The 46,617-nt window shown below is 57.8% G+C and carries 41 protein-coding genes, 1 tRNA gene and 5 pseudogenes (1 of these 47 only partly in view); 25 read left to right on the top strand and 22 right to left on the bottom strand.

All coding sequences use genetic code 11. The features are described from left to right. On the top strand, nucleotides 1-824 hold the 3' portion of the coding sequence (locus AC3WK5_RS25195) for an MFS transporter (RefSeq protein ID WP_103317961.1). It extends 418 nt beyond the left edge of the window; the window shows 824 of its 1,242 coding nt (coding positions 419-1,242); its start codon lies off the left edge, out of view; it ends in the stop codon at nucleotides 822-824. 29 nt (nucleotides 825-853) lie between these two features. On the opposite strand, the gene AC3WK5_RS25200 is transcribed toward AC3WK5_RS25195, so the two are convergent. From AC3WK5_RS25200 to rtcR, 5 genes are all read right to left on the bottom strand, one after another. Further along, nucleotides 854-1,198: a hypothetical protein gene (locus AC3WK5_RS25200; protein WP_256585255.1), complete on the bottom strand. Its 345-nt coding sequence runs from the start codon at nucleotides 1,196-1,198 to the stop codon at nucleotides 854-856. A 216-nt stretch (nucleotides 1,199-1,414) separates the two neighbouring features. Then, nucleotides 1,415-2,092 carry an SOS response-associated peptidase family protein gene (locus AC3WK5_RS25205; RefSeq protein ID WP_103317959.1) on the bottom strand — a complete coding sequence of 226 codons (678 nt, stop codon included), beginning with the start codon at nucleotides 2,090-2,092 and terminating at the stop codon, nucleotides 1,415-1,417. 354 nt (nucleotides 2,093-2,446) lie between these two features. Continuing rightward, on the bottom strand, nucleotides 2,447-2,857 hold the full coding sequence (locus AC3WK5_RS25210; RefSeq protein ID WP_103317956.1) for a hypothetical protein: 411 nt from the start codon (nucleotides 2,855-2,857) through the stop codon (nucleotides 2,447-2,449). Further along, nucleotides 2,854-3,027, bottom strand: coding sequence for a hypothetical protein (locus AC3WK5_RS25215; protein WP_492574156.1), 174 nt, complete (start codon nucleotides 3,025-3,027; stop codon nucleotides 2,854-2,856). The genes AC3WK5_RS25210 and AC3WK5_RS25215 overlap by 4 nt, the downstream gene beginning before the upstream one ends. A gap of 66 nt (nucleotides 3,028-3,093) precedes the next feature. Beyond that, nucleotides 3,094-4,692, bottom strand: a complete 1,599-nt coding sequence (rtcR, locus tag AC3WK5_RS25220) for an RNA repair transcriptional activator RtcR (RefSeq protein WP_103317954.1) — start codon at nucleotides 4,690-4,692, stop codon at nucleotides 3,094-3,096. Between the two features lie 203 nt (nucleotides 4,693-4,895). Here rtcR and AC3WK5_RS25225 point away from each other — a divergent pair, with 203 nt between their 5' ends. The 5 genes from AC3WK5_RS25225 (at nucleotide 4,896) to rtcA (ending at nucleotide 11,233) form a co-directional block, all read left to right on the top strand. After that, nucleotides 4,896-6,446: a TROVE domain-containing protein gene (locus AC3WK5_RS25225; RefSeq protein ID WP_103317951.1), complete on the top strand. Its 1,551-nt coding sequence runs from the start codon at nucleotides 4,896-4,898 to the stop codon at nucleotides 6,444-6,446. A 366-nt stretch (nucleotides 6,447-6,812) separates the two neighbouring features. Further along, nucleotides 6,813-8,039: an RtcB family protein gene (locus AC3WK5_RS25230; RefSeq protein WP_103317949.1), complete on the top strand. Its 1,227-nt coding sequence runs from the start codon at nucleotides 6,813-6,815 to the stop codon at nucleotides 8,037-8,039. Between the two features lie 5 nt (nucleotides 8,040-8,044). Further along, nucleotides 8,045-9,385, top strand: coding sequence for a HEAT repeat domain-containing protein (locus AC3WK5_RS25235; protein WP_256585254.1), 1,341 nt, complete (start codon nucleotides 8,045-8,047; stop codon nucleotides 9,383-9,385). Nucleotides 9,386-9,404: 19 nt separating this feature from the next. Continuing rightward, nucleotides 9,405-10,193: a nucleotidyltransferase domain-containing protein gene (locus AC3WK5_RS25240; protein ID WP_103318059.1), complete on the top strand. Its 789-nt coding sequence runs from the start codon at nucleotides 9,405-9,407 to the stop codon at nucleotides 10,191-10,193. An 8-nt stretch (nucleotides 10,194-10,201) separates the two neighbouring features. Then, a complete protein-coding gene (gene rtcA / locus AC3WK5_RS25245; RefSeq protein ID WP_103318056.1) occupies nucleotides 10,202-11,233 on the top strand; it encodes an RNA 3'-terminal phosphate cyclase in 1,032 nt (343 codons plus the stop codon). A 246-nt stretch (nucleotides 11,234-11,479) separates the two neighbouring features. Here rtcA and AC3WK5_RS25250 read toward each other — a convergent pair whose 3' ends face one another. After that, a complete protein-coding gene (locus AC3WK5_RS25250; RefSeq protein WP_103317947.1) occupies nucleotides 11,480-11,839 on the bottom strand; it encodes a DUF3630 family protein in 360 nt (119 codons plus the stop codon). 538 nt (nucleotides 11,840-12,377) lie between these two features. On the opposite strand from AC3WK5_RS25250, the gene AC3WK5_RS25255 reads away from it, so the two are divergent. Beyond that, nucleotides 12,378-12,839, top strand: coding sequence for a hypothetical protein (locus tag AC3WK5_RS25255; RefSeq protein ID WP_103317945.1), 462 nt, complete (start codon nucleotides 12,378-12,380; stop codon nucleotides 12,837-12,839). 311 nt (nucleotides 12,840-13,150) lie between these two features. Further along, nucleotides 13,151-13,783, top strand: a complete 633-nt coding sequence (locus tag AC3WK5_RS25260; RefSeq protein WP_103317943.1) for a LysE family translocator — start codon at nucleotides 13,151-13,153, stop codon at nucleotides 13,781-13,783. Between the two features lie 84 nt (nucleotides 13,784-13,867). Here the strand turns inward: AC3WK5_RS25260 and AC3WK5_RS25265 are convergent, their stop codons facing one another. The 4 genes from AC3WK5_RS25265 to AC3WK5_RS25280 form a co-directional block, all read right to left on the bottom strand. Next, nucleotides 13,868-15,124, bottom strand: a complete 1,257-nt coding sequence (locus AC3WK5_RS25265; protein WP_103317941.1) for an aminotransferase-like domain-containing protein — start codon at nucleotides 15,122-15,124, stop codon at nucleotides 13,868-13,870. Between the two features lie 62 nt (nucleotides 15,125-15,186). Further along, on the bottom strand, nucleotides 15,187-16,332 hold the full coding sequence (locus AC3WK5_RS25270) for a trans-sulfuration enzyme family protein (protein WP_103317939.1): 1,146 nt from the start codon (nucleotides 16,330-16,332) through the stop codon (nucleotides 15,187-15,189). Further along, nucleotides 16,329-17,813 (bottom strand): AmmeMemoRadiSam system radical SAM enzyme, encoded by a 1,485-nt coding sequence (amrS, locus tag AC3WK5_RS25275; RefSeq protein WP_103317937.1) that lies wholly within the window; start codon nucleotides 17,811-17,813, stop codon nucleotides 16,329-16,331. Before amrS ends, AC3WK5_RS25270 begins: the two co-directional genes overlap by 4 nt. 100 nt (nucleotides 17,814-17,913) lie before the next feature. Beyond that, the gene (locus tag AC3WK5_RS25280) at nucleotides 17,914-18,633 is read right to left on the bottom strand and encodes a YczE/YyaS/YitT family protein (RefSeq protein ID WP_103317935.1); all 720 of its coding nucleotides are present in this window, start codon (nucleotides 18,631-18,633) and stop codon (nucleotides 17,914-17,916) included. A 200-nt stretch (nucleotides 18,634-18,833) separates the two neighbouring features. On the opposite strand from AC3WK5_RS25280, the gene AC3WK5_RS25285 reads away from it, so the two are divergent. Beyond that, nucleotides 18,834-19,265 (top strand): Lrp/AsnC family transcriptional regulator, encoded by a 432-nt coding sequence (locus AC3WK5_RS25285; RefSeq protein ID WP_019578517.1) that lies wholly within the window; start codon nucleotides 18,834-18,836, stop codon nucleotides 19,263-19,265. A gap of 17 nt (nucleotides 19,266-19,282) precedes the next feature. On the opposite strand, the pseudogene AC3WK5_RS25290 reads toward AC3WK5_RS25285, so the two are convergent. Both AC3WK5_RS25290 and AC3WK5_RS25295 read right to left on the bottom strand, forming a co-directional pair. Further along, a pseudogene (locus AC3WK5_RS25290) lies at nucleotides 19,283-19,666 on the bottom strand (DeoR/GlpR family DNA-binding transcription regulator); the annotation flags it as partial. Between the two features lie 96 nt (nucleotides 19,667-19,762). Further along, nucleotides 19,763-19,840, bottom strand: a pseudogene (locus AC3WK5_RS25295) (IS3 family transposase); the annotation flags it as partial. A 19-nt stretch (nucleotides 19,841-19,859) separates the two neighbouring features. Here AC3WK5_RS25295 and AC3WK5_RS25300 point away from each other — a divergent pair. Beyond that, nucleotides 19,860-19,934 (top strand): annotated as a pseudogene (locus AC3WK5_RS25300) (hypothetical protein); the annotation flags it as partial. 67 nt (nucleotides 19,935-20,001) lie between these two features. Beyond that, nucleotides 20,002-20,097 (top strand): annotated as a pseudogene (locus AC3WK5_RS25305) (transposase domain-containing protein); the annotation flags it as partial. Between the two features lie 243 nt (nucleotides 20,098-20,340). Here the strand turns inward: AC3WK5_RS25305 and AC3WK5_RS25310 are convergent. Further along, nucleotides 20,341-20,428, bottom strand: a tRNA-Ser gene (locus tag AC3WK5_RS25310). A gap of 124 nt (nucleotides 20,429-20,552) precedes the next feature. On the opposite strand from AC3WK5_RS25310, the gene AC3WK5_RS25315 reads away from it, so the two are divergent. After that, entirely contained in the window at nucleotides 20,553-21,224 is a 672-nt protein-coding gene (locus AC3WK5_RS25315) for a Bax inhibitor-1/YccA family protein (RefSeq protein ID WP_054596977.1), read from the top strand. Between the two features lie 64 nt (nucleotides 21,225-21,288). Here the strand turns inward: AC3WK5_RS25315 and AC3WK5_RS25320 are convergent, their stop codons facing one another. Together AC3WK5_RS25320 and AC3WK5_RS25325 are read right to left on the bottom strand one after the other, a co-directional pair. Beyond that, a complete protein-coding gene (locus tag AC3WK5_RS25320) occupies nucleotides 21,289-21,618 on the bottom strand; it encodes a YceK/YidQ family lipoprotein (RefSeq protein WP_103317930.1) in 330 nt (109 codons plus the stop codon). Nucleotides 21,619-21,675: 57 nt separating this feature from the next. Then, nucleotides 21,676-22,113: an Lrp/AsnC family transcriptional regulator gene (locus AC3WK5_RS25325; protein ID WP_019690796.1), complete on the bottom strand. Its 438-nt coding sequence runs from the start codon at nucleotides 22,111-22,113 to the stop codon at nucleotides 21,676-21,678. Between the two features lie 133 nt (nucleotides 22,114-22,246). Here AC3WK5_RS25325 and AC3WK5_RS25330 point away from each other — a divergent pair, with 133 nt between their 5' ends. Continuing rightward, nucleotides 22,247-23,140: a DMT family transporter gene (locus tag AC3WK5_RS25330; protein ID WP_103317928.1), complete on the top strand. Its 894-nt coding sequence runs from the start codon at nucleotides 22,247-22,249 to the stop codon at nucleotides 23,138-23,140. A gap of 7 nt (nucleotides 23,141-23,147) precedes the next feature. On the opposite strand, the gene AC3WK5_RS25335 is transcribed toward AC3WK5_RS25330, so the two are convergent. Both AC3WK5_RS25335 and AC3WK5_RS25340 read right to left on the bottom strand, forming a co-directional pair. Then, complete coding sequence (locus tag AC3WK5_RS25335; protein WP_177474858.1) at nucleotides 23,148-24,227, bottom strand: FUSC family protein; 1,080 nt, start codon at nucleotides 24,225-24,227, stop codon at nucleotides 23,148-23,150. Between the two features lie 30 nt (nucleotides 24,228-24,257). Next, on the bottom strand, nucleotides 24,258-25,883 hold the full coding sequence (locus AC3WK5_RS25340) for an NADP-dependent glyceraldehyde-3-phosphate dehydrogenase (RefSeq protein WP_103317925.1): 1,626 nt from the start codon (nucleotides 25,881-25,883) through the stop codon (nucleotides 24,258-24,260). 321 nt (nucleotides 25,884-26,204) lie between these two features. Between AC3WK5_RS25340 and AC3WK5_RS25345 the strand changes: the two genes are divergently transcribed. Beyond that, entirely contained in the window at nucleotides 26,205-27,092 is an 888-nt protein-coding gene (locus AC3WK5_RS25345) for a Dyp-type peroxidase (protein ID WP_103317923.1), read from the top strand. Nucleotides 27,093-27,242: 150 nt separating this feature from the next. Here AC3WK5_RS25345 and AC3WK5_RS25350 read toward each other — a convergent pair whose 3' ends face one another. Further along, a complete protein-coding gene (locus tag AC3WK5_RS25350) occupies nucleotides 27,243-28,988 on the bottom strand; it encodes an amidohydrolase (RefSeq protein WP_103317920.1) in 1,746 nt (581 codons plus the stop codon). A 104-nt stretch (nucleotides 28,989-29,092) separates the two neighbouring features. Between AC3WK5_RS25350 and AC3WK5_RS25355 the strand changes: the two genes are divergently transcribed. The 9 genes from AC3WK5_RS25355 to AC3WK5_RS25395 all read left to right on the top strand — a co-directional run bounded on the left by AC3WK5_RS25355 (nucleotide 29,093) and on the right by AC3WK5_RS25395 (nucleotide 38,186). After that, nucleotides 29,093-30,010: a LysR family transcriptional regulator gene (locus AC3WK5_RS25355; protein ID WP_103317917.1), complete on the top strand. Its 918-nt coding sequence runs from the start codon at nucleotides 29,093-29,095 to the stop codon at nucleotides 30,008-30,010. 47 nt (nucleotides 30,011-30,057) lie between these two features. Next, entirely contained in the window at nucleotides 30,058-30,675 is a 618-nt protein-coding gene (lexA, locus tag AC3WK5_RS25360; protein ID WP_054596985.1) for a transcriptional repressor LexA, read from the top strand. Continuing rightward, a complete protein-coding gene (gene imuA / locus AC3WK5_RS25365; protein ID WP_054596986.1) occupies nucleotides 30,675-31,292 on the top strand; it encodes a translesion DNA synthesis-associated protein ImuA in 618 nt (205 codons plus the stop codon). The genes lexA and imuA overlap by 1 nt, the downstream gene beginning before the upstream one ends. Nucleotides 31,293-31,299: 7 nt before the next feature. Next, the gene (locus AC3WK5_RS25370) at nucleotides 31,300-32,715 is read left to right on the top strand and encodes a Y-family DNA polymerase (RefSeq protein ID WP_103317915.1); all 1,416 of its coding nucleotides are present in this window, start codon (nucleotides 31,300-31,302) and stop codon (nucleotides 32,713-32,715) included. Next, nucleotides 32,691-35,789, top strand: coding sequence for an error-prone DNA polymerase (locus AC3WK5_RS25375; RefSeq protein ID WP_218275922.1), 3,099 nt, complete (start codon nucleotides 32,691-32,693; stop codon nucleotides 35,787-35,789). Before AC3WK5_RS25370 ends, AC3WK5_RS25375 begins: the two co-directional genes overlap by 25 nt. 203 nt (nucleotides 35,790-35,992) lie before the next feature. Further along, nucleotides 35,993-36,667, top strand: coding sequence for a CsgG/HfaB family protein (locus tag AC3WK5_RS25380; protein WP_162491272.1), 675 nt, complete (start codon nucleotides 35,993-35,995; stop codon nucleotides 36,665-36,667). Nucleotides 36,668-36,712: 45 nt separating this feature from the next. Next, a complete protein-coding gene (locus AC3WK5_RS25385; protein WP_371917649.1) occupies nucleotides 36,713-37,069 on the top strand; it encodes a DUF4810 domain-containing protein in 357 nt (118 codons plus the stop codon). Beyond that, entirely contained in the window at nucleotides 37,066-37,725 is a 660-nt protein-coding gene (locus AC3WK5_RS25390) for a DUF799 domain-containing protein (RefSeq protein ID WP_054596991.1), read from the top strand. Before AC3WK5_RS25385 ends, AC3WK5_RS25390 begins: the two co-directional genes overlap by 4 nt. Nucleotides 37,726-37,946: 221 nt before the next feature. Further along, nucleotides 37,947-38,186, top strand: a complete 240-nt coding sequence (locus tag AC3WK5_RS25395) for an HP1242/YdcH family protein (protein WP_054596992.1) — start codon at nucleotides 37,947-37,949, stop codon at nucleotides 38,184-38,186. 78 nt (nucleotides 38,187-38,264) lie between these two features. Here the strand turns inward: AC3WK5_RS25395 and AC3WK5_RS25400 are convergent, their stop codons facing one another. Further along, complete coding sequence (locus AC3WK5_RS25400; RefSeq protein ID WP_103318053.1) at nucleotides 38,265-39,419, bottom strand: sterol desaturase/SRPBCC family protein; 1,155 nt, start codon at nucleotides 39,417-39,419, stop codon at nucleotides 38,265-38,267. A 112-nt stretch (nucleotides 39,420-39,531) separates the two neighbouring features. After that, nucleotides 39,532-40,395, bottom strand: a complete 864-nt coding sequence (locus AC3WK5_RS25405; RefSeq protein ID WP_103317910.1) for a LysR family transcriptional regulator — start codon at nucleotides 40,393-40,395, stop codon at nucleotides 39,532-39,534. Nucleotides 40,396-40,536: 141 nt separating this feature from the next. Between AC3WK5_RS25405 and AC3WK5_RS25410 the strand changes: the two genes are divergently transcribed. Beyond that, complete coding sequence (locus AC3WK5_RS25410) at nucleotides 40,537-43,161, top strand: MGH1-like glycoside hydrolase domain-containing protein (protein ID WP_103317908.1); 2,625 nt, start codon at nucleotides 40,537-40,539, stop codon at nucleotides 43,159-43,161. Nucleotides 43,162-43,276: 115 nt separating this feature from the next. Here AC3WK5_RS25410 and AC3WK5_RS25415 read toward each other — a convergent pair whose 3' ends face one another. Both AC3WK5_RS25415 and AC3WK5_RS25420 read right to left on the bottom strand, forming a co-directional pair. After that, entirely contained in the window at nucleotides 43,277-44,995 is a 1,719-nt protein-coding gene (locus tag AC3WK5_RS25415) for a hydrogenase maturation protein (protein WP_103317906.1), read from the bottom strand. Between the two features lie 356 nt (nucleotides 44,996-45,351). After that, a complete protein-coding gene (locus AC3WK5_RS25420; RefSeq protein WP_103317903.1) occupies nucleotides 45,352-45,726 on the bottom strand; it encodes a DUF6124 family protein in 375 nt (124 codons plus the stop codon). Nucleotides 45,727-46,303: 577 nt separating this feature from the next. Here AC3WK5_RS25420 and AC3WK5_RS25425 point away from each other — a divergent pair. Continuing rightward, nucleotides 46,304-46,513, top strand: a pseudogene (locus AC3WK5_RS25425) (addiction module antidote protein); the annotation flags it as partial. Nucleotides 46,514-46,617 lie beyond the last annotated feature (104 nt).

Raw genomic sequence — 46,617 nt, forward strand, 5'->3', positions numbered from 1 at the left:
CTTACGAGGCGGGCGGAGGTGTCAAACAAGCGTTGTCGCAGTACAACTTCTCCGGCGATATCGGCAAAACGTTGATCCCGGGGTTGATCGGTCTGTTGCTGACAGTCATCAGTTGGCGCGCCAGTGTCACGCTACTGGGTCTGCTCGGGTTGGCGACAGCGGGCCTGCTGTGGTGGCTGATCCCGGCTCGTGCCGAACCTTTGTCCACGCACGGCAAAGCGACCAAGGCGATCACGGGTAACGGTTCTGCCATCGGGCTGCGCGCGTTGATCCTGACCGGTACGCTGGACAGCGCGGTGCGTATGGGGTTTCTCACTTTCTTGCCATTTCTGTTGAAAGACAAGGGCGCCGGGACGGCAGGCATCGGCCTGGCGTTGACGATGTTGTTCGTGGGGGGCGCGTTCGGCAAGTTGCTGTGTGGCTATCTGGGGGCACGCATCGGTATGGTGAAGACGGTGTGGCTGACCGAGTTCACCACGGCGGTGTTGATCGTCATGGCGGTGTATCTGCCGTTTTTCGGCCTGATGGTGATGTTGCCGCTGCTGGGGCTGGCGCTGAACGGCACGTCGTCGGTGCTGTATGGCGCCGTGCCGGATCTGGCGGGGCCGGGTAAACGCGAGCAGGCGTTCGCGGTGTTTTACACCGGCACCATTGGGGGTGGTGCGCTGGCGCCGGTGTTGTTTGGCAGCCTCGGTGATGTCACCGGTGTTCCCGTCGCGGTGATTATGTTGGCTGCCACCTTGTTGCTGACACTGCCGTTGTCCTGGTTTGTGCAGAGAGGTCTGGACGCTGATGCACGATCGCGATACCTGTTTCAGGACTAGACAGGGTCAAGAGTGGTTGCGCAACCTCTCTAATACCTCTCGGGGCACTTGAAGCCCCAGCCATCAACTATCAGATCTTTTACTTCTTCGCCAGTGGTGGTGATGCCTAGACATTCCTTGTTTCTCTTGTAGTTGAACTCGCAATATTGCACCCCTTGGGTGCATCTTTCGATTTCACTAATACCCATGTTTTTAAGTATTACTGCAGTGCCAGCCGGCTGCATCTCATTCGGTAAACCTGGTTTCCAGCCATGTTTAATCAATGCTTTTCGTGCATTTAAGAATGACATTCCTTTTTTAATCGGAACATCTGTTGCGTTCGCAAAAAAGCTAACGCAACAAAGCAAAATGCAAGCAACAAGGTGTGGTTTCATTTAAGCGATCCGCCAAAGCTCTTGTGTGTGAAACCAGATAGTCCCATTGCTGTAATGCAATGGTCTCTCCATGAGCTTATCGTAATGTTTAAAAAATCTGTCGGCCGCCATGGTGGAGAAAAACGCTACGGATGACGCCGTTTGCCAATCGTATGGTGCCAAGCCGGGGGAGTGATGCCTACGTGAATTGCAGGGCTCAGCGGGACAAATAGCAATTCAGACCGGTTTGATCAGACTCGCGCCTTGGTTGCGCACATTACCAATGGCTGCGCTGACCTTGAACCATTCGAAGGCCTCGGACGGCTCTCCCTGTTGAATCATCATATGCTCGGCGCGCTCCTTGGATGTGGTCGGGTCGAGCCATTCCCGTGCCACCTCGGGCGCCAGTGTTACCGGGCGTTGATCGTGGATGTCCACCATGCCGCCTGCCGAATCGGCAGTGATGATCACGAAGCCGTCATACTCGCTCGGCGCGTGGTCGCCGATCGGAAACTGGCCGATAGCAGCGCACAGGATCGGTGAGCCGTCCCGATGCCGGATCAAATAGGGTTGCTTCTTTGGCCCGCCCTCATCGACCCACTCAAACCAATTGTTGATGGGAGTGATGGCTCGGTGTGGCCAGATCGCCCGGTAGAATGGGCTATGCGCTACCTTTTCGACTCTGCCGTTCGGTTTCGCTGGCTGATCGGTTGCCCAATGCGGTCGCCAACACCACCTGACCAGGTCGGCGTACAGCGTGTCGCCCTCCTGGTGAAAGAGGGCGACCCTTGTTGTGGGGGCGACGTTGTATTGCTCGAGCGGCTGGTCGCCAACGGTGTTGACCAGAGCATTGGGCATGCTCAGCGCCGCCACGAAGTCGTGGATACCCTTGTATTGCGAAAGTCGTCCGCACATGGCTGAACCCTCAAGTTCAACCCTGAGTTTAGACGATCGTTTTCGGGCGCTCTATGAGGCCGTCCAACATACTGCCGAAGCAGTGCGCGCATTTGGGAGGGTGGGCCAATGTGGGGTTTTGATGGGAGCTTGAGTGGGCTAGAACTCTCCTGAGTTACACGCGCCAGCCTGCACAGACACCCGATTGGCTCATGGAAGAGCGCACGCCCGACTTGCCCCGGCGCATGCTCGACGAATTATCGGCATCACCGACGACGGCGACCGAGGACTGATCGCTCTGGCTGCGTGCCAGGCGTCTGTGAGGGGGGGGCACACTGAAGCGCAATGACCGCAATTTTCGGCAATGGTCGGTCGCTAGCCCGCGCCGCGCTTACTTGGTTTTGGAGGTGCGTCAGGACACTCATCGGCCCATCGCGTAACCGTCATGTCATTGAATTGCTCGCCGATAGTGTCTACGCGCAGGCAAATGCCGTTCTTTGTGTAGAACAAGATGCAACGCGAGCTATCAAAAGAGCAGACATCGACCTCATAGTACTTGTGCGCAGCCAGCTCACGCTCCACGCCACTATATTCATAGCCGTCGGCGGTATGCATCCGTGTCGGCGTCCATCCTTGTTTGATGAGCTTGGCCTTGGCCGCGACCAAGGACTCACCGACGGCGATGCCTGCCGGCCCGCGCCTGTCGTTTGTCGCCTGCGAGCCATCCGCAAACGCTGCACTGGTGCCAATGCAGAGGGCGATGAACGCGAGGATCGAAAGCTTCATTTAACGCTCCCTCCAGCCGATTTGTAGCTCGCCAAAAATTTTGAACATTCGACATACGGTTGCGGCGGGTAATGATTCGCTTTGCCAGGCCCTTCGGGAAGTGCCGCCCACCTCGTTGCCGCCTTCGGCACGGCTTCGGGGATGTCGCCAGCCTTGATTTTGTGGATCACACCAAGGATGCGACAGCACCGCCAGTTAGAGGGGAAATGCGGTGGTGCAGGCAGCTGAGCGCAGCATTAATCTGACAATTGCTTCCAGTCGAGGGCGAAGCGCGCCAGGTATTTGCGCAGACGATCAGCATCGTTCGGCTGTGCTTTTGCCTGGCGGGACACATCAAATAACCGGCGTCCCGCATCGGACAGACTGTCCGCCTGACGGCAAACTTCAAGTACTGCCTTGAGTTGCAGGCGATCGAACAGATCCAGTTCGACGTCTTCACCGAGCAATCGGTCCAGTCCGTCGTGTGGTTGTGTCAGCCCCCAGGCGTAGCGCAGGCGATCAATTTCCTCCTGAACTTGGGCTTCATCGATCCGTCCGCTGTCGGCCAGTGTCGCCATGCGGGTGATGGAGGCCGACAGCTCTCGGAAGTTGCCCAGCCAGGCCGCTTCACTTGAGCTGGCGAAGGTCAGATAACGACGCCGCGCTTCGAGGTTGAAGCGCACCATATGACCTTGTTCACGGGCGTGGCGCTCGAGCTCGAAATCGATGTTCGGCTCGATGTCTTCGCGGCGACCGGCCAGGCCGGGAAGGTCGAATGTCCACAGGTTGATCCGCGCATACAGGTCTTCGCGAAACAATCCTTCTGCCACGCGGTTGCGCAGGTCGCGGTGGGTGCCGGCGATGATCAGGAAGTTGCTTTCCACTTCCTTGTCCGAGCCCAGAGGAAAGAAGCGTTTTTCCTCAATGGCCTTAAGCAGCATGGCTTGTTCATCCGCCCCCAGTTCACCAATTTCATCAAGAAACAGCATGCCTCCATCGGCCGCTCGCAACAGGCCGTCGCGGGCGTTTTGCGCGCCGGTGAAAGCACCTTTGATGTGGCCGAAGAGGGTCGACATGGCACCGTCACCTCGAAGCGTAGCGCAGTTCACTTCGACGAAGTGGCCCTGTATCTGGTGGCGACTGCGCTTCAGCTCATAGATACGGCGTGCCAGAAAGGATTTGCCTGCACCTGTCGGGCCGATTAGCAGCATTGGCGCTCGTGAACGCACCGCCACGCGTTCGATTTGTTCGATGGAGCGGTTAAACGCTGCGTTTCGGGTGGCAATCCCGGACTTGAGAAAAGCCAGGCCTTCCAGGCGTTTATGGGCGAAGCGTGTGGCGATGCGGTCGTAGCGCGACAGGTCGAGGTCAATCAGGGCGTGGGTGCCGATGGCGCGCTCTTCCTCGTTAAGTCGGCGAGCGGGAGAGGTCTGGATCAGTCGCGCCGGTAGGTAGCGGGCTTCGGTGAGCAGGAACCAGCAAATCTGCGCTACGTGGGTCCCGGTGGTGATGTGCACCAAGTAATCCTCGTGCTCGGTATCGAACCTGTAGGCCGTCGTGAAATCGTGCAGCGCCCCGTACACTTCTTCGAAATCCCATGGGTTATGCAATGACATAGGGTGCAGGTGCACTTCGGTTTCCGGCGAGACCTGACGGATGTCTTCGCGAACGCGCTCTGCCAAGCTGACATCTCGGGCGTCGACGCCATGGATCAGCTCCAGCCGATGGATCAACACATCCGGTTGCTGGCACAGGCCAACACTCGGTCGCCAATGACTCCAGCGATTGGCGCCTTTGCCGACACGATCAAGTGTAGAACCGATGAAACCGATGGCGACCGTGCGTTTGCCTTGCATTCTTATACCAAAAGATAAATAGCGATATGTAAGGATAGATAATCGTCTGTCTGTTTGTCTCGGAATGGATGGCTGAAATTAAAAAAATAAAAAATAATCGTTATAAATCAAATAGATGAAAATATTTTTTTCGAAAAAATATACCTGGCACGTCGGCTGCAATATCTCTGGCAACGAACAAGACAACAGAGCGAGACGCCACGATGGCTAACTTCAAGCTGTTCAACACCCAGCAGGCAGCGGTACCGGCATGCGGCACGCTGAATGCGGCTCAGGCGCCGGCTTATGCCTATACAGCCAAGCACAAGCTGGCCCAACTGGCGGTGACCGGTTGCCTGAACCAGACCTTTTACGCATCGGCCGAAAGCCAACTGGAAAACGTGTTGCAGCTGGTGGCCGAGCTGGACAGCCGCTACGTGGCCAAGGCCGCTCTTTACGCTCGTAAAAAAGGCCACATGAAAGATATGCCGGCCTTGATGCTTGCAGCCTTGACTGCACAGCGCTCGGTACTGGTACCGGAGCTGTTCGAGCAGGTGGTGGATAGTGGCAAGATGTTGCGCAATTTCGTCCAGATTCTGCGCAGCGGTGTGACGGGGCGTAAGTCGCTCGGTTCGCAGCCAAAACGGCTGGTGCAAAACTGGTTGAACAACGCCAGTGAACGTCAGCTGCTACAGGCATCAATCGGTAATCAGCCATCTTTGGCGGATGTGGTGAAGATGGTTCACCCTAAACCCCAGGAAGCCTGGCGTGCAGCATTCTTCGCTTGGTTGATCGGTAAGCCGGTGGATGTGCAGGCGCTGCCAGAACTGACGCGCTCGTTGCTGGCGTTTCGAAGCGGGGAGAGGGATGAGGTGCCACAAGTGCCGTTCCAGTTGCTCGGCAACGAAGCGCTGAGCAAAGAACAATGGGCGACTCAGGCACGGAACATGGGTTGGCAGGCGCTGCGTATGAACCTCAACACCCTGGCACGCCATGGCGCGTTCCAGGTGCCAGGATGCACCGAGTATGTAGCGGCCCGCTTGGCGGATGCCGAAGCAGTGACCAAGTCACGGGTTTATCCGTACCAGTTGCTCGCCGCCTATCGCATGAGCGGTGATGACGTACCGCAAATGGTTCGTGAAGCGTTACAGGATGCGCTGGAGATGTCGTTGGCTAACGTGCCTGCGCTGCAAGGTTCGGTGATTGTTTGCCCGGATGTCTCGGGCTCGATGCACAGCCCCGTGACTGGTTATCGTCAGGGAGCGACCACGGCAGTACGCTGCATTGATGTTGCTGCGCTGGTGGCTGCGGCGGTATTGCGCAAGCAGCCGGCCGCTCGGGTGATGCCGTTTGAAATGCAGGTGGTGGATATTCAGCTTAACCCTCGCGACAGTGTAATGAGCAATGCCGGAAAGCTGGCGGCCATTGGTGGTGGCGGGACTAACTGCTCGGCGCCGCTAGTGAAACTGGCAAACGTCAAGGCCAAGGTCGATACGCTGATCCTGGTTTCGGATAACGAATCCTGGATCGATGTGCGGCGCCACGGCGCCACAGAGACGATGCGGCAATGGGAGCGCATCAAGCAGATCAACCCGCAAGCGCGGCTGGTGTGCATCGATATGCAACCCGGCGCCACAACACAGGCGGCAGATCGTGAGGACATCCTGAATGTCGGCGGTTTCAGCGACGCGGTGTTCGATGTAATCGAACAGTTCACCATCGGTAACTATGGTGCGCAACATTGGGTAAAAGCGATCGAGGCAATGGAACCTTGATCGGATACGCAGAAAATTGATTTTGCACAGGCGCTGAATGCCGATGGGACTACATCCAAAGACGTCTCGTCAAACCCTTGTCAGTAAGTGTGAAAGGCACGAATGCCGGTTGGCTGTACATCTAAGACCGGTTAACCCCGGTGCGCGGTAACGCGCAACAGCCACTAATTTCTTGTCGTGCCACCTTTTTAAGATTTGCCCGGCGAATGCCGGTGGAACTACAGGACAACGTGGTCGCGGGTTCGAATCCCGCCAGCCGAAAGGCTGTAGCTCAGCGGTAGAGCACGATGCATGTTTCACCAAACCTTGTCGCCTCAGGTACCAGAACAACGCCGAACAATCGGCCAATAGAAAAGAACTGAAATCATGCAAGAACATACCTACCAGCTGCTGGAAGTCGCCAACGGTAAACCGATCAAGCTCTGGACCCAGGGCGTCCCGGTAGAAAACGAAGCCAAGCAGCAATTGATGAACACCGCAAAGATGCCGTTTATCTTCAAACACCTTGCGGTGATGCCTGACGTACATCTGGGCAAGGGCTCGACCATCGGCAGTGTCATTCCTACCGTTGGGGCGATCATTCCGGCCGCAGTCGGGGTGGATATCGGTTGCGGCATGATCGCCGCGTGCACATCGCTGACGGCCAGTGATTTGCCAGACAACCTGCACGGCTTGCGTTGCGCGATCGAGAAAGCGGTGCCTCACGGGCGTACATCGACGCGTTCTCGCCGAGACAAAGGGGCCTGGGACGATATCCCGCAACAAGCCGATCAGGCTTGGGCGGCACTGGATCCGCGGTTCAAGGCGATCACCGATAAGTACCCGAAACTCGCCAACACCAATAACCGCGGGCACTTGGGCACGCTGGGCAGCGGTAATCATTTCATCGAGGTATGTCTGGATGAAGCCAACCGGGTCTGGTTCATGCTGCACAGTGGTTCTCGTGGTGTTGGTAATGCCATTGGCAACCTGTTCATTCAGTTGGCCCAGGCGGATATGCGTCAGCACATCGCCAATCTGCCGGACCGCGACCTGGCCTACTTCGAGGAAGGCAGCCAGCACTTTGATGATTACGTCGAAGCAGTCGGCTGGGCGCAGGACTTTGCCAGGCAGAACCGTGCATTGATGATGCAAGCGGTGATCCAGGCGACACGGCAAGTGATCAGCAAACCCTTTGAGGTTGCGCTGGAAGCGGTGAACTGCCACCACAACTACGTGCAGAAAGAGCGGCACTTTGGTGAGGACATCCTGGTAACCCGCAAGGGCGCAGTCTCGGCGAAGAAGGGCGAGTTGGGGATTATTCCGGGATCGATGGGCGCAAAAAGCTTCATTGTCCGCGGGCTTGGTAACGAAGAGTCGTTCTGTTCCTGCAGCCATGGCGCTGGCCGCACCATGAGCCGTACCAAAGCGAAAAGCTTGTTCACCGTCGAAGATCAGATCCGTGCCACCGCCCATGTGGAGTGCCGCAAGGATGCTGCCGTCATCGATGAAATTCCGATGGCCTACAAGGACATCGACCTTGTCATGCACGCCCAGCGCGAGCTGGTGGAAGTGCTGCACACCTTGCGTCAGGTGGTGTGCGTAAAAGGATAGAAAAAATGGGATACATGAGGGAGCTGGAGCACCTGCAAAATGGACCCCACCAGCTGACGGACTACGAGTCAGGACGACTGCAACAGGTCCTGGAAACCCACAACGAAGATGATGCGTTGATCGCGTTAAGTCGCTTTGGCAGTGGCTTCGTCCGGGAAATCGCTGTACGTGCGCTCGCAGCGCATGCCTCGGTCGAAGTACTGGCAGCGCTGGTCGAGCGTCTCAATGATTGGGTGCCTCAGGTTAGGCAGCAGGCAATCAGCAGTATCAGGAAATACCTGGTGCTGGAGCACGCAGGCCTGTTGCTACAGGCACTTGTTCCGTTGATGGCGCTGGCTGACAAGGGGCGTGTGGATCATGACGCAACACTGTCCGAGATTCGTGTCGTTCTCAAAGCTGCGCAGGCTCGGATGGATGTTGAGGCGGCTTTCATGGTTTGCCGTGGCAGAGCCGCACGATTTCTTTTCGAGTTAATGCTTGAGGAGGCGACGGATCCTGCTGTGTTGTTGGAATTGGCGCTGACCCACGGCGAATTGACTGTGCGCCAGATCGCGGTCGATGCCTGCGCGGGACTGCCTGCGGCACAGGCGGTGCCGTTGCTTGAGCGCGCTATGGAAACACCGGGTGCCAGTGTGCGAGTAAAGGCTCTGCGGGGGTTGCTAACCTTTTCTGAAGATCCGCGTGCACACTTGCGAGCGGCCATGTTGGACGCTTCCGCAGCCATGCGTTGTCTGGCTCGTTGGGCAGCACCGCGGTGGGAGCTCGATTGCCGCGATGTCTTGCAGGCAAGGTTGGCCGAGGCTGCACCTCGTTCGAAACGCGAGTGGCTAGGGCTTGTCGGGCTCGCCAAGGAACTCAATGAGCCGCAAGCGGAATCGATGTTGGTGCAGGCACTGGCAACGACTTTTCCCTATGTCCGTTTGCAGGCGTTAGAGGCCCTTGGCGAGAGAGGCTTGGCACAACAGATCAACGCCTTGAATGACCCTCGGGACAAGATGTTCAACTGCGCTGCTGCCTTGCTCGAACAGCGCCCTTGGCAAGACTTTGACGGGGCTTTGGAGTTGCACCTGAACACGCGCTGGTATGAGCTGACCGACCATCGTCGTAACACGTTGTTGAGGCTCAAGCCGTGCTGGCGGCAGTTGGAATACTTGCTTCGGCGCCATGAACAGGCCCCTGCCGATTCGGCTTACTGGCTTGAACGGATTGGTCGCTGGTGCGCGGTGCAATACACCTTGGTCGATCCACAGACACCCAGGGTTGTTCGTGAAGCGTTGTTACAACGTTTACAAGCACTGGAAAGCACGGGTGAGTTACCTGCGGGCACAATGAGTCGCCTGCATTAAGGATGAAGGAACGATGGACATGACTTGTGAAGAGCGCCACCCGCTCAGTGGAGTAATGCGCGAGCGGGTACTTGAGGAATTGGCGCGCATAGAGCGCGAACGTAACGTCACTGTGCTTTACGCCTGTGAATCCGGCAGTCGGGCCTGGGGTTTCGCCTCGACTGACAGCGATTACGATGTACGTTTTGTGTATGTGGAGAAAACCGACTGGTTCGTCCAGGTTGATACGCCAAGGGACGTGATCGAGCGCCCGTTGGACGATGAGCTCGACATCAGCGGTTGGGAGTTGCGCAAGACCTTGGGGTTGTTGCGCAAATCCAACCCGACCTTGTTGGAGTGGCTCGATTCGCCGCTGGTGTATCGCAGCGAGTCTGCTGCGACCGGGCGTCTGCGAGAATTGGCGGAAGCGTTCTACAGTCCACCGGCAGCACGTAACCATTACCTGTCGATGGCGAAGAAGAACTTTCGTGGGTACCTGCAAGGCGACAGCGTGCGTTTCAAAAAGTACTTTTACGTACTGAGGCCGTTGCTGGCCGTTCGCTGGATCGATCAAGGGCTGGGCCGCCCGCCAATGACGTTCTCTGATCTGCTGAACACAGTAGATGACCAGCCGTTGCTTGATGAAGTCGCGGAACTGCTGGTCCTCAAACGCAACGCCGATGAAAGCGCATATGGCCCCAGGCGTCCCGCATTGCACGCGTTCATCGCCGCAGAGTTGGAGCGTGCCGTACCCAAACTGCCGCGCACTCAGGAAGACTCGCGATTGCTGGACGACTACTTGAGAGAGACCGTCAAGCACTACGCATAAGGATGAAGATGAAACAGGAAGTGATTGAACTGGACGGCGCCATTGGCGGAGGTCAAGTGTTGCGCAGCGCTTTAAGCCTGTCGATGGTGACTGGTCTCGCGCTGCATATTAAAAACATTAGAGCCAAACGCAGTCGACCCGGATTGTTGCGTCAGCACCTAACCGCAGTACTGGCGGCGGCTCAGGTCTGCGATGCGAAAGTGCAGGGCGCCGAGTTGGGCTCGCAAAGCGTGTCCTTCGAGCCGGGCCCGATTCGCGGCGGGGACTTCAGCTTTGCTATCGGCACCGCTGGAAGCTGCACGCTGGTGCTGCAGACGCTGTTGCCAGCCTTGTTGTTGGCGCCTGAAGCCAGTCGCGTACGTATATCCGGTGGCACTCATAACTCGATGGCTCCACCCTCCGACTTTCTGCAACTGGCCTGGTTGCCGCAAATGCGGCACATGGGCGCGAAGGTTGAGCTGCAACTGTTGCGCCACGGTTTTGTGCCGGCCGGGGGAGGAGAGGTCGAGGCGTTTATTCAGCCGTCGACACTGGTTCCGTTACACCTGCTGGAGCGGGGTGCCTTGCTCACACAACGCGCTTGTGCGCTGGTTGCGGGCATAGCGTCGAATGTTGCCGAGCGTGAACTGGATCGGGTCGCCAAACGGTTGGAAATGGCGCAAGACGAATTGCAATGTGTCGCTCTTGATCAGGAATGTGGGCCGGGTAACGTCCTGCTGCTGGAATACGCTTTTGAGCACGTCACAGAAGTGTTCAGCGCATTTGGCCAAGCGACGCTTCGCGCAGAAAAGGTGGCGGATGGCGCAATCAACCAGGCGGTGGATTGGTTGAGCGGAGGGGCTGCGGTGGCCGAACACCTTGCTGATCAATTGCTCTTGCCCATGGCGCTGGCGGGCGGAGGAAGCTTTACCACGCCGCGGATGACCGAGCATCTGCAAAGCAATATCGCGGTGATTGAACGCTTCCTGCCGATGACAATCGATTGCCAGGAGGATGGACCAAACAGGCTCAAGGTTGAGTGCAAGCGCTCTATCCAGTGATCCGCTTTACTGATACTTGATCACGAAGCCTTTGAGTTTCTGGCCCTGAATGGTTTTTATGTCGCGACCCCATAACGGTCCGCTGATATAGGCTGCCACTGCTTGGATGTGGTTATAGACCACTACATTGAGAAGCCAAAAATGAGCACATACCTTAGCGAGGAGGAAATGCGCTTGGCGCTATTTGGCGCCTCAATCCAAATCGAGCATCAGACGCCGCCGGAACAACCTGAGCCGAAGGTTGAATCAACGCCGCAACCTAGCCTCCAACTCCGTTAACAGATGGCTGGGTTGATGTTGACCCTCAACATGAAATGCCCCCAGTGACTGACGCACCGCAGTTTGCAGCTTATCCGGGTTCATCAGGTCGTGATCTGGAGGCGGCAGGAGGACGCTGATGCCCTGATAGTGTTCGAGATGAAGCGTGATGACCTGCCCCTCTACGGCCAAGTCCCAGTAACGTTGATCGATTCCGTCAGCTTTCTCAACCCATGTCCCCCCGAGCCCTTGTTCAAGAGCGCGAGCAACATTTTCGAAAAGCTGCCAGTCAGAGGACTCGGAAATTTTTATTTCTGTGGGGCGAATGGGTGGTTGGTCATTTTGCATTTCGAATGATATCTCTGGTCCGTAGGATGGGAGATTCGGAGTCCGCTTTCGACTCGCTATACTGTGAGGTTGAGACGGATTTGTGCACCGTCGGGCAAGTCGTCGATTTCCTTGGCGAGGTGGCCTGAAACTGCCACCAGCTCGTGTAGTGAGATCGTTGCCAGATTGCCCCCTTCATACTCCCCACCCAACACGGCAGGTATTTTCAGGCAGTACTTGTACCCAGGATGAAGCAGGCCAAGTCCATCGTATCTTTCAGCTCTTGGGCTGCCTTCTTGTAAACCACATCATTCGCGTAATAGTCCCTCGGCGTTTCCTAGTTTTTTTTCGAACGCCCTGACAGGTTCTTCTTTGGCCGTTAACCCCCACTCCCGGGCAATATTGAACACATGGGAGAGAGTGGCGACTTCTCGTACAGACCTGTACGGACCCTAATTTACACAACAGGACTTATGTAACCCGACAATACGCCGATACCGTGCAGCGGCACGGAAGCACGGAAGCAGCACTCACTCCATAGAAGGCAGGAACCTGAACAATGTTTGAACACATCTGGCGCAGCATCCATTCCCCAGGTTACTTCCCCAATGTACTGGAGTGGATGATCAATATTCTCCTCAACCCATTCATGGTGATTATGTGCCTGATGGTCGGAGCGCTGGCCGGTAAATGGTGGAGAGCCATCCCCTACGGCAGCCTCATTTGTTATGTGGTGTTCCTGAGCCGGTCGTCATTCTATCGGTGGGGAAGCATTTTCCCCGAAGCCGGCCTGCCTGCACTGTTCATTGATGGCGCACTGTTGGCCCTCCTTGGCTTCTATTTGAAAGGCGTACTCAGAACCCGCTCAGAAGCAAAAACCGAAGGCCATTGGTTGCGCTGGCTTTATCAAAGCCTGAAGGTCGTCATGCTGACAGTTATGGTGATGTTCTGGGTACTCGTCGTGCTGTTTGTCGTGACCTTCACCGTCTCGGTCGCTACCCAACCGTCATTGGTGCACTGACCCACCTCCTGCTTGCTAGGGTCTGTACGAAAAGTCGCCGAGTGGCGATCAGGCAAGGCAAAAAACAGGCGAGGAGGCGGAATTTACGGGTTTTAAATGAGCATTCCGAGCCTGGCCGGCGTCATCGTCGAAGGCGAATGGCATGTCGGCCGTGTTTAGTAAGGCTCATCACAGAGCGCACCTTAATAATGAAGGAAAAATCAGAATACTTCGTACAAAATTATCGAAAAAGCCTGTGTGGAAATTAATAATTAATTCATAAAAAAATGCACTTCCCCTAACCTTTAAGTATCAATTGCGGAGGTGTATTTATGTTGATTTTCATTAAGTCGATGATCATTGGGCTTTGTATTGCAGCCCCTGTGGGACCCATTGGGCTGTTGTGCATACAGAGGAGCCTTGCGCTTGGATGGAGAGCAGGTCTCGCGACAGGGCTAGGGGCGGCCACAGCCGATTCGATCTATGGATATGTCGGTGCGCTGGGGATCACAGTCATCATAGCGACACTCATTAGCTTTAAACCATGGTTGTGTATTTTGGGGGGGATGTTCCTTGCGTACATTGGTTATCAAACAATAAGATCGAAAGCGAGTTCAACAGCCCTGGCGGGTGAACGAGCCAACCTGTTAAAAGCCTACTTGAGTACACTGTTTTTAACACTGTCGAACCCAATGACCATCCTGTCGTTTATTGCGATATTTGCTGCCATGAGCGACGGCATGGCTAATGATCAAAGCGCTCAGCACTCAGTGCTGCCTATGGTGACAGGTATATTTCTAGGCTCGGCTGTCTGGTGGCTGGGTTTGAGCGGATTCTCCTCCATATTCAAGACCAGAATCTCCCAATCAACGCTCAGGTTGATCAACTATTTTTCCGGGTCAACCATAACCATTCTGGGTGCCTACCAAGTAGCCACTGGCGTTATGCTCGCCACAGGAGCTTAAGCGGGAAATGAGACAAGGCTTATTTCTCATTGACTGATGAGTAAGCCTTGGCATCAATCCCCTACGGTCTAACGGGAGGATGCTTTACTGCATTCTGGATTCAATGTACGCCCTGAGGCTGCCTATCGCTTGTTTGATTTCTGATTCTGTCGCATTGCTAAACGATAACCTGACCTGAGTGACAGCCTCATTCGTCAGCGAAAACAAGGAAGTGGGAAATACAATAACCTTGAAGTTCCTGGCGCACTCGCACATTTCAAAATATTCAAAGGTGAAAGGCAGCTGTACATTGATGAAAAAGCCTCCCTCTGGATGGTTCCAGGTGACACTTCTTCGAGAATCAGCCTTGATTGGGAATTCACGTTCAAGGCATTCAATCATATAGTTTCTTTTTTGTCTGTAAGACAACACTCTTGGTTGATTAAGCTCTTTTAAAGAGTAATTGTTCTCTATCAGCAAACCTCCGACAACTGCTTGGCACAGGGCAGGTGTATTGACGGTGATCAAGCTTTTGGATTTACATAATCTGGCGCTAAAGGAAATCACCCCAGTGCTCTCTGGGGCGACTATATAGCCCATACGCAATCCCGGAAAAATTGACTTTGCAAAAGAGCCAAGAAGGAATACTCGACTACTGTCGATCGACTTCATCAAGGGGATTTTATCTCCCTCGTACCTGAAGTAGCTGTAGGCATTATCCTCCAGGATAAAAAAATTCATTTCATTGGCCAAGGAGAGCATGGCCTTTCTGTCTTCATAGGAAAGGCTGTTAGCAGTAGGGTTACTAAAATCTGAAATCGCGTACAGCGCTTTTACCTTTTCCCCCCTGGACTCAAGATCTTCAGCTACCTTGCGCAGGGCAGATGGATCGAGGAAGGTGTCCTCGGGAACGGGTACAATTTTTATTCTTAATAATTTCGCGATACCCGTTATTCCGGAAAATACAGGGTCAGGCACTAATAAAACACCACTTCCTTCAAAAATTGATAGCAGTGTCAAGGTAGCAGCTTCCTGAAACCCCATACACACGACAATATTTTCAGGGTTGAAAATCTTTATGCCTTCATCCACCTGCAAGTGTTCGGCTATTATACCGTTGATAATTCCGGTGGTTTTTCCATATTGGCAAAGTAGTGTCGCGAGTGAGTGTTCCGTATCGACGGCGTATCGTGTATAGCTGGCCAGCCCTTTATCGATGAGGGACAGGTCGCATTGCTTGTCGTCAGGTCGACCGGAAGCGAGAGAGATTGCCTCTGGATTTTCACTGGAAATGGAATTTAGAAGATGGATAACGTTCAGAGTAGGGTCTTCGAATATCGTTTTTTCGAGTACGCTGGGCAATCTCGCTTCTCCATTAAAAAGCAACGAGCCGTTGAAGGCTCGTTGCTCATGATTAACATCTGTTACGCAGGGTTAAGTGCACTTTTTTGAGCGGCCATATTTTCCATGGCTACAAATGCCTGAAGCAGATCCTCTTTAAGATCCTCAAGGGCCTCCAAACCAAAACACAATCGAACCAAACCCTTTTCAATTCCCATATCCGCTTTTTCCTGCTCAGTCATCGAGGCATGGCTTCCACTAAAGGGTTGCGCAACCATTGACGTGACACAGGCCATTCCCGTACCCGTCCCAAACCATTTGAGGGCGCTGGTGAAGGTTTTGTAAAAGGGGACCAGATCGGGCCGAATATCAACAAACACAATGCCACCATAGCCGGTCAATTGTTTACCATCGACTCGTGGATAATAAACATGCTCAATAAAGGGCAGTTCCCGCAGATAGTTGAGCATGCTGGAGGTTGTGTTGCTGTGTTTCTCCATGCGCAGGTTAAATGTCTGCATGCTTCTGCGAAGCAACCATGCGCTATTAGGCGCTAATATTGAGCCTGAATAAAAGCGGCCTTCGAGGAGGCGCGTATAAATCATTTCGTTGTTGACGAGTACCAGGCCGCCCATGACATCGCTATGCCCGGAGAAATACTTCGTAGCGCTGTACAGAGAAATATCCGCGCCAAAGTTCAGAGGCTTTTGAAATGTCGGAGTGGCCCACGTGTTGTCAACGACCACCAGAGCGTGTGGGTTGTTTTGCTTAACCGCCTTGCTGACCGCATGAATATCAATATCTTTCAGAAAGGGATTGGTCGGTGTTTCGAAAATGACCATGTCCACGTTCAACGGCAACTCTTTCAATCCACTTTTCGTGGTGAGATCCAGAATCGTCAGTTTCGCACCGATACGTGCCGCATATCGCTGAAACAGCTTATAAGAACAGCCATAGATATATTTGTTGATCACCAGCGACCCACCGGGCTTCAGCAGCTCCAGAACCATGTAGATGGCGCTCATTCCGGTGCTGTAGGCCAAGGCGTATTCGCTTCCTTCCAGTGCAGCGACAACCTGTTCCAGCTCAGTCACATTGGGATTGGCTTTTCTCGAGTAGAAGAACGCCGAGTCAGCGCTAAAAGCGCTGCACTGATAAATAGGCGTCACGGATGGGTGGGCCTCTCGGTCATCGACCCTGATATGGAGTATTTCAGTAGACACGTTCATGATTTGCTCACCAGTTTGATAACCTGCTCATACATGTTCTGCTTGCCTTCATACCCAATGGTCGGCGTGATGTCGTTTTGCGAAATACCAATCTCTTCAATCGACTCGGTTGGGAAGTGAGCCCTGTCGAATACTTCATGAAGATTTGAGTTCACCCCCTTGGGAAGCCAGACTTCAGGGCCTGATTCATCAATTCGTGCCTTGGCAATAATAAATCGATAGCTTTCGTACGGCCGCAATGTCAGTGATTTCCAATCACTGTTGAACCCGTCGGTATAGTTGCGCCGCAGGTAGACGGTCTGTTCAAAGTCTTCAGTATTCAGTACTTGGGCGTGCAGCGATACGATATCCCCATGCCACTCGAACTTTCGCTTCTCGTAAGAGGTCAATGCAGCCTCTCGCAGTTCAATAGGCGTGTTCGCTTTGTGTTCACCCAGTAACTTGAAGTGTGCGTCGTGCCCACACTGGGCACAGCAGCCGTTGCTATCCAATCCGACTATTTCAGCATTCAAACCGTAGCGGGTAACGAGTAGAGCGTTACAATTATTGCAGCTGGTATTGGTGCCCTCGACATCATTGACGTTACCCAGATAAACATGCTCAACCCCCATGCTCCGGGCAATGTCCCGAGCCTTCAGGAGTCTATCCACGGGCGTCCTGATGCTATTGCTCATTTTATAATCAGGGTGAAACCTTACAAAGTGGAGCGGTACATTCGGGCCCAGTTCATCCAGTACCCACTGGCTAATTTTCCTGGCGGTATCCTCATCGTCACTGATATCGGTAACCATCAAGGTGCTGACTTCAACATATTTACCAGCATCGTATACTTTCTTGATGCCAGCCAGAACGGGCTCTACCCAGCCTGTTGTGACTTTTCGATAGTATTCGGGTGAGATGGATTTTAGTGAAATGGAGAATATGTCGATGACTGGCAATAGTTCATCAATGGCTTCTTCACTGATAAAAAAAGCTGATTTATATAAATTGATTAAGCCCGCTTCCTTTGCCAGCTTTGCCGTGTCGAGGATGAATTCATGCCAGACGACAGGGTCGTTATACGTCCAGGAGATAACGCGTATACCCTGCTTCAAGGCAGTTTCTACAACCTGTTCAGGCGTATAGTAGTAAACATCTTTATCTGTCACGTACTTGGCCTGGGAGGTCTTCCAATTGTGACAGTAGCCGCAGTTAAGCATGCAGCCGATATTGCCTAGGGAAAGGATTCGCTCTCCGGGAGCAAAGTGGAATACCGCCTCGGTTTCGATGGTCTCTTCGGTGCTGTGAACGCCTTTGCCATAATTCAATGTAACTAACCGGCCGCCTCTGTTTCCGCGCACCTTGCAAAAACCTACTTTACCCTCCTGAATGACACAGTTTCGGGGAGAAAGATGACACTTTACAACGCCGTTCGGGAGTATTTCTTCCAACTTTGCAGGCGTGCTTTCCAAGGTCCAGTTTTTATTTTTTGTAGTGTCCATCTCTCACTCCTCATCTCACGGAAGTTACTGTCAATATCATCGGTTGAAATAGTCGAGGCGAAACAATCCCGCTGCCACAGTGGCGGCAATCCCCTGGTAGTTATTGATAGGCGGAAGAAACGCGGGTCAATCCATAATTCTTAAGTGAAAAACGCCTGGCGTTTATATCCATGAATGGCTGTATAAGAGGGCCTATGACCAACAAGAATGCAATGGTTCCCACACCGAAGGGTCCGCCTAGAAGCCATCCGGTTGAAAAGATGCCAATTTCAATTATCATTTTGGCTTTGGTGAATGACCACGCCCATTTGGACACCATGGTGAGCACCACAAGGTCCATGATTCTGATACCAATACCGCTCATGATAATCAGTGCAGACGAATAAGCACACAGCATCAGACCCATCGCCAACATCGTGTACTCATTCACTCTGACAATCAAATACTCTCCAAGCCCCAGCACGGACCAGAGGTCAATCAACAGACCTGTAAGTGTGGTTGTAATAAATGGGCTTATCGGAGGGTATTTCTTGTTCCAGAGCATCCACCACAGCAGAAAGAATAGAGAAACAATACCCGAACAAACGCCCATTCCAAGCAAGAGTATTTTATTTATCGAGATGATCAGGACATCTAAGGGGTCAGTCCCCAGTTGACTGACTATGAAAAGCTTAGCCCCCACCGAGAAAAGGGCGACTCCAGCCAGGTACATAAAAATCTGATCCATCTTGAAATCACGAAAACTTAGGACTTGCGTTCCAATATAATTCGCGAATGATGAATAGGGCTTTTTTTCACACTTTGTTTTTTCATCTTCCATACGAGCACCATCCTTGGAGGAGAATATTTTATTATGCAGTGCGTAACGCTAAGGATTCAGAGCTATTGATTGCCGGGGTTCTTGTTAGGCTTTGCCGGGCTGCAAATAGACTAGCACTCTGCTTTATTTTGGTGCATTATTTTTTAATGAAAACCGCGTGCTTTTCATTAAAATTTATACTTTTTGCCGGGGGAACTTACATGGATCGTATAGACATCAAAATCTTGGGGAAGGTGCAGGACTTTGGTCGCATTTCCATCACGGAGTTGTCCAAGCATGCAGGTCTTTCTATTCCCGCCACCACTGATCGGTTGCGAAAGCTCGAAGACTCTGGGGTCATCAAGGGTTATAGCGCTCAGTTAGATCCAACCAAGCTAGGGTTTGGCATATCTGCTGTCGTCGGCATGACCACCCTCAAGCCTGCGAAATCCAAATTGATAGCGACGCTCAACGACATACCCGAAGTCGTTGAGTGCCTGCACGTCACGGGTAACGACTCCTATCTGATCAGGATCTATGCCAGGTCAATGGCCGATATCGAAAATATTATTGCGAAGATCAACGCGTACGGTGAGACACGTACAAGCATCGTCTTGTCTGTCCCTATCGAGAGAAGAAAGCTTGTCCCTTGAGCCTGTACATAGAACAGTCAGCTGTTGGCTACTTCAAGGGTGATCATTTTGTGTGCCCGGAACGGCACCAGCAGCGATTCATCTGCCCCTGAATCGGTAATCAACGTCCGCGGCCCTTTGAGGGGAGACCAATATTGCTGGAGGGCGTGCCCTAATTTTGGGGCGTCAGCCAGCACGAAGGTCTGTGCCGCTTGCCCGATCATGTTTTCTTTGAGGTAAGCCTGTTCGGCACTGGCTTCGCAGAGCCCTAACTCTGCAACAACGCCATCGGCGCTAAGAAAAATCTTGTCGGCACTCAAATGTTCCAATGTCGCCTGCGCGGCCGCCCTGAAGGTCGACATGCTGGAGGCCCGCAGTTCGCCACCAAGCAGTGTGATCCTGGCCTCCGGGAGCCGAGCAAGGGTAACCGTCCGGCCAATTCACCTTTCTGACCTCGACGCCAAAGGCAATGGTGTCCACCTAATTTGAACTGACCAAAAAGTTGGACGATTATCTGTCTATGCCTGAGCGGCCTGAGTTCTGTATTCAACAGGGCTCAGGCCGTTTAGCTTCAGTCTGATGCGTGAGTGATTGAAAGTTCTGGTGCTTGACGGCGTGGGTATCTGGCTTGCGGCGCGAAGGCTGAATCAGGGCAAGTTTCACTGGGCAGGTACTCGGTACGGCTCGGAAGTCGAACTCGACAGCGAGCAACTTCAGGCCTTGGTGTTGGGGGGGCCTTGGCAACGAGTTGGCGCAGGTGGCGGCGATCATGAGTCTGATCCAGTCGGCACGCATGAACGGACATGATCCGTATGCCTATCTGGAAGATGTGCTGACACGGCTGCCGACATAGCGGGTGAGTGATATCGGGCAACTGCTACCGCATCAGTCGGTGCCGGCCTGACTTACGCAAGGTGAGTTGGGCGTACGCTTACTCTGCGCTTCCTTCAGGTGTTGCTTCAGGAGCGCCAGAAAATATTCAAAAAACTAGCCGCGGGTCGAAAAGCCATGCCTCACCCAGTGTATGGGCTGGTAGGTTTTTCCAAACCCCAGAAACGAAAAAGCCCTGAATAATCAGGGCTCTAACGTACAAATATGGCGGAGGCGATGGGATTCGAACTCATGGACCTGTTACAGTCGACGGTTTTCAAGACCGTTGCCTTAAACCACTCGGCCACACCTCCGTATTGCGTTGCGGGCGCCATAATACCTGAATGAAACACACTGTCAAACTCTCTGCGTAGCTTGTTACAGAGCGTCTGTTATGATCTTTGCGACTGAACGTTTCAAACCAACAGGAGTGTCGCCATGCGCGAACAGGATTACGCAGTTAATAACAGCGTGCAGGCTGAGCAGCTAGAGGTTAGCCGCGTCCTGCGCAACACTTACGGCTTACTCGCCCTTACGCTCGCATTCAGCGGTGTGATGGCGTTCGTCGCTCAGCAGATGCGCGTCGGCTACCCGAACGTGTTTGTGGTGCTGATCGGCTTCTACGGGCTTTTCTTTCTGACCAACAAGCTTCGTGACTCGGCCTGGGGCCTGGTGTCGGCGTTTGCCCTGACCGGTTTCATGGGGTTCCTGCTGGGCCCGATTCTCAACCGTTACCTGGGCATGCAAGGCGGCGCTGAAGTGGTCAGCTCGGCTTTCGCGATGACCGCACTGGTATTCGGTGGTTTGTCGGCCTATGTGCTTATCACCCGCAAGGACATGAGCTTCCTCGGTGGTTTCATCACCGCTGGTTTCTTCGTCCTGCTGGGCGCGACGCTGGCGGGCATGTTCTTCAAGATCAGCGGTCTGCAACTGGCGATCAGCGCAGGTTTCGTGCTGTTTTCTTCGGTCTGCATTCTGTTCCAGACCAGCGCCATCATTCATGGCGGCGAGCGTAACTACATCATGGCGACCATCAGCCTGTATGTATCGATCTACAACCTGTTCGTCAGCTTGTTGCAGCTGTTCGGCATCATGGGCCGCGATGACTGATCGCCAGCCTTGAGCAAAAAACCCGCTACGGCGGGTTTTTTGTTGTCTGGTATTCGAGCTGGGCTCACTCGGTGACGATGATGCTGCCATCGGCCTGTTGTCGGTAAATGGTGTAGGGCAGCAACACAGTGTCGAGAGCACCGGAAATAACGGCGTCTATCAAGACGATAATCGTGGCGTTGTCGTATTTCTGCGCGTCGACGCCTGAGCGTAGGGGAGCATACAGCGTGCAGAAATCGTAGGTCACGCCGCTGTAGATTCGAGGGACGGCGCCGCAGTAGCTTTTCTGTTCCTTGAGGCTCTTTATGGCCGCATCGTCGTGGCGCACCACTGTCTGGATGGTGCCGCACCCCGCGAGCATCAGTGCTGCCAATAACATTGCCTGAGCTTTCATACCGCCAATCCTTCGCCGGAAAGTCCTCAATCTACGCGGTTCGAAACAAAACAGCACTCACGCCATCGGCGGCAACCGCCGTTTCACCGGGGTCTTCTTGACGATTGCAGTATTGGTTTCGGCATAGCTGTTGAGGCGGTCGAGCAGGGTGTCCAGCTGTTCCATCGAACGCACGTGCAGGCGCGCGATGAAGCAGTCATCGCCGGTGACCTTGTCGCATTCGGTGAACTCGGGAATGGCCTGGATCTGCCGTTCGACATTCTGCAACTGGCCGGGCAACGGGCGAATACGCACGATGGCCTGCAGTTGATAACCGAAGCATTTGGGATCGATGTCGACGGTGTAGCCCTTGAGCACGCCACGCTCTTCGAGTCTGCGCAGGCGCTCGGCGACGCTGGGTGATGACAGGCCGCTGATCTGTGCCAGGGCCTTGAGCGAGCGTCGGGAGTCTTCCATGAGGGCGGCGATCAGCAGTTGGTCAATGTCGTCAGTCATACAGCCCCCGATTAGGCAAATACTGGAATCTGCCTTGATAAAAAAGGTGAACTGGCAGTTTAGCCTGCATTTGACGCTGGAGTGGCACGGCGCTGGATTGGCATACTTTGGGCTCATATCGAGGAGCCTGATCATGGATAAAACACTGCGTCGTGGTTCGTTGGAAATGACCGCCGCTATGCTTATTTCCGGGACCATCGGATGGTTCGTGCTGGTTTCCGGCCAGTCTGTGCTGGACGTGGTGTTCTGGCGCTGCGTGTTCGGTGCTGCGACCTTGCTGCTGATTTGTGCAGTGTTCGGCTTTCTGCACCCGGGCATTCTGACCCGCACCACGTTCCTGTTGGCGGTGCTCAGCGGCGTCGCGATTGTCGGTAACTGGGTGCTGTTGTTTGCCTCCTACTCACGAGCGTCGATTGCCATCGGCACTGCGGTCTATAACGTGCAACCGTTCATGCTGGTCGGTCTGGCTGCGTTGTTTCTCGGCGAGAAGATCACCGCGCAAAAGCTGTTCTGGCTCGGGGTTTCATTTCTCGGGATGCTGGCAATCGTCAGTGCCCATGGCGAGCAGGGCGCGGGGGGCGGTGAATACTTGCTGGGGATTGCACTGGCCTTGGGCGCCGCGCTGCTTTATGCCTTTGCCGCGCTGATCATCAAACGCCTGACCGGCACACCGCCGCATTTGATCGCGCTGATTCAGGTCTGCACCGGCGTGCTGTTGCTTGCACCCTGGGCGAATTTTTCCGCGTTGCCGCAACAACCCAGCGCCTGGGCCAGTTTGCTGACATTGGGCATCGTGCACACCGGTGTGATGTATGTGCTGCTCTACGGCGCGATACAGAAACTGCCGACAGCACTGACCGGTGCACTGTCGTTTATCTACCCGATTGCGGCGATTTTCGTCGACTGGTTCGCCTTCGGCCATCACCTCGAACTGTTGCAGTGGATCGGTGTGGTCGCGATTCTGCTGGCCGCTGCCGGTATGCAACAGGGGTGGGGCAACGGCGTCCGTAAAGTCGCGACGCAGTGACCAGCGCTCAGATTTTCCAGCGCGGCGCAGTCTTCACCAAGCGCTGGCGCATGTCATTCAGGTTGGCAGTCAGCTGCCGGGTCAGTAATCGGTAACCGTCCAGCGCGCTGTAGACCGGGGTGCCCATGGCGGTCTGCGGTGCGGTTTCATCGGTCGCGCGCTCCAGGCGTTGTGTCGTACCGGATTGCAGCGCCCGGGCCATGCCAATCATTAACACGCGAACCTGCCGGTGCTCGGTTTTCAGTGCCAGTTGCATTTGTGCCATGGCCTGTTCGTCGCTGGCTTCGGGACGGGTGTTGGCGAGGATTTCCAGAGTGCTGATGCACATCCGCAAATTGCGCTGGAGGGCGTCGAGTTCGGTCATGGACATTCGCACTTCCTTGGACACCGACGGCATCAACGAGCGCAGTTGCACCATCATCCCGTTGAGACGGTTGAGCATCTTGAGGTAGTGGTCATCGGTGACCGATTGGCCACTGATGATCCGGCTGTAAATGCTCGCGCAGTCGCGCAAGGCACTGGCGAGTTTGTAGCGCCAGGAGTAGACCGCGTACAGCGGCAGTGCGAAGGAAAAGGCCAGTGCCAGGATAATACCGATGAGGATATCGACTGTGCGCCAGAGTCCGTCGGTCACCGGGTTATCGCCGTGTCCGGCGACGATGAATACAGTGATGGCCGACAACAGCGCGGTGTAACCACCCTTGCCAATTGCGTGGTAGGAGAAGAACCCGCAGACCACCGACATACCGAAGTAAGTCAGCCACGGCATGCCGAGCCACGCCTGCTGCGCCACCAGCAGCAAACCCACGCCAGCACCGATCAGAGTGCCATACGCGCGCTCGGCAGCTTTTTTGCCGATATTGCCGTGGTGCTGCAAACCACCGATCACCACCAACATGGTTACCGACGCCCATTCACCGTGGGGCAGATGGATCCCGGTGGTCAGCAGAATCGTCGCCAACAGCCCCAGCGACACCCGAACGGCGTGGATCAGTTTGGCGTTGCGATAGCGCCGGTACGGGTCCAGAAGCGGACGCAGCAACCGGCGCAGCAACGGCGGCAATCGAGATGATCGAAAGGCTGTCATCGGGTTCGCAGTGTGTCCTCGGTGTGCATTCTAGAAAATATAGTCGGTGGTGAGGAAACTCGACTCCCGTCCGCGGATGATGTCGCTGATCAGTTCCTTGTTGCTCTCCTGGAACTTGGTCGCCACCAGCGTGCGGATCGAGAAAGTCCGCAACGCGTCGTGCACCGACAGCGTTCCTTCGGCCGAATTCTTGCGCCCGTTGAACGGGAAGGTGTCCGGACCGCGCTGGCACTGGGCGTTGATGTTGATCCGCCCGACCTGATTGGCAAAGATATCCACCAGCCGCCCAACCTCGGCAGGATTGGTGCCGAACAGGCTCAATTGCTGTCCGAAGTCTGACTCAAGGACGTAGTCGATCACCGTGTCCAGGTCACGATAAGGCACGATAGGCACCACCGGGCCGAACTGCTCTTCATGATAGACGCGCATGTCGGTGGTCACCGGGAACAGCACCGCCGGATAGAAGAACGAACCGCGTGCCTGGCCGCCATTTTCGTTCACCACGTTGGCGCCTTTTCTCACGGCATCGTCCATCAGCCCATGCAGGTAATCGACCTTGCCTGACTCTGGCAGCGGCGTCAGAGACACACCGCTTTCCCACGGCATGCCGGGTTTGAGCGAGGCCAGCTTGTGGTTGAATTTCTCGATGAAACGGTCGACCACTTGCTCGTGAACGAAGAGGATTTTCAGCGCAGTGCAGCGCTGACCATTGAACGACAGCGAACCGGTGACGGCTTCGTTGACCGCATTGTCCAGATCCACCTCGGGCAGCACGATGCCGGGGTTTTTCGCGTCCAGCCCTAACGCTGCGCGCAAGCGGTGCGGTTTCGGGTGCAGTTTCTTCAGGTCACTGGCGGCCTTGTTGGTGCCGATGAAGGCAAAGATGTCGATCTTGCCGCTGGCCATCAGCGCGCTGACGGTCTCGCGGCCGCTGCCGTAGATCACGTTGATCACCCCGGCCGGGAAGCTGTCGCGGAACGCTTTCAGCAACGGGCGAATCAGCAGGACGCCGAGCTTGGCCGGTTTGAACACCACGGTGTTGCCCATGATCAGCGCCGGAATCAGCGTGGTGAAGGTCTCGTTCAGCGGGTAGTTGTAAGGTCCCATGCACAAGGCGACGCCAAGCGGCACGCGACGGATCTGGCCGAGCGTGTCCTGTTCCAGTTCAAATCGGCTGGAGCGACGGTCGAGTTCCTTGAGGGCGTTGATGGTGTCGACGATGTAGTCGCAGGTGCGGTCGAACTCTTTTTCCGAGTCCTTGAGGTTCTTGCCGATCTCCCACATCAGCAACTTGACCACCGCTTCACGCTGTTCGCGCATGCGGGCGAGGAATGCTTCGACATGTTGAATCCGCTCGGCCACCCGCATCGTTGGCCAGTTGCCCTGACCACGGTCATAGGCACGGACAGCAGCGTCGAGGGCGGTTAATGCGGTGTCGGCGTCGAGCAGTGGCGTGCTGCCGAGAATGACTTGCTCATCACCATTTTCGCCGGTCAGGTAGACCGGGCTGCGGACGATTGCCAGAGGGCCGTTCCAGATTTTCAGGACGCCATCGACGAGGTATTCACGTTGCTCGGTCTGCTCGTCGAGACGGTATTGCTCCGGGATGTCGCGGGCGGTCGGGAACAGGTTGCCAAGGATGTTTTCTGTGCTCATGTCGCTACCCCGTCTGGATTGGGTGATGCGGATAAGGTTTTTATCGCCAGACACTGCCGCGAGGTCAAGACCTGTCAGCCGTGTCTTTTTCTGGAATGACGGCGATGGCTACACATCATTCTGATGCCGCTTTTGGCTCGGCATGGGATGTGCACCATGATTAGCATTGCTGAATCGTTTTATCAGATTGCTTCGGCAACTGCTACGGAGGATTTGAGCGACATCAGCACAGTTTCGTGTCTGCACCGCTCTTGCACCTTTCAACACACACACAAACTGCCGCGTGCCGGGTAAACTTCATGCCTTTCCAGAGGAGTTCTCATGAGTTACTACCAGCCGGGCATCCTTGCCACCCCCGTTCCGCCTCAGGCGCGTCATTTGTTTTTCGCTCTCGAATCCGCCGAAGCTCTGCCGACTGCGCTCGACAACCTGATGAAACTGGTGGACGGCAAGTCGGCGGTGGTCGGTTTTGGCAAGTCGCTGGTCAATGCACTGGACGCGAAAGTAGCGGGGCTGCGACCGTTTCCGGCGATGATCGGCGTTGGCGTCGATAACCCTTCGACCCAGCACGCGCTGTGGTGCTGGCTGCACGGTGAGGATCGCGGCGAGTTGCTTAACCGCAGCCGTGCGCTGGAAGTCGCGCTGGCTCCAGCATTGCGCCTGGTGCAGATGAACGAAGCCTTCCGTCACATGAGTGGCCACGACCTGACGGGCTATGAAGACGGCACCGAAAACCCCCACGACGAAGCCGCCGTTGCCGCAGCGCTGGTGGCTGAGGGTGAGGACGGTCTGGTGGGTGGCAGCTTCGCCGCGATCCAGCAGTGGCAGCATGATCTGAACGGTTTTAATGCGATGCCGTCCCATGAACAGGACAACATCATTGGCCGCCGCAAGAGCGACAACGAAGAGCTCGACGACGCGCCGATCTCCGCTCACGTCAAACGCACCGCCCAGGAAAGCTTCACCCCTGAAGCCTTCATCGTGCGTCGCTCGATGCCTTGGATCGAAGGCGATCGTGCCGGCCTGATGTTCCTGGCCTTCGGCCATTCCTTCAATGCCTTCGAAGCTCAACTGCGCCGCATGAGTGGCCTGGAAGACGGTATCGTTGACGGTCTGTACCGCATGAGCCGGCCGATCACCGGTGGTTACTACTGGTGCCCGCCGCTCAAGGACGGTCAGCTGGATTTGCGTGCACTGAGCATCGGCTGAAGACTAACGCAGATCCCGTAGGAGCACGGCTTGCCGGCGATGGCGGTCTTGCGGGCGCTATCGCGGGCAAGCCTTGCTCCTACGGATTGGGGGGGCGCCCAGCTCTTGCCGGCGATGGCGGGTCTTACGGATGTCATCGCTGGCAATATGTCACTGTGCAACGGAGGCATAGACTTCGCGGCCGGCGAACCAGGTGCTCAGCACCCGAGTGTCGTGCAGGGCTTTTTCGTCGACCTTGAACACATCGCGGTCGACGATAATGAAGTCCGCCTGCTTGCCGGGCTCAAGCGAACCGATCCGCTGTTCCAGGCCAATGGTGCGGGCGGCGTTGACGGTGTAGGCGTAGAACATGCTCTCGCGGTCGATGCCCTCGGCGGCGTTCAACACGCCTTTGGGCCCCACACGGGTGATGGCCTGGGCCATCGCATTGAACGGGTTCGGCGATGACACCGGCCAGTCACTCGCACCGGCAATCGTTGCGCCTTGCTTGAGCAACGAGTGCGCCGGGTACTGATAGCGGAAGGCGAGCGCGCTGACGTACGGCTTGATCATGTCCAGGGTGTACTCGTCAGCCGAGGCCCAGAGCAGCTGCATCGAAGCGATCACATTGAGTGGCTTGAAGCGGGCGAACTCCTTGGGGTTGACCAGTTGCAGGTGGGTGATGGAGTGGGTCACGCCACTGCGCCGATCTTTGCGTGCTTGTTCGATGCCGTTCAACGACTCACGCACTGCACGGTCGCCAATGGCGTGAATGTGCACCAGCCAGCCGCGTTGGTCGGCGGCACTGACCAGCTCACCGAAATGCGCCGGATCGATCAGCAGCTCGCCCTGTTTGTGCGAGTTGTTGTAGGGATCGATCAGCGCCGCGCTCTGCGCTGGAAACTCAAGCACGCCATCGGCGAAGATCTTGATGCCGGGCAGGCTCAGGTTCGGGATGTCCTGGAACTGCTTGCGCACCGTGTCCAGCGTTTCCAGGTCGGCCGGGCGGCTTCGCGGGTTGGCCACCAGCAGCGCGGCGACGTGCGCGCTCATTGCCCCGGTTTCAGACAGCGCCTTGTACACCGGCAGAACGCCGACGGTTTTTTCCGTGGGCTTGAGGGCGAACACCGGTTCCCCCGGCGCGGCGTTGGCGGCCGGGTCCATCCAGGCGGTGATGCCCAAACTGTTGTTGGACTGCAACGCGGCCTGGGCTGCACGCAACAGGTCTGCCGGACTCGCTTTGGGCATGACCGAAGCGACCCGGTCCCAACCCGCATCCACCAGAAAACCGTTGGGCGCGCCATTCGCCAGGCGGCCGATGGTGCCGCGCTCGGCGGCGGGCAGGGTGTTGATCAGCGCGGCATTGATCCCGGCCCGCGTGAGCATCACGTTGTTGGCCCAGGCGGTGTGGTGATCGCTGCCGATGAATACGATCGGCACCTGCGCCCATTCACCCTGGTTGAAACGCTGGGCAAAGGCCTCGGCTTGCGCCCAATAGGCTGAACTCATGCCGGCCACGCTCAACACATCGCCGTGTTTTGCCTTGCCGTCTTCACGCCAGACGCGCAGACGTTTTTCCAGCTCATCGAGACTGACCTGTTCATCTTCCATGTTGGCCGAGGCCAGTTCGAGGCCGCCGAAGATCGCGTGTGAATGGCTGTCGATCAGGCCGGGCATCAGGGTTTTACCCGCCAGATCGATGACCCGGGTCGAGGGCTCGATCAATGCCTTGATCTGCGCGTCGCTGCCGACCTGCAACACTTTGCCGTCCTCCACTGCCAGGGCCTGGACCTTGGGTTGGGCGTGGTCGGCAGTGAAGATCTTGCCGTTGATCAATACCAAATCGGCGGCGGCCATGGCTTCCATCGAGGCAAAAGCCACGGCGCAGCTCAGGAGTGTCGGGATAACTCTATTCATGCGGGATGCCTTGTTTTTATTCGTCTGGCAGCGAGACTAGTGGCTTGGCACGCTGGGCAGAACACCTGAAACCAGCAAAACCCTTTTGCCTGAATGGAAAAACCATGGACACGCTCAGTGCCTTGAAAATGTTTGTTGCGACCGCAGAGCACGGCAGCTTCAGCCGTGCCGCGCAGCAACTGGGCAAAACCCCGTCGGCGCTGACCAAAGCGGTCAGTCATCTGGAAGCTGAACTGGGTGCGCGCTTGTTCGAGCGCAGCACGCGGCGCACTTTATTGACCGAGGTCGGGAGGCTTTATCTGGAGACCGCGCGTCAGGTGTTGCAACGCCTGCAAGAGGTCAGCGAAGAGATCCTGCAGGTGCAGCATGGTTTGCAGGGCACACTGAAAATCACTGCGCCGCTGGCCTTTGGTCGGGCCTTTCTCGACGAGGCGTGCGCAGGCTTTCTCGATGAGTACCCGCAAATCAGTTTGCACATCGACCTGTGCGATGAGTTCGTCGATCTGCTCGAAAGCGGCTACGACCTGGCGTTGCGTGAAGGTCATGACGACCTGCCCGGACAGATCGCCCGAGTCGTCGGTGAGAATCGCCTGGCCCTGTGTGCCAGCCCGGATTACCTGGCGCGCAACCCGGTTCCGGTGACGCCGCAGACCCTCGATCAGCATCACTGGCTGCTTTATCGCCATGCGGCCCTGAGCCGTGAATTCTGGTGGGTCGAGCGCGACGGTCAACGGCTCAGCTTGCCCCAGCCGTCGCGGCCGCGCCTGAAGAGCGACAATTATGACTTGCTGCTGGCCAGTGCGCTGGCGGGACGCGGGCTGCTGCACGCACCGCTGTGGAGTGCCGCGCCGTATCTGGCAGATGGCCGGCTGGTGCGGTTGATGGCCGACTACGAGATTGATCCGGACGCGTTCGGTTCGCACATCCTGGCGGTGTACCCCAGTCACCGTCGCGCCACTGCCAAGGTGGCGGCTTTCATCGATTTCATTTCGGTTTTTCTGCGCCAGCGCGGCTTGGGCTAAGCGTTACGACTGGCGGTTATTGTCAGGAAAACCCGATAGGAGTACAAATGTACTCCATGACGACTTTGACTCCCCGCCGTACCGCCATCCTGACCTTCATCCGCGACCGTATCGCGCAACAAGGCCAGTCACCGAGCCTCGCTGAAATCAGCGAGGCGTTCGGTTTTGCCTCACGCAGCGTGGCGCGCAAGCATGTGGTGGCACTGACCGAAGCCGGTTTTATCGAGGTCAATCCGCATCAGGCCCGCGGTATTCGCTTGCTCAATCAGCCGCGTCGCCCCGAGTTGCTGGACATCCCGGTACTCGGGCGGGTGGCCGCCGGTGTGCCGATGGGAGTCGATGCCGAGGTGCACAGCCGCTTGTGGCTGGATCCGGCAATGTTCTCGCGCACACCGGACTACCTGCTGCGGGTTCAGGGCGACTCGATGATCGGCGACGGCATTCTCGACGGTGATCTGGTGGGCGTGCGCCGCAGTGCCGAGGTGCGGAACGGCCAGATCGTCGTTGCGCGGCTTGAGGGCGAAGTCACCATCAAGCGCTTTGAGCGGGCAGGGGACAGCGTGCGGTTGCTGCCGCGCAACCCGGATTACAGCCCCATTGTGGTCGCCGCCGATCAGGACCTGGCGATTGAAGGGGTGTTCTGCGGTCTGGTGAGGCAAGGGTGATGGGCGCCGTCGTTGCGCTGGATACGCTGTTCAATGGCGGCCAGGTCTGGAAAGGCCGGCCCGCGCCGCCGAGCATCAGCCCGCAACCGACCGGGCATGCGGCACTGGACGCGGCGTTGCCCAGCGGCGGCTGGCCGGAAGCGGCACTGAGCGAAATCCTTGTCGCCGGGCAGGGCGTGGGCGAGTTGCAGCTGGTATGGCCAACCTTGGCCCGACTGACGACCGCCGGTGAGCGGGTGGTGCTGGTAGCGCCGCCGTATGTGCCGTATCCCCAAGCCTGGCAGAACGCCGGGGTGGATCTGCGGCAATTGTCGATCATCCAGGCCAGTGACCGCGAGGCACTGTGGGCGGCGGAACAATGCCTGCGCTCAGGCAGTTGCGGAGCGGTGCTGTGCTGGCCGCAACAGGCGGATGACCGCGCCTTGCGCCGTTTGCAGGTGGCGGCGGAAACCGGGCAGACCCTGGCGTTTGCCTATCGCTCGATCAAGGACGCCATCAATCCTTCGCCGGCAGCCCTGCGCATCGCCATCGATTCAAGGCCTGCGCAGTTAAGGGTGCTCAAGTGCCGTGGCGGGCTGGCCCGTTCGGCACCGATTGCCTTCGCCACCGGGCAGTGAGGTTGGCATGCGCTGGGTCTGTATCCTTTTCCCGCAACTGGCGCTGGACGCGGTGTTGCGTCAGCGCAGCGATCCTGACGAACCGCTGGTGTTGCTGAGCGGTCCGGCGCAGCGTCGGGTGTTGCAAGCGGTCAATGCGCCGGCGCGAGCATTGGGGCTGCGTCCAGGCCAGTCGATGACCGCCGCCCAGGCCTTGAGCAAGGCCTTTGTCAGCGCCGACTATGACGTGGCCGAAATCGAGCATTGGCAGCAGTTTCTCGCCGCCTGGGCCTACCGCTTCAGCTCCCAGGTCAGCGTGCATTACCCGCGTGCGGTACTGTTTGAAATCGAGTCGAGCCTGGGGCTGTTCGGGCCTTGGCCGCAGTTCGAGGCGCGGTTGCGCGCAGAACTCACGGCGCTGGGTTTTCGCCATCGACTGGTCGCGGCGCCCAACCCGCTGGCCGCACGGGTCCTGGCCAATGCCTACGACGGTCTGGCGGTGCCGGACAATGACGCGTTACGGCAATTGCTCGGGCAGATGCCGGTCGAGCGGATCGGGCTTGAGCAAACGGTCGCCACCGCACTGTCGCGCATGGGCTTGCGCACCTTGGGCCAGGTTCAGGCGCTGCCGCGTCAAACCCTGGCCCGACGCTTCGAGGCGCAAGTGCTCAAGCACCTCGATACCTTGTTGGGCGAACGGCCGCTGGCCCTGGGGTTTTATCTGCCGCCGGACCGTTTCGATGTGCGGATCGAGCTGAATTTCGATGTGCAATCCCATCAGGCATTGCTGTTCCCCTTGCGCCGGCTGACCGGTGATCTCTCGGCGTTCCTCTGTGGCCGGGACAGCGGCGTGCAGCGCTTTGACCTGCATCTGGAACACGCCGGGTTGCCGGACACGCTGATCAAGGTCGGCCTGCTGAGCGCCGAGCGCGACCCAGCGATGCTCTTCGAACTCGCGCGCGGTCGGCTGGAACAGGTGCAGGTCGAGGCGCCGGTGCGCGGTTTTCGGCTGTCGGCGCAGGACTTGCCGAGCTTCGTCCCGCAGCGCCGGGAGCTGTTCGACGAACGCCCGCAACAGTCCTTGCCCTGGGAGCAACTGCGCGAGCGCTTGCGTGCGCGGCTCGGGGATGAGGCGGTGCAGGGCCTGGGTTTTCAGTCCGATCATCGGCCGGAGTGTGCCTGGCTGCCGAATGCACAGCCTCAGGCCTGCCCGGCGCGGCCTGATGTACAGCGTCCCGGCTGGTTGCTGACCGAACCGTTACCCGTGCACGAAGGCACGGCGCGCATCCTCATGGGGCCGGAACGCATCGAGTCCGGCTGGTGGGATGGCGCCGACGTGCGCCGCGATTACTACCTGATCGAAACCCGCACAGGCTCCAAGGCCTGGGCCTATCGTACGGTGGGCGAGGCCGGGCCGCTGTGGCTGCAAGGCTGGTTCGCATGAGCGCCGGCTACGCCGAACTGCACTGCCTGTCGAACTTCAGTTTCCAGCGCGGTGCATCGAGTGCCCTTGAACTGTTCGAGCGGGCCAAACGTCAGGGTTACCAGGCGCTGGCGATCACCGACGAGTGCACCCTGGCCGGTATCGTCCGCGCCTGGCAAGCGGCCAAGGCGCTGGAATTGCCGTTGATCATCGGCAGTGAAATGCGCATCGAGAACGGCCCCAAGCTGGTGTTGCTGGTGGAAAACCTTGAGGGTTATCAGGCCCTGTGCCGGCTGATCACCCATGCCCGACGGCGTACGGAAAAGGGCCAGTACCGGGTGTTGCGCGAAGACTTCAACGGGCCATTGCCCGGACTGTTGGCGTTGTGGGTGCCAGATGCCGTTGACGCACTGGAACACGGCGCCTGGCTGAAAGGTATTTTCGGCGAGCGGCTGTGGCTGGCGGTCGAGCTGCATTGCGGGCAGAACGACGCCCGGCGTCTGGCTGATTGGCAGGCCCTGGCTGCCCGCTTGCAGATTCCGGTGGTGGCCAGCGGCGATGTGCACATGCATGCCCGTGGCCGGCGTGCATTGCAGGACACCATGACGGCGATTCGTCTGCATGTGCGGGTCGCCGACGCCGGGCAGCGCTTGCATCCCAATGGCGAACGGCACTTGCGCAGCCTTGAGGCGTTGCGTGAACTGTACCCAGCGTCGCTGCTTGAAGAAACGCTGATTATTGCCCGACGTTGTACTTTCGACCTCGGCCAGTTGCGCTACCAATACCCGCGTGAGCTGGTGCCTGAAGGGCAGACCCCGACTTCCTGGCTACGTCGGTTGACCGAACAGGGCCTGAGCAGACGTTGGCCTGAAGGGCCGGACAGCACGGTCATGGCGCTGATCGAAAAGGAACTGAAGCTGATCGCCGAGCTCGGTTACGAGAGTTACTTCCTCACCGTCGAAGACATCGTCAGCTTCGCCCGCAGCCAGCGCATTCTGTGTCAGGGGCGCGGTTCGGCCGCCAACTCGGCGGTGTGTTACGCGCTGGGAATCACTGAAATCGACCCGAGCCGGACGAGCATGCTGTTCGAGCGGTTCCTCTCCAAAGAGCGCAACGAGCCACCGGACATCGACGTCGATTTCGAGCACGAGCGCCGCGAAGAAGTCTTGCAGTACGTGTTCCAGCGTTACGGCAGGACGCGGGCCGCGCTGACGGCGGTGGTCAGCACTTACCACGGTGCCGGTGCGATCCGCGACGTGGCCAAGGCCCTTGGTTTACCGCCGGATCAGGTCAACGCGCTGGCCGATTGCTGCGGCCATTGGAGCGATGATGTACCACCGCTGGAGCGTTTGCGCGAAGGCGGCTTCGACCCGGACAGCCCGGTGCTGCGCCAGGTGCTGAGCCTGACCCGGCAGTTGATCGGCTTCCCCCGGCACCTGTCCCAGCATCCGGGCGGTTTCGTGATTTCCGAACAGCCGCTGGACAGCCTGGTGCCGGTGGAGAACGCGGCCATGGCCGAGCGCACGATCATCCAGTGGGACAAGGACGACCTGGACATGGTTGGCCTGCTCAAGGTCGACATTCTTGCCCTCGGCATGCTCAGTGCCATTCGCCGCTGTTTCGACTTGCTGCGCTACCACCGCGGGCGAGACCTGAGCCTGGCAACGATACCGTCCGAGGACCCGAAAACCTACGAGATGATCAGTCGCGCCGACACCATCGGGGTGTTCCAGATCGAGTCCCGGGCGCAGATGTCGATGTTGCCCCGGCTCAAACCCGAGAATTTCTATGACCTGGTGATCGAAGTGGCCATCGTCCGTCCGGGCCCGATCCAGGGCGGGATGGTGCACCCGTACCTGAGGCGACGTAACAAGGAAGAGCCTGAAACCTATCCCTCGGTACAGCTGGAGGCCGTGCTCAAACGCACTCTCGGCGTGCCGTTGTTTCAGGAGCAGGTCATGCAGATCGCGATTGTGGCCGCCGACTACAGCCCCGGCGAGGCCGATCAGTTACGCCGCTCCATGGCGGCCTGGAAGCGCCACGGTGGCCTTGAGCCGCACCAGAAGCGTCTTCGCGAAGGCATGCTGAAAAACGGCTACTCGGAGGAGTTCGCCGCGCAGATCTTCGAGCAGATCAAGGGCTTTGGCAGCTACGGTTTTCCCGAGTCCCACGCCGCCAGTTTTGCCTTGCTGACCTACGCCAGCTGCTGGTTGAAATGCCATGAGCCGGCGGCGTTCGCCTGTGCGCTGATCAACAGCTGGCCGATGGGTTTCTACAGCCCGGACCAGATTCTCCAGGATGCGCGCCGGCATCAGTTGCAGATCCGGCCGGTGGACGTAGCCGCCAGCAATTGGGATTGCAGCCTGGAGCCGACTGACGGTGAGCAACCGGCGATTCGCCTGGGATTGCGGATGATCAAGGGCTTTCGCGAGGACGATGCGCGCCGCATCGAAGCCGCGCGTTTGCAGGGTGAGTTCATCGACATCGCCGACCTGGGCGAGCGCGCCCGACTCGATGCTCGCGCGCAAGAACAACTGGCCGACGCCGGAGCGTTGCGTCGGCTGGCCGGTGATCGCCATCGCGCGCGCTGGGAAGTGGCGGGGGTGCAGAAACAGCTGGGGTTGTTCGCCGGGTTGCCGAGCCAGGAAGAGCCTTGCGTGGTGTTGCCCAAACCGACCGTGAGCGAAGACCTGCAAGCCGACTACAGCAGCGTCGGCACCACACTCGGCCCGCATCCGCTGGCGTTGTTGCGCGATGAGTTGCGTGCCCGACGTTGCCGCAGCTCACGGGAATTGCTGGAGGTCGAACATGGGCGCAACGTCAGCGTCGCCGGCCTGGTCACCGGCCGCCAACGCCCGGGCACGGCCAGTGGCGTGACCTTCGTGACCCTTGAAGACGAGTTTGGCAACATCAACGTCGTGGTCTGGCGCGACCTCGCCGAGCGTCAACGCAAAGCCCTGATCGGCTCGCAACTGCTCAAGATCGACGGCCGCTGGGAAAAGGTCGGCGAAGTCCGGCACCTGATCGCCGGACGCTTGAGCGACTTGAGCCCGCTGCTCAACGGCATCAGCGTGCACAGCCGGGATTTTCATTAGTCGCCATGATCATTCAAAAAGCTGGCGCCAGAAAATATAAATACTGTCATCAGTGGTGGCACTTTGGCATAATGCCGCCCGCTGACGTCCTGCACGTCGCTTATCGATTCGAATCCCCATCGCTTTTTCGCCACCACAATCCGCAGTGGCGGGTCGCTGTCATGCCGGGATAAACCGTTTTTCAGAAGGAGTGCACAGTGAGAATGATCTCTCGAATGGTGGTATCAGGGGCAGCGATTGCCGTATTAGGCGCGATGGCCGGGTGTGCGACCGAAAGCTCTCGCGCATTGCCGGTAGCCAAAGTCGAAAGCGCCAGTCAGGCCTTTGTCGGTGTCCGAGTGCCGATGGCTGTCGGCAAGTTCGACAACCGTTCGAGCTACATGCGCGGGATCTTCTCCGATGGTGTGGATCGCCTCGGCGGTCAGGCCAAGACCATCTTGATCACTCACTTGCAGCAGACCAACCGCTTCAGCGTGCTGGACCGCGACAACATGGGTGAGATCCAGCAGGAAGCGGCGATCAAGGGGCAGTCCCAGCGCCTCAAGGGTGCTGATTTCGTGGTGACCGGCGACGTTACCGAGTTCGGTCGCAAAGAGACCGGCGATCACCAGCTGTTCGGCATTCTTGGCCGTGGCAAGACCCAGGTGGCATACGCCAAGGTCAACTTGAATATCGTCAATATCAGCACCTCCGAAGTCGTTTATTCGACCCAGGGCGCAGGTGAATACGCCTTGTCCAACCGTGAAGTCATCGGCTTCGGCGGTACTGCTGCCTACGATTCGACCCTCAACGGCAAGGTGCTCGACCTGGCCATGCGCGAGGCGATCAACCGCCTGGTGGACGGCATGAATTCAGGTGCATGGAAACCGGGCAACTGATCAAGGTCGATGACAAGGAGCGGTACAAGCATGTTCAAGCGTTATATGTCGTGGGCGCCGATGGCGTCGATGTTGCTGGTGAGTGGCCTGCTGGCCGGATGCAACAGTCCGAAAACCCTTTACCAGTGGGAAGGCTACCAGCCACAGGTTTATGAGTATTTCAAAGGCGAAGAGCCCAAGGAAGCCCAGGCCGAAGCGCTGGAGCGCGATCTGCAAAAGATCAAGTCCACCGGCAAGACACCGCCGCCTGGCTACCACGCCCACCTGGGGCTGTTGTACCTGAGCCTGGGCAAGGACGATCAGATGGTGCAGCAGTTCAGAACCGAGAAGACCCTGTTTCCCGAGTCGACGCCGTACATGAACTTTCTGCTTAAAAACGCCAAGACCGGAGATGCCCAATGATCGCGCGCTCATTGAAACTGATGGCAGGTTTGCTGGCCCTGGCCGTCCTCGGCGGTTGCGTCAGCCCCAAGACCGTAGACTACTCGGCTTACAAGCAAAGCCGTCCAAAAACCATTCTGGTGCTGCCGCCGCTGAACAACTCTCCGGACGTCAAGGCGTCCTACAGCATGCTCTCGCAGGTTACATACCCGCTGGCTGAAGCCGGTTACTACGTGCTGCCGATCGCGCTGGTCGACGAGACGTTCCACCAGAACGGCCTGACCACGCCAGCGGACATCCACCAGGCGCCGGCCAACAAGCTGCAAGAAATCTTCGGTGCCGATGCCGCGCTCTACATTACCGTGACTGACTACGGCACTCGCTACATGGTGATCTCCAGTGCAACTGTGGTTACCGCCAGTGCGAAACTGGTGGACCTCAAGACGGGCACGACCTTGTGGACCGGCTCGGCCAGCGCATCGAGCGAAGAGGGTAACAACAACAGCGGAGGCGGTTTACTGGGTGCGCTGATCACCGCAGCGGTCAAGCAGGTCATCAACAGCTCCACCGACGCTGGTCACCCGATTGCCGGTATCACCAGCGCACGACTGCTGTCAGCGGGACACCCGGCGGGCTTGCTGTACGGGCCGCGGTCGCCGATGTACGGCACCGACTGATATTCCGGTTGCCGACACACGGTGCTCAACACAACGGCGGGCACGAGACTATTCTGGTGGGTGAGGGCGCCGACACAGTGCGGTGACGATAGCGACACGTCCGACCAACGGTCGCCGCTGGTCTGATTGATAGTCGACAGCGACCACCGAGCGAGGCCATTCTGATAACTGGCGAGCGCACGCAATGGCGTTCGCCACCGATCAACAAACGGAGGTGTTCCATGCCGGTTAATCATGACCTGTATCAGGACCTGAGCTGCTCAAAGGAAGTCATTCAGCAAAAGCGTGCAAATGATCCTCACCTGAACGCGCTGCTGGACAAATATTCGGATATCGACAAGCGTGTCCTGGAGGCAGAAGCCCAGGCTCTGGCAGATGACGAATTGAGGAAGCTCAAGGCAAAGCGCCTTTCAATCAAAGACGAAATATCCCGGAGTTTGAACGGTTCTGTCAGAACGTGACCACCGTGGGGGGCGCGGTGTCGCCCCCTTGTTTGGCAGCCCGCCTGCAAGCGTTGATTCAACATTGAGTGTTGCGTATCAGGCGATTGCCCCTGTCTGGGCCGGGATCGTCTGTTGCGCCATGTCGCGCAAGGCCAGCATCGAGGCTGCCGATTCGTGCTCGATACGCCGCTTGAGCAGCAGTCGATTGGCCAGGCGCATCAGTCGTCCGCTGAAGCGGTATTCCAGGGTGCGAACGAAGCGCGTGCTGCCACCCTCGCTGGCGCATTCATAAGTCAGCAGCAGCTCCAGACCATGATCACCCTGAGCGCGAGCGCTCCAGCGTCGCCCCGGCAAATACTCCTCGACCTCCCAGCTCAGATGCCCGGCTCGTCCACCCGCATGAATGTCCTCTTCAAAACGTGCCCCCGCGTGCAGCGGTCCTGGCGGGCCGTCGACTTTCAGCGATGACGGGTGCCACTCAGGCCAACGCGTCGCGGTGCTGGCGTAAGCAAGCACCGAGATCGGGTCACGCCCGATGTCGATCCGGTGTTGCAGGCGGGTCATGGGCGCTCGTCTTGTTTGAAGGTGCGAATGATCGGGTTCAGCCTCCCAATACAGCGTGCCAAACAGGTAGTCCATTAGCGGGAAAACGATATTGAAATTGCGCTCCTGCATCAGCTCGCGACGGTGATGCAGTGCGTGCAGGCGGCGCATCTGGCGAATCCACGGCAGGCGGGTGACGGGATTGCCCGGCGGCAGATGTTCGCAGGCGTGAAACACCTCGTAGGCCAGATAGCCAAGGATCATGCAGCCTGCGAACAGTCCGGCGATGTTGCCATTGAGATGTTTGAGCAGCCACCAGGCGGGCAGGGTGATCGCCAGGCTGTGCAGCACAATCAGCCACGCCGGAAACAGAATCACCCGCCAGTCGCGCGCAGAATCGTAGGTCATGTAGCCGGGGGCGAAAAAACTGTGGTGATCGCCCGCGTGTCGGGCATAGAACAACCGCGCAAAGGCCTTTTTGTGATGGCCCAGGTGGCGGTGTACCACGTAGACCGCGAAATTGAAAAACAACAGCGTCAGCGGTACCGCCAGCCACTCCAGCGGTTGCACCTGGTGCACGGTGCTCCAGAACAGCGTGATGCCCAGCACACCGAAGGCCAACACAAAACCGCCGTGCAGCCACGGGTTGTAGAACCGATGAATATCGGCCCGGTAACGGGCACGAAACGCCTGCGTGGTTTGCCTCACCGCGATCACCTGTTGTCGTTGTTATTAACAAAAGACTAGTCGCGGAGAAATTATTCAGCCAATGGATGTCGGGAATGAGTGGGTATTCACGCCGAACGGGTGTGGATGTTGCTCAGATCAACGGATCCCAGCGCTGCGACCAGTCGCTGTCGGTCTTGACCAGTTCGCGCAACAACCCGAAGGCCTGTTGCAGCACCGCCGAGTCGCGATCCCGCGAATACACCAGATAGGTCGGGTAACTGAATTCCGGGGCTTTGGGCACCCGTTCCAGCACGCCGCTGTCGAGGTAGCTCTGAACCACCCGAGTGCGGAAATAACCAGTGCCGCCGTTTTGCAGGATGTATTGCAGGGCCAGCGGGCCGAGATTGAAACTCACCGCGGCTTTGGCCTTGTCCGGTAGCGCCGCGTCGTGCTGGCGCCGGAACTCTTTGCCCCAGTCGATATAGACGTAGGGCTCGGGTCTGGACGGCAGGCGCACCAGGATGAGTTTCTCCTCCAGCAGTTGCTCCACTTGCAGCTGTGGCCAGTACTCGGGTTGAAACACCAGCGCGGCATCCAGCACGCCCAATTCCAGCTGGCGCAGCAGGTTTTCGCCGTCGCGGATTTCTGTGCGCAAGGCGTGGCTGGGGATCTTCTCACGCAGTTCGCGGGCCCAACTGAGCATCAACGGGTTGCACAAACTGACCTCGCCGCCGATGTGCAGCACATTGCGGTAGCCTTCCGGCAACGGCAAATCCCGGCGCGCGGCTTCCCACGTCTGTACCAGCTGATTGGCGTACACCACGAAGGCTTCACCGTCTGCGGTCAGGCGAGCGCCAGCGCGGTTGCGCACGAACAAGGTGCTGGCGAGCTGGCTTTCGAGCTTCTGTACCCGAGCGGTGATCGCGGTCTGGGTGACGTGCAGCTTATCGGCGGCGGCCGCAAGACTGCCGTAGCGAACGATTTCCAGAAAGGTACGGGCGAGATCGATGTCCATAAGCAGTCGCTGAGGTGAAGAGCCCCGCAGTGTAGAGCAAGCGTGCGCCTGAACTCGAGTTGAATGAACAGGAAGCCGCGTGCACCGGGGTGAATCCACGCTCTACACTGCAAACCATCCCGGACAACAACGGACGTTCCCATGACAGCACAGTCGGCCACGAACATTCTCGACACCGTCGAAGGCCAGCGTCTGGTTGGTGATGAGGCGGAGTGCTGGCGTGAGTGGGGCCCGTATTTGAGTGAACGGCAATGGGGCACCGTGCGCGAGGACTACAGCGCCGATGGCGATGCCTGGACCTATTTCCCGCATGAGCACGCCCGTAGCCGGGCCTATCGTTGGGGCGAGGACGGGTTGGCCGGGTTCTGCGACCGGGCCCAGCACTGGTGCATCGGATTGGGGCTTTGGAACGAGCGCGACCCGATTCTCAAGGAGCGTCTGTTTGGCCTGAACAATGCCGAAGGCAATCACGGCGAGGACGTCAAAGAGCTGTATTTTTATGTCGATGGGGTGCCGAGCCATGCCTACATGCGCATGCTCTACAAATACCCGCAGGCTACGTTTCCCTATGCCGATCTGGTGGCCGAGAACGCTCGTCGAGGCCTTTGCGATACCGAGTATGAAATCCTCGATACCGGGGTGTTCGAGGACGACCGCTACTTCGACGTAACGGTGGAATACGCCAAGAACAGCCCGGACGATCTGTTGATGCGGGTCACCGTGCACAACCGTTCGGATCTGCCGGCGCGCCTGCGAGTCTTGCCTCAGGTGTGGGCGCGCAACACCTGGAGTTGGGGCGGTGACCGGCACATGCCTAGCCTGACGCTGACCGGTGACTCGGTCCTGGCACAGCACCCGATGCTCACGGACCGGCAACTCAGTGCCTGGGGCGAGGAGGGGTGTGAGTGGCTGTTCTGCGACAACCATACCAATCATCCGAAACTTGACGGTGTGCCCGCCAACGGCCCGTTCAAGGATGGCATCAACGATTATCTGGTCGACGGTGTGGCGGGGGCGATTCGGCGTGACGCCGGTACTCGGGTCGCGGCGCATTTTGTTCTCGAACTGGACGGGCTGGCGCACAAATGCATCTACCTGCGCTTTGCGCCGACCGTCGCGCCCAAGGTCAACGCCAAGGCGCTGTTCGAACGCCGCCGCTTGGAGGCCGATGACTATTACGCGGTGCTGCAAGCACAGATGACGGACCCGGACGCACGTAATGTTCAGCGTCAGGCGCTGGCCGGGTTGCTCTGGTCCAAGCAACTGTATTACTTCGACGTCAATCGCTGGCTCGACGGGGACCCCGGACAACCCTCGCCACCGCCTGGGCGGCTGAACATCCGCAACACCCATTGGCGGCATTTGTCGAACTCCGACATCGTTTCCATGCCCGATACCTGGGAATATCCGTGGTACGCCTCGTGGGACCTGGGCTTTCAGGCCGTTGCTTACGCGTTGATCGATCCGGGTTTTGCCAAGCATCAACTGCTGCTGTTGGTCAAAGACCGCTTCATGCACCCCAACGGCCAACTGCCGGCTTACGAATGGCGTTTCGACGATGCCAACCCGCCGGTGCATGCCTGGGCCAGTTGGCGGGTGTATCAGCGTGACAAGACCTTGACCGGCGTCGGCGATATGGATTTTCTCGAGCGGATTTTCCACAAGCTGCTGCTGAATTTTTCCTGGTGGGTCAACCGCAAGGATGCCGAAGGTCGCAACCTGTTCCAGGGCGGGTTTCTCGGGCTGGACAACATTGCGCTGTTTGACCGTTCGGCCGCGTTACCACCCGGTTTTCACCTGGATCAGGCCGACGGCACGGCATGGGTGGCGGCGTATGCGCTGGACTTGATGCGGATTGCCCTGGAACTGGCCAAGCGCAATCCGGTGTACGTCGATATCGCGGTGAAGTTCTTCGAGCACTTCCTCTATATCGCCGGCGCCATCAACCGCGTGGACGATGCCGCTGAAGGGTTGTGGGATGAGCAGGATCAGTTTTTCTACGATGTGCTGCACCGCCCGGATGGCGTCAACGAACCGCTGCGCCTGCGCTCCATCGTTGGCTTGATGCCGCTGTTTGCAGTGCAGGTGCTGGAACAGCACGAGCACGAAGGGTTGCCCGGCTTGCGTGAGCGTTTATTGGGGTTCCTGCATCATCGGCCGGACCTGGCGAGTCTGATTTCACGCTGGACCGAGCCTGGAAAAGGCAATCGGATCCTGCTCGCGCTGTTGCGCGGCGAGCGCACCAAAAACCTGCTCAAGCGCATGCTCGATGAGGCCGAGTTCCTCTCCGAATTCGGCGTTCGCTCCTTGTCCAAAGCCTTCGCCGAGCATCCGTTTGGCATGCAGATCAATGGCAACAAACTGTGTGCCGACTATGAACCGGCGGAATCCGGTTCGCGCTTGTACGGCGGTAATTCCAACTGGCGCGGGCCGTTGTGGATGCCGATCAACTACCTGCTGATCGAGTCGTTGCGTGAGTTCCATCGCTACTACGGCGAAAATTTTTCGGTCGAATACCCCAGCGGTTCAGGCTATCTGGCATCGCTTGCCCAGGTAGCCGACAGTTTGAGTCAGCGTCTGACCCGACTGTTCTTGCGGGATGAGAACGGTAGCCGACCGTCGATGGTCGGCTACGCGCAACTCCAGGCCGACCCGTTGAGCTGCGACCTGGTGCTATTTCACGAGTATTTCCACGGCGAAACCGGCCGCGGCCTGGGTGCCAGCCATCAAACCGGCTGGAGCGCGCTGGTGGCGTTGCTGCTCTAGCGAGATCGTTCCCACGCTCTGCGTGGGAATACCTCTAGGGACGCTCCGCGTCCAGTGACGCGGAGCGTCACGGGCTGCATTCCCACGCAGAGCGTGGGAACGATCACGTGGCCTATCAAGCGATCAGCGTCACGTCGCGCTCCAATGCCCACGGCGCGATCAAGCGCTGCGGGGTCTGGCAGGTTTTGCGCTTGAACACGAAGTTGCGGCACTTCTCGGCGAACTGCTGGCGGTTGTGCACCATGTCCAGTTGCATCTGGGCCAACTCGACCTCGCGACAGTGTTCTATCTGCTGAAGGTCCATGCTGGTTTTGCGCGCGCGAAATGCCGCGTACTTTTCATTGGTCAAAGCGCCTTTGGCCTGTTGCAACAGCCATTGGCTGAACTCGCGGGGGCAGCGCGGGCCAATGTCCTGAATCATCCCCAACTGCCAGGCCTGGAACGCGCTGACCGGCAGGCATTCTTCGGTCAGCTTGTGCGCGATTTCGCTGCCCACTGCGCGGGGCAGGCTGTAGGTCCAGTATTCGGAGCCATACAGGCCCATGGTTTTGTAATGCGGATTGAGCACAACACCCGCCCGGGCGAAAACGATGTCGGCGGCCAGCGCCAGCATCACGCCGCCAGCTCCGGCACCGCCGGTCAGGCCGCTGACCACCAGTTGTCGGGCCGTCAACATTTCCTTGCAGACATCGTCGATCGCCTGAATATTGGCCCAGGCTTCCAGCCCCGGCACCTTGGCAGCCTGAATGACATTGAGGTGCACACCGTTGGAAAAGCTTCCACGACCGCCCTTGATCAGCAGCACCTGGGTGTCCCGAGCCTTGGCCCACTGCAGCGCTGCAACCAACCGCTGGCACTGTTCGGTGCTCATGGCGCCGTTATAGAACTCGAAGGTCAGTTCACCGACGTGCCCCGACTCCCGATAACGAATCGGTTGATAGGTCACCTCGTTGAACGGTTGGTTGGCGATCGATCCGTCCAGTACCGGTATTGCATCGAGTTGCCCGGCCAGCACATGCCGCGCCGGCAATTTGAAGGTTTCTTCTCCTGGCTGAGCCTTGCGTTTGAGCGAGCCGATCCACAGGCTGTGATCGCCGGTCGCGACCAGTACGGCATCGTCTTGCACGGCAAGGATTTCCCCCGGCGTGCCGGTACGTGAATCCAGGTGGGCGTCGTACAGGTAATACTGCCCGCCGGCCAGGCTCGCCAGCACTCCGGGTTGACCGTCGGCGGCATCGAGGGTGCGTTTGATGAACTGCGCGCAATCGTGCCAGCTGAAGGTTCGGTCGGCCTGTTTCATGTTTGGCTTCAGGCGCCCGATGACGTTCGGTTGCGTGTAATCGAGGGGTGTCGGGACGAAGTCGCTGGCGAATTTTTCCACCACGTCACGGATGCAATAGATCGCGGCGTCGCTCACCGGGCCGTTGTACAGCTCGGATTTGCGCACGTCGGCGGGCATATTGAATTCATAGGTCGACCAGATCGGCCCGGCGTCCATTTCTTCGGCCGCTTGCAAGGCCGTAACGCCCCAGCGGCTGACCTGCTGGGTGATGGCCCAGTCGAGCGCACTGGCGCCGCGGTCGCCGACGATGCCTGGGTGAATGATCACCACTGGGCGATCCGGGTTGCTCCAGAGCCGTTGCGGAACGCGATCCTTGAGAAACGGGCAGATCACCAGATCGGCCGCCGATTCTTCGATCTGCCGGCACACCGAGGCTTCGTCGGTGAACAGCACCACACTGGGCTCGTGACCCGACTGGCGCAAGTCCAGCCAGGCCCGTTGGGTCAAACCGTTGAACGCCGATGACAACAAAATGATCTTCAATGATCGCATGAGTGACTCTTCCCTGAGGATGCGCGGCCGGAGGCTCCCATTGAGCCGTCCCTGGCCTTTGATGGAGGCGCAAGGGTAGAGAGTGTGTGGCGAGGGTTAGCTGACCGAGATCAATCTGAAACGACAAAACCCGCAGCCTTGTGAAAAGGCGGCGGGTTTTCGTTATTCGCAGACACGACCGAGAACCTGTGGCGAGGGGGCTTGCCCCCGTTGGGGCGCGAAGCGACCCTAAAACCGGTGTCCGCGGTGTATCTGGAAGTTTCCGTTGGCCGGGGTGACGACTGCTGCGCAGCCGAACGGGGCGGTGCGGCGTTCCGACAAGCCCCCTCGCCACAAGTGCCCCACGGTGTTGCTTTCTACTCCAGTGAATCCGGTGGATCGAGTTGGTCCAGGGCGCGATTCACCACCAATTCGGCCAGCGAAATCATCTGCTGAATCGCCAGCGCGGTATTGCGTTTGGGGCCTTCGAGGTCGAATGCCAGATCGCTGGCCATGACATTCACTGAGGCGAGGGTTTCGCAGGCGTGGGCCAGCAGGGTTTCGCTGTCGACGTCGGGGGCAATGACGAAAATGCAGCCGGGGCGTCGGTCGGCTAACAATGCCTTGGTTTCGGGCAGCACCAGGTAGTGATCGAGCGCACGGTGTGCAGCGGCGTGGAGCTCTTTTGAATCGAGGGAGGCGTAGGGAGAGACGGGATCGGTTTCGGGAGGGTTGGGCGTTGGTTTGAACATGGTGATGCTCCTGATTGTTTCAAAGGAGCTGCCAATATCACTTGCAGATGATGGGTGGCAGCTAAGCGCGGGTCTGCAAGACCGGGAAACCAGGAACCCGGCAGACCCTAAGGTCTCCCGCGCAAAGCCGCCATAAAGCGGACACAAAAAATCGTCCTTTGCTTATGGTGTTGCTGTGCGACTGGTTATTTCCGGCGGGCTTGCAGACCCGATCACTGATGAGCAGTGACACGGAAACAATAAGAGCAAGGCCAAAAGCGCACAAGCCGGCGGATTCTGGCGTAGGTGTAGGCCGTGACGCAAGACGTTGTAGCCTCTGATGAGCACTGCGTAGGCAAGCTTAAACACCCGTCGTAGCAGCTGCCGAGCCCGCGAGGCTGCGTTCGGCCGCGAAGCGGTCGTAAAATCAAGCAACACCTTCTTTCAGGTAAATCGCGTACGCAGGGTTGGCGAGGACTCTGTCCTCGAACGCAGCCTCGCGAGCTCGGCAGCTGCTACGGGTGCAGGCTCTACACCTTGGTTATCTATGTAGGGTTTCACGTGGAGGACCAAGGCATAAAGTGACCCTCGATTGGAAGTGGCCGAGGGCGACACTGACGAGTTCATCCGTGCGGTTGGATACGTCGCCAAAGCGCGCGGTATGGCCCAGATTGCGAATGACTCAGGCCTTGGTCGGGCAAGCTTGTACAAAGCATTTGCGCCAGGCGCCAAGCCACGCTTCGACACGGTGATTAAAGTGATGCGTGCGATGGGCATTAAGCTCCACGCCACCGTTGGGCGTGCTTGAAATCCTTGAACAACAAGCCCGCCAATGGCGCAATGCTGTTCACTTAAGCCGATGTTTCAGGCACAACCGCAGTTGTGGCGAGGGAGCTTGCTCCCGCTGGGGCG

It is taken from the genome of Pseudomonas sp. FW306-02-D09B, assembly GCF_058782685.1.

Excerpts from the sequence above, each read along its gene's own strand:
- rtcA (WP_103318056.1), top strand. The coding sequence starts at position 10,202 with ATGAAACAGGAAGTGATTGAACTGGACGGCGCCATTGGCGGAGGTCAA.
- imuA (WP_054596986.1), top strand. The coding sequence starts at position 30,675 with ATGGGCGCCGTCGTTGCGCTGGATACGCTGTTCAATGGCGGCCAGGTC.
- AC3WK5_RS25350 (WP_103317920.1), bottom strand. The coding sequence starts at position 28,988 with ATGAATAGAGTTATCCCGACACTCCTGAGCTGCGCCGTGGCTTTTGCC.
- AC3WK5_RS25260 (WP_103317943.1), top strand. The coding sequence starts at position 13,151 with ATGTTGATTTTCATTAAGTCGATGATCATTGGGCTTTGTATTGCAGCC.
- AC3WK5_RS25325 (WP_019690796.1), bottom strand. The coding sequence starts at position 22,113 with ATGACTGACGACATTGACCAACTGCTGATCGCCGCCCTCATGGAAGAC.
- AC3WK5_RS25315 (WP_054596977.1), top strand. The coding sequence starts at position 20,553 with ATGCGCGAACAGGATTACGCAGTTAATAACAGCGTGCAGGCTGAGCAG.
- AC3WK5_RS25255 (WP_103317945.1), top strand. The coding sequence starts at position 12,378 with ATGTTTGAACACATCTGGCGCAGCATCCATTCCCCAGGTTACTTCCCC.
- AC3WK5_RS25370 (WP_103317915.1), top strand. The coding sequence starts at position 31,300 with ATGCGCTGGGTCTGTATCCTTTTCCCGCAACTGGCGCTGGACGCGGTG.
- AC3WK5_RS25210 (WP_103317956.1), bottom strand. The coding sequence starts at position 2,857 with ATGAAGCTTTCGATCCTCGCGTTCATCGCCCTCTGCATTGGCACCAGT.
- AC3WK5_RS25320 (WP_103317930.1), bottom strand. The coding sequence starts at position 21,618 with ATGAAAGCTCAGGCAATGTTATTGGCAGCACTGATGCTCGCGGGGTGC.
- AC3WK5_RS25405 (WP_103317910.1), bottom strand. The coding sequence starts at position 40,395 with ATGGACATCGATCTCGCCCGTACCTTTCTGGAAATCGTTCGCTACGGC.
- AC3WK5_RS25205 (WP_103317959.1), bottom strand. The coding sequence starts at position 2,092 with ATGTGCGGACGACTTTCGCAATACAAGGGTATCCACGACTTCGTGGCG.
- rtcR (WP_103317954.1), bottom strand. The coding sequence starts at position 4,692 with ATGCAAGGCAAACGCACGGTCGCCATCGGTTTCATCGGTTCTACACTT.
- AC3WK5_RS25340 (WP_103317925.1), bottom strand. The coding sequence starts at position 25,883 with ATGAGCACAGAAAACATCCTTGGCAACCTGTTCCCGACCGCCCGCGAC.
- AC3WK5_RS25385 (WP_371917649.1), top strand. The coding sequence starts at position 36,713 with ATGTCGTGGGCGCCGATGGCGTCGATGTTGCTGGTGAGTGGCCTGCTG.
- AC3WK5_RS25410 (WP_103317908.1), top strand. The coding sequence starts at position 40,537 with ATGACAGCACAGTCGGCCACGAACATTCTCGACACCGTCGAAGGCCAG.
- AC3WK5_RS25225 (WP_103317951.1), top strand. The coding sequence starts at position 4,896 with ATGGCTAACTTCAAGCTGTTCAACACCCAGCAGGCAGCGGTACCGGCA.
- lexA (WP_054596985.1), top strand. The coding sequence starts at position 30,058 with ATGTACTCCATGACGACTTTGACTCCCCGCCGTACCGCCATCCTGACC.
- AC3WK5_RS25390 (WP_054596991.1), top strand. The coding sequence starts at position 37,066 with ATGATCGCGCGCTCATTGAAACTGATGGCAGGTTTGCTGGCCCTGGCC.
- AC3WK5_RS25395 (WP_054596992.1), top strand. The coding sequence starts at position 37,947 with ATGCCGGTTAATCATGACCTGTATCAGGACCTGAGCTGCTCAAAGGAA.
- AC3WK5_RS25270 (WP_103317939.1), bottom strand. The coding sequence starts at position 16,332 with ATGAACGTGTCTACTGAAATACTCCATATCAGGGTCGATGACCGAGAG.
- AC3WK5_RS25240 (WP_103318059.1), top strand. The coding sequence starts at position 9,405 with ATGACTTGTGAAGAGCGCCACCCGCTCAGTGGAGTAATGCGCGAGCGG.
- AC3WK5_RS25250 (WP_103317947.1), bottom strand. The coding sequence starts at position 11,839 with ATGCAAAATGACCAACCACCCATTCGCCCCACAGAAATAAAAATTTCC.
- AC3WK5_RS25335 (WP_177474858.1), bottom strand. The coding sequence starts at position 24,227 with ATGACAGCCTTTCGATCATCTCGATTGCCGCCGTTGCTGCGCCGGTTG.
- AC3WK5_RS25355 (WP_103317917.1), top strand. The coding sequence starts at position 29,093 with ATGGACACGCTCAGTGCCTTGAAAATGTTTGTTGCGACCGCAGAGCAC.
- AC3WK5_RS25420 (WP_103317903.1), bottom strand. The coding sequence starts at position 45,726 with ATGTTCAAACCAACGCCCAACCCTCCCGAAACCGATCCCGTCTCTCCC.
- AC3WK5_RS25415 (WP_103317906.1), bottom strand. The coding sequence starts at position 44,995 with ATGCGATCATTGAAGATCATTTTGTTGTCATCGGCGTTCAACGGTTTG.
- AC3WK5_RS25330 (WP_103317928.1), top strand. The coding sequence starts at position 22,247 with ATGGATAAAACACTGCGTCGTGGTTCGTTGGAAATGACCGCCGCTATG.
- AC3WK5_RS25345 (WP_103317923.1), top strand. The coding sequence starts at position 26,205 with ATGAGTTACTACCAGCCGGGCATCCTTGCCACCCCCGTTCCGCCTCAG.
- AC3WK5_RS25285 (WP_019578517.1), top strand. The coding sequence starts at position 18,834 with ATGGATCGTATAGACATCAAAATCTTGGGGAAGGTGCAGGACTTTGGT.
- AC3WK5_RS25280 (WP_103317935.1), bottom strand. The coding sequence starts at position 18,633 with ATGGAAGATGAAAAAACAAAGTGTGAAAAAAAGCCCTATTCATCATTC.
- amrS (WP_103317937.1), bottom strand. The coding sequence starts at position 17,813 with ATGGACACTACAAAAAATAAAAACTGGACCTTGGAAAGCACGCCTGCA.
- AC3WK5_RS25235 (WP_256585254.1), top strand. The coding sequence starts at position 8,045 with ATGGGATACATGAGGGAGCTGGAGCACCTGCAAAATGGACCCCACCAG.
- AC3WK5_RS25230 (WP_103317949.1), top strand. The coding sequence starts at position 6,813 with ATGCAAGAACATACCTACCAGCTGCTGGAAGTCGCCAACGGTAAACCG.
- AC3WK5_RS25380 (WP_162491272.1), top strand. The coding sequence starts at position 35,993 with ATGATCTCTCGAATGGTGGTATCAGGGGCAGCGATTGCCGTATTAGGC.
- AC3WK5_RS25200 (WP_256585255.1), bottom strand. The coding sequence starts at position 1,198 with ATGAAACCACACCTTGTTGCTTGCATTTTGCTTTGTTGCGTTAGCTTT.